The following is a 54,225-nucleotide window of genomic DNA, read 5'->3' as shown; positions in this document are numbered from 1 at the left end:
GTTCCATTTCATGACCGGTTTGTGGCTCGAAACCATGGGGCTTGAAATCACCGAAAGCATCTTGATCACCGACACTGGCGTCGAATGCCTTGCCAATGTGCCACGCAAACTCTTCGTCAAGAACTGAGGCCTGTCATGCAGTCAAAAACCCTGCGGCCGTCGCCCATCACACCTACCGTCGATCTGGACAAGCAAGGTGTGCAGCACGGTTTTTTGCGGTTGCCCTATAGCCGCGATGATTCCGCCTGGGGATCTGTCATGATACCCATCGCAGTCATCCGCAATGGCAACGGGCCTACGGCGCTGCTGACTGGCGGCAATCACGGCGATGAATATGAAGGACCGATCGCCCTCTTCGACCTTGCCCGCACGCTCGACGTGGGCCGGGTCGGCGGTACGGTCATCATCGTTCCGGCGATGAATTATCCAGCGTTTCGCGCCGGGACGCGCACGTCGCCGATCGACAGGGGTAATATGAATCGCAGCTATCCGGGAAAACCGGATGGCACGGTAACCCAGAAGATCGCCGACTATTTCACCCGCGAATTGTTGCCGCGCGCCGATGTTGTGCTTGATTTCCATTCTGGTGGCAGGACACTCGATTTCGTACCCTTCGCGGCCGCCCATATCCTGCCTGACAAAGTGCAGGAGGCCAAAGGCTTCGATGCCGTCAAGGCATTCTCGGCACCATGGTCGATGCGCATGCTCGAAATCGACGCGGTCGGCATGTACGACACGACGGTGGAGGAAATGGGCAAGGTGTTCGTCACCACCGAACTTGGTGGCGGCGGTACGGCTCGCGCCGAAACAGTTGCCATCGCCAAACGGGGAGCGATGAATGTCTTGCGTCATGCGGGCATCGTCAGTGGCAAGATCGACCACCGTGACACGCGCTGGCTCGATATGCCGTCGCGTGATTGCTTCTCCTTCGCCGAGGATGAAGGGCTGATCGAAACGATGGTCGATTTGGGGGATTCCGTTAAAGAGGGACAAGTGATCGCTCGGATCCATCCGATCGGTCGTACCGGCATTGCTCCGGCTGAAATCCGAACGAAGCTCACCGGGCTCCTTGCCGCACGTCATTTTCCGGGCTTGGTCAAACCGGGCGACTGTGTGGCAGTCGTAGGCACTGTCGACTGAATTTCCAGCCGCTTTTCGGCACACCGCATCAAATCGAGCGCGGAATCCGCAGTTCGGCTCTTAGTCCGCCGTCTGCATCATTCGCGAGCGTGATATCTCCACCGCTGCGTCGCGCGATATTGCGCGCGATGGTCAGGCCCAGACCAAATCCACCAGTCTGCCGGTTACGGGAGCCTTCGACCCGCCGGAACGGCTGGAACACCTCGTAGAGCTTGGCCTGCGGAATGCCCGGCCCTTCGTCTCGGATGGTCAGCAAAATGTCAGCACCACTTTGCGCGAGGCTGATGTGCGCCTTTTCGCCGTACGTCACCGCATTGTTAACGAGGTTTGTTACACAGCGCCGCAGCGCGATTGGACGGCCCATGCAGATCAGACCACGCGACGCATGGCTGGTTTTGTCGAAGGATGCCTGCGGAAAACCATCCGCAACCGAGTCAACCAACGACCAGAAGTCGATCTTCTCCTGCTCTTCATCGACGATTTCATAGGTGGCAAAGTCGATAACGGAGCGGGATATGGCTTCGATATCGTTCAGATCGTGTGTGAGGGATTGGCGCAACGGCGATTTCCGCAGCAGTTCGAGGCGTAGGCGAATACGGGTCAACGGCGTGCGCAGGTCATGCGCCAGCGCGGCAGCAAGCTGCTCACGGTCGGCAACATATTCCTTCAATTGCGCCTGCATCGCGTTCACCGCTCGCGCTGCCGATTTATACTCGCTGCTGCCAAATTCGGGCAGTGGCGGCGACTTTACATCGTCGCCGATGCGCTTGACCGCTCTCTCCAGTGCTCGATACGGCGCCGTCAAGCGGCGCATCGCCCAGATAGACATTGCAATGACCACCGCGGCGACAGAACCAAATAGAGGCAGCGTCTGCGCGGTAAAGATCGGGGGCTCCGGTGCGATCGGCGTGACGAAGTTCAACCATTGCCCATCCTTGAACTTGATCGAGGCCGCGAGCCCGTCACTTTGGCTGAAATCCTCCGCGATATCAGAAAGCTGGCGCTCCACAATACCGACATCGGGGTCAGGTGCGCTGGGGTTGGTTGCAGGTCTGCTGGACGGCCGATTCGATGCGCGGCGAATCCGGGCGTCGATCACTCCGAACGCGGACAATCGCGCAACCAGCACATCTTCGAGCTCGGCAAGGCTATCGTCCGAAGCGATGGCCGATGTCACAGCCGGCTCGTCGGACATGGCGACAGGATTGGCAGTGTTCGACAAAGCGCTCGCCAGAAGTGGTCGCTCGGATGGCGGCGCGGCGTAGAGCACCTTGACGAGCGTATATGCGCGTTCGCTCAAGCGGAAGAGTTCGAGCACATTGTTGTTTTCAGCACGATCACGAGAGACGATCGATAATGTTGCAACCTGCGTTGTAAGCAGGCTGGCAATCAGGATGAGCAGGATCCAACTCGGCAGCGACTGGGGCAGAAACCGTTTCATTCCGCACTGACTTCGGGAACGAATTGATAGCCGCCACCACGGATCGTCAGGATCAATTTCGGCGAACGGGAATCGTCTTCCATCTTGCGGCGAAGGCGGCTGACCAAAATATCGATGCTGCGGTCATAACCATAGGCCGCGTTGTTGCCCACCAATTCCAGCAGCTGGTCGCGGCTCAACATGCGCTGGGCGCTTTTGACCAATGTTTCCAGAAGATTGAACTCTGCCGTCGTCAGTTCTACGCGCACTGCATCTGGAGACACAAGCCGCCGCCGCGAGCAGTCCATAGTCCAGCCGGCGAATTTGTAGACCGTCGGTTCGAGGCGCCGGTCAGGACCGGATGTATCGAGACGGCGCAGCACTGCCCTGACCCGCGCCAGTAGCTCCCTCGGATCGAACGGCTTGGAGACGTAATCGTCCGCACCCATTTCGAGCCCGACCACCCGGTCAGTGGTTTCTGTGACGGCAGTCAGCATGATGATCGGGATACGGGAATGCATCCGGATTTCCCTGCAAATTTCCATGCCACTTTTGCCAGGAAGCATCACATCCAGAATGAGAAGATCTATGGGCGTGCGGGAAAGGACTTCCTGCATTTCCTCGCTGTCTCGTGCAACCGAGACATGCATTCCCCGCTTCTTCAAAAACTCATGCAGGAGATCGCGAATGGCTTCGTCGTCATCGACAATCAGAATATGCGCGTCAGATTTCATGCTCAGTTCCTGATGACGATCGTTTTGCGCCCAGCCATGAGGCGCGGTCAACCCGTTGTTTTTACGCACGATCCATTGTGGAAGCCATGTAATTCTTTGGATCGAACAGCAAAGCCGGAATATGGAATGACTGGCGAAGCGGGCAAAATTCTGTCGTTTCGTGTCTTGTTACATTGCAGAAACAAAACACCACAAATCAGAAAAACTGAGGCAACACTCACGTCGGATAAAAAGCCCGTCAACTCGTGGTTGACTGGTCGAAACAGGATTTCTTCGTAACTCAAATGGCTCTTATGCGGAACATATTGACCATTTCGACAATCGTCCTGACAGGTGCGATGGTATCCATCGCACCAATCGAGCAGTCAATGGCAGCAGAGACACTCACCCGCACAGAGTTGTGCGGCAAACTCCAGCAACAAGTTCAACACGCAATGACGGAACACGCCGAGGCAAAACGGGCAGCCAAGGCGAAAGCACTTCAAAAAACGGGAACGAGGTTCTGTGCAAGCAACAAGCAGGCGCAGGGGATCAGATCGTATGCCCAGGCTTTGAAGCTGCTTGGTGTGCAGCCGGTTGACGACTGACCGACTGTATCACACAGGCCCGCATCGAAAGGAAACTGACCAATGAAAAAGTCCCTCTATACAGCTCTCGGTCTCGCCGTTGCCCTCGCTGTTTCGGCTCCGGTTATCGCTTCCAGCGCCAATGCCGCCCCTACTGCAACAACGGCAACTACCCCAGATACGACGACAACCGTGAAAAAGGTTCACAAGCCTGTCAAGAAGGTGCACAAGATGTCCGCCAAGAAGAAGGCCGTAAAGCCTGCTGAGTCAACTGCTCCTGCTCCTGCGCAATAATTTCTGCAAGCAAGAGATCATATTGTAGCAGACACTGTGCCGGTCGTGGGAGAACCATAGCCGGCATAGTTTTTTGATAGTGCCAAAGTCTAAACTTCATTTGCAAACTTTCGTTATTCAAATCCCACGTCCCATCGTAAAATCGAGCTGGTGATTCTCTTGGCCATGCATGGATCAAGAATCCGGGGCCGGTGGAGCATCTGACTGCGCCGTGCGTTCAAATCGGACGCACAACATTGAATGGAACATAGTCCCGTCGGGATTGTGCTCCGACAACCGGTTTTGTGGAGAATTGGCTATGGGCGGAGAAAGTCTTCTTATTTTTCTTTTGGTGGGGTTGATAGCGGGATGGCTCGCGAGCCAGCTCGTGCGCGGAGGCGGTTTCGGCCTCGTGGGTGACCTGGTGGTCGGCGTTATCGGTGCCTTTATTGCAGGATATCTCTTTCCGAGGCTCGGCATCTCGCTCGGCAGCGGCATCATAGGCGCCATCATCGCCGCTACGGTGGGAGCGGTCATTCTTCTCTTTATCCTTCGCGCCGTTAAACGGGCCTGATTTCAATAGGTATGAAAAAGCCTCCGAACTTGATAGTTCGGAGGCTTTTTATTTGGCAGTGAAACACCTTGCTAGGTGTGGCTCACCTGCGGGGCGGCCCCTCCCGCGTCGGGAACCCCCGTCGTTGCTTCAGCTTTTACATCCTTCTTGGAAATGAAGGTGTAGAACATCGGCACGACGAATAGGGTGAAGACTGTCCCGACAAGAATGCCGGAGAAGATCACCAGACCGATCGAATAGCGCGCTGCGGCACCGGCACCAGTGGCTGTGATGAGCGGTATAACACCCAGAGCCATGGCCGCAGTCGTCATCAGAATCGGACGAAGCCGGGTCTTCGCCGCAAGGATGATTGCGTCATGCCGCGATATACCGTGTAGTTCACGCTGCTGATTGGCAAATTCCACCATCAGGATACCATGTTTGGTAATCAGTCCCACCAAGGTGATCAGACCGACCTGCGTATAGATGTTGAGCGTGCCGAGCCCCAGATTGAGCGGCACGATCGCACCGAAAATCGAAAGCGGTACCGACATCATGATGATAAACGGATCGCGGAAACTTTCGAACTGCGCCGCCAGCACCAGATAAATCACCACCACGGCCAGTAGGAAGGCAATAAGGATCGTGCTTCCCTGCTCGATTTCCAGGCGTGACTGGCCGGAATAATCCATGAAGAACCCATCCGGCATCAAGGGGCGCGCCGTATCGATAACGGTCTGCAGACCTTGGCCGGTCGTAACACCCGGCAGCGGCAGTGCTGAAATCGTCGCCGAATTCAGCTGGTTGAACTGCTCGATGGCGGCCGGTGAAGCGTTCTCCGTGACCTTGATTACCGCTGACAACGGAACCATCTCGCCAGATGCACTCTTGACGAAGTACTGACCCAGATTTTCAGGATTCGATCTGTAGTCCTGCGGCACCTGGGGGATAATGTCGTAGCTATTGGAATCCCGATCGAATTTCGAGATCTTGCCGCCACCGACCAATAGCCCAAGAGTCTGGCCAATATCGCTTACGGGCACGCCCAACGCTGAGGCGCGATCGCGATCGATCGTCACCGTCACTTGCGGTGCGTTGAACGAGAGCGAGTTTTGAACGATGATGAACTGCCCCGAGGCTTGCGCCTTGTTCTTGATCTCTTCGGCAACTTCGAACACCTTGTCCGCTGGGCCCGTTGACTGGATAATAATTGAAATCGGCAGCCCGCCACCGGTACCCGGCAAGTCCGGAGGCGCAAAGATAAAGGCTTCGACGCCGGCAAGCGGGCCGATCATGCCTTGCAATTCTGCCTTGAGCTGTGCCTGCGATTTGGTGCGCTCTGACCAATCCTTGAACACCCAGATGGCGAAGGCGGAATTCGTCGTGCCGAAGCCCAGAATGTTGAAGCGTGTCTTCAACTCCGGCAGATCCTTGGTCAAGGCATCGATCTGATCCGCGTAAAGCTTGGTGTACTGCGACGTCGCATATTGCGGACCATTGACGATGGCAAAGAGGGCGCCCGAATCTTCTTCGGGAGCAAGTTCCGAATTGGTCTTGGTAAGGAGAAAGCCGGTCAACGCGACAAGCGCGACAACGATGAACAAGGTCACGAACCGAAAGTTGAGCGAGCCCGCGACACGTCGTTCATAGGCGCCTTCAAGCCAGCCAAAACTATTGTCAACAATCCGCTGAAACCGGCTGTGCCCACCTGCCCGCAGCAAGAGCGCGCACATCATCGGCGAGACGGTCAGAGCGGCCACACCGGAGATGATAACGGCGCCGGCAAGCGTGAACGCGAATTCACGAAACAACGAGCCAGTAAGCCCGCCGGTAAATCCGAGCGGCGCGAACACAGCCGCAAGCGTGATGGTCATCGCGACGATTGGTCCAGTGATTTCCTTCATGCCTTTCAATGCGGCATCAAGCGGTCTCAGCCCCTCCTCGATATGACGATGTATATTCTCCAGGACCACAATAGCGTCGTCGACCACGAGACCGATGGCCAGAACCATCGCCAGAAGCGAGAGCAGGTTGATCGAATAACCGAGCATAAACAGGAAGAAGCACACGCCAATCAGCGATATCGGGATGGTTACGACCGGAATGATGACCGAACGGAACGATCCAAGGAAGAGCAGAATCACGGCAACAACGATCAACACCGCCTCGCCGATGGTCTTGAACACTTCCTCGATCGACGAGCTGATCTGCTCCGTCGAGTCATAGACCATGTAAAGCTGCATGCCTTCGGGAAGGGTCGCTTGAATCGATGGTAATTCCTTGCGAACAGCAGCTGTCATATCAATGGGGTTGGCAGCAGGTGTCGGGAATATCCCAAGGAACGTACCACTGGCTCCATTGAAGCTAACGATCGTGTCCTTGTTGACGGCGCCGAGCTCAACCCGCGCCACATCGCGCAGACGAATGATGTTGTCGCCGTCGGATTTGATTGGCATCGCGCCAAAGGCCTCAGGCGTCTGCAACGTTGTCTTCAACGTGATAGGGGAAGCCGTGTAAAGATTTTCGATCTTGCCCGGCGCAGACAGGAAGTTCGACTGGTTGATCGCCGTCAAGACTTCCGATGCTGTCGTCTTGCGGGCAGCCAGCTTGATCGGATCGATCCACACGCGCATCGAGAATACCTGACCACCCAAAATCTGAGCGTCGGCGACACCTTGAATGGTCGACATGCGCGGCTGGATAACGCGCTCGAGATATTCGGTGATCTGCTCACTCGTCATATTCGGGTTTTGCACGGCCAGATACATCGTTGCGAAGTCCTGACCTGTACCCTTGGTGATGACAGGATCGTCGGCTTCTTCCGGCAAATCCCCACGCACCTGGTTGACCTTGGAGATTACCTCGGTCAACGCCGCATCAGGATTTGCGCCAAGCTTCATCTGAACCGTCACCGTGCTCGATGACGGAGCGGAAGAAGACGTCACGTAGTCGATGTTTTCCGTGGTGGTCACAGCCTTAGCGATCGGAGCAGAAATAAAGCCCTGCATCAGGTCGGCACTGGCGCCGGCATAGGCGGTTTTGATGGTGATAACCGTCTCTTCGACCTTGGGGTACTGGCGCACCGAAAGGTTCACAAGCCCCTGCGCCCCAAGCAGGATGATCATCAGAGCGACAACCGTCGACAGGACAGGACGGCGAATGAATATGTCTGAGAAATTCATTTTGTTGGCAGTCCTGATTCTGTTTTGCTGGCGGGGTTCACATCATTGGCGATCTTGACCGCTGCACCAGGACTCAAACGATTCTGGCCCGCCGTAACGACAACGTCGCCCTCTTTGAGACCTTTGGTTATTTCGACGACAAGGCCGGAGCGACGTCCTGGTCTGACGAAAACCTGCGTGACGATGAGCTTTTCTTCTTTTTTCTCAGCAGAAGCTGGTTGTGTTGACGCGGTCTCGTCGGCAGGCTTTGGCGCATCCGCAGGTTTTGCTGGATCTGCCGGCTTGGTTTCATCCGGAGCAGGACGAACGACGTACACGTAATCGCCATAGAGGCTCGAAACGAGCGCCGTCTGCGGCAGCGTGAAGACATTTTCTTCCTTCGGCAGTGTCACCCGAACCTGGGAAAACTGACCTGGGCGCAATTCTCCTTCGGAGTTGTCGACCTGCGCTCGCACCGAAACAAGCCTTGTGGCCGGATCGATTCTAGGTTCGATCGCTGTGATCTTGCCGTCATAATTGATGTCACTATCCGTCAGGCCAAGTCTGATCGGCTGACCGATCTTGATCTGGCTGAGGACCTGCTCATTCACTGTGAAGTCCACGCGCATCGTCGTGAGATCCTGCAAGGAAACGACGACCGTGCCGATTGGCAGATATTGCCCGAGCTCAATGCGCGGGATGCCGACTGTGCCTTTGAAAGGTGCCTTCAACAGCTTCTGATCCATAACGGCCTGCAATTTGGCAATCTCGGCCTTCTTGGCCAACGATGCAGATTGCGCCTCGTCAACAGCAGAAACAGCACCGACACCTCGGGTATTGAGCGTGCGGGCACGCGCCAGGGTCTGATCCATCAAGACATCTTGCGCCCGAGCGGCAACAATATCGGCTTTCTCGATCGCATCGTCGAGCTGCAGCAGCGGCGCGTCCTTCTCGACTGTCTGGTTGGCTTTGAATGGGATGTCCTTGACGATACCGGCAACCTCGACGGACAGCTCGACACCCTGGATCGCGCTTACCGTACCGATCGCTTCGATTTCCGGCATCCATTCACCCGGCTTCACGGTATAGGTCGAGACAGGCGCGGCTGGCTGCTGCATGGTTGCAAAGAACTGCTTGATCATCGAATCTCTGAAGAAATTGAACCAGACCATGCCGCCAGTGACTGCTACGACAAGAATCAGGATGATCGCAGGCATCATGTAGCGCTTGATCTTGGGGAACAGCGCCCAGATCAATCCGACGAAGACCAGAATTCCGATTGCCGTGGGCAGTATGTACCCCTTGAACTCCGGAGCCTTTGTCCACACCAATCCACTGATCACCGCGATCAGGATTAGAACGATTAGGGGTGCAATGTAGCGCTTAATCATGGAAAGGCGGCTCCAACAAAACAATGGCCAGCAAAAGTCTGCCAGCCTGTCATATGAATTTGAATCGTGTGGACTTGATGACCACGCGCAATGTACTGTACCGTCCGGACGGTAATGTCAATACGGGCGATAAATGCCCTACATCGAAAGTGTTGGAATGGCGAGTGATACCCTCTCTACAAAAGACAAGATCCTGCAGGCGGCGGCCGAAATCGCCAAGGAAGTCGGGCCTGTGCACCTGTCACTCGATGCCGTGGCACGGCGAGCGGGTCTTTCAAAGGGGGGATTGCTCTATACGTTTCCGACCAAGGCCAAACTGCTGGAAGCACTCGTTGAACAGCACGTTTCGGAGTTTGACGAATCACTGCGCAAGGAAGAGGCGGCCCGAAATCACGGCCCTAACAGCGTCGTTCTGGCGTGCATCGCCGTTTATCGGGCAGAGTTTCTTTGCAACGAACCGGAGCCTTCCGGTATTCTTGCGGCCATCGCCAACGATCCGGGATTTCTTGAGCCGATCCGGCGGTACAACAAGCAGCTTCTGCAGCGTATGCGCGAGAACGCAGAAGATCCGACGCTTGCAATGACGGTATTTTTGACGATTGAGGGGCTACGCAGCCTGAAATTGTTCGAGATGGGTCTGCTCAGTAAGGATGAACAGATCGCCGCAATCGACCGGTTAAAGAACCTGTTCGAACCGGCTGATGCTCAAACGGCAGACGAGCCCGTTACCGCTTGATCACGCAAGTAGGGGTATATCGCCCCGCGCCCACGTGACTTGAGTTTCTTCCGTGAAGCGATTGAAATTGCTCGATTCTATAGCGTCACGAATACCCTGCATCAGTTGCTGGTAATAGGAAAGATTGTTCCACGTCAGCAGCATGGCGCCAAGCGCTTCCCCTGATTTGACCAGATGATGCAAATAGGCGCGGCTATAGTCGCGCGCCGCCGGACAGGGCGATTCCTCGTCTAGGGGACGCGGATCATCCGCATGTCGCGCATTGCGCAGATTGACCTTGCCGCGCCTGGTAAAGGCGAGGCCGTGGCGCCCTGCCCGGGTTGGCATCACGCAATCGAACATGTCGATGCCACGCGCCACCGATTTCAGGATATCGTCCGGTGTGCCAACGCCCATGAGATAGCGCGGCTTGTCATCCGGGAGTTCGGGACAGGTGACGTCGAGCATTTCCAGCATGACGTCTTGCGGCTCACCGACCGCCAGTCCGCCCACGGCATAGCCTTTCAGATCCATGCCCGTCAGCGCCTGCGCAGAGCGAATACGCAGATCGGCTACATCACCCCCCTGCACAATGCCGAACATGGCTTTGCCGGGCTGTTTGCCAAAGGCGATCTTGCAGCGTTCTGCCCAGCGCAGCGACAGTTCCATAGCCCGCTGGATGTCTTTGGGCGTCGATGGCAAGGCCACACATTCGTCGAGCTGCATCTGGATATCCGAATCCAGCAGCCCCTGGATCTCGATCGAGCGCTCTGGCGTCATCTCATACGCGCGGCCATCGATATGCGAGCGAAACGTCACGCCGCTTTCAGTCAGCTTGCGCAATTGTGCCAGCGACATGACCTGAAATCCGCCGGAATCCGTCAGAATCGGCTCGGGCCAGCGCGCAAACTCATGCAATCCGCCAAGTTTTGCCACGCGCTCGGCGCCCGGCCTCAGCATCAGATGGTAGGTATTACCAAGGATGATATCGGCGCCAAGGTCACGCACCTGGTCCATATACATGGCCTTGACTGTTCCACCGGTGCCAACCGGCATGAAGGCCGGCGTGCGCACAGTCCCGCGCGGCATGGTAATTTCGCCGCGGCGCGCCTTGCCATCCGTGGCATTCAGTTTGAATTCAAAATTTTCGCTCATGATGCGGATCGCCATAACAGGCTTGCATCGCCATAGGAATAGAAGCGGTAGTTATTCTTGACGGCATATTGATAGGCCGCATGCATCCGCTCGAAACCGCTGAAGGCCGACACCAGCATGAACAGCGTGGAACGTGGCAGATGAAAATTCGTCATCAGCATGTCGACTGCACGAAACTTATAACCCGGGGTAATGAAAATATCCGTCGGGCCCGACCATGGCTTGATAACGCCGTCTTCGCCCGTTGCACTTTCAAGCAGCCGCAGCGAAGTCGTTCCGACGGAAACGATCCGCCCGCCTCGCGCCTTGACGGCGTTAAGTGCGTCTGCCGTGCGCTGATCGACTGTCCCGATCTCCGAGTGCATCTTGTGATCGGCGGTATCGTCGGCTTTGACGGGGAGAAAGGTGCCCGCCCCCACATGCAGTGTAACGAAATGCTCTTCGATCCCGCGTTTCTTCAGATCATCCAACAGTTCAGGTGTGAAATGCAGCCCCGCAGTCGGCGCAGCAACGGCACCTTCTTCCCGGGCGTAAACGGTCTGATAATCCTCGCGGTCACGAATATCATCTGCACGTTTTGAAGCGATATAGGGTGGCAGCGGAATGTGCCCCACCGCGGCAATTGCCTGATCGAGATCGGCACCGCTGAAATCGAAAACCAGCAGTGCTTCGCCCGCATCGCCTTTCTCAGTGACAGTCGCCTGCAAAGACCCAAGCAGGCAAGCATTATTACCGTGGCCGAAGTCGATCCGCTCACCCTCCTTGATACGTTTTGCCGGGCGCAGGAAGGCCTTCCAGCGGTCAGGTCCGGTCCGCATGTGCAACGTCGCACCGATTTGCGCCTTCACACCTTCGCGCTCGCGAAAGCCTTCAAGTTGTGCCGGTATCACCTTGGTATCGTTGAATACCAGAGCGTCGCCTGCCTGGAGAAAATCACCGAGATTGCGAACACTACTGTTCTCGAACTCGGAACCGTCTGCCCGCACAAGCAAAAGCCGCGCTGAATCGCGCGGCTCTGCAGGTCTCAATGCGATGCTCTCCTCGGGCAGGTCGAAATCGAAAAGATCAACGCGCATGGTGCATCAATATTATTCGGCGTCTGCGGCAACGCGCATGGAAACGATGGAATCGGGATCCTGCACCGGCTCGCCGCGCTTGATCTTGTCGACATTGTCCATGCCTTCGATGACCTGGCCCCATACCGTGTACTGACGGTTGAGGAATGCTGCATCGTCAAAGCAGATGAAGAACTGCGAATTGGCAGAATTCGGGCTTTGCGAACGAGCCATCGAGCAAGCACCGCGGCCATGGTTGGCGTTGGAGAATTCAGCTTTGAGGTCCGGCTTGTCCGAACCACCCATTCCGGCACGGCCCGGGTTGAAGGAACTTCCGCCCTGTTTGCCGAATTTGACGTCGCCGGTTTGCGCCATAAAGCCATCGATTACGCGATGAAAGACGACGCCATCATAGGCGCCTTCCCGTGCGAGCTCCTTGATACGCTCGACATGTCCGGGTGCGAGATCCGGATAAAGTTCGATTACGACATCGCCCTTTGTGGTTTCGAGAAGGATGGTGTTTTCTGGATCTTTGTAAGCCATATCCGGCAATCTCCTGATTTTATTGAATTGCGTGATTACTTGCCCGCGCCAACGGTGACCTTGAGCATCTTGTCGGGGTTGTCGACAGCGCCATTATCTGCCTCCGAGCCCTTCTTGATCTTGTCTACGATATCCATGCCGCTCGTCACCTTGCCAACGACTGTGTATTGGCCATCCAGCGAGGGGTACTCTTTGAACATGATGAAAAACTGCGAATTTGCAGAATTTGGACTTTGGGCACGTGCCATGCCAACTGTTCCGCGCACGAAAGGTTCCTTCGAGAACTCAGCGGGCAGATCGGGCCGCGTCGAACCGCCAGTGCCTGCAGCCTGCGGATTGAAGCCTTTTTCCGTATTGCCGTACTGGACGTCACCTGTCTGTGCCATGAAGCCTGGAATGACCCGGTGGAACACGACATTATTATAAGCGCCTTCCTTGGCGAGCGCCTTGATCTGCTCGACATGTTTCGGCGCCAGATCGGGGAGCAACTCGACCTTGACGTCGCCGTCCTTGAGCTTGATCGTCATGGTGTTGGCGTCGTCTGCACGCGCCAAACTTGCAAACGACAGGGACGAGACGGCAGCAACGAGCAATGCTGTGCGAAATACGGACATGGAAAACTCCGGGGTCAGGATTTGAATTTTGTCTTGAGCGCGTCGGCAACAAGAGCGGGAACAAAATGCCGGACGTCGCCGCCCATAGCTGCAATCTGGCGAACCAATGTGGCAGTAATGGTGCGAACCGCCGGATCGGCCGGCAGGAACACCGTTTGCAGCTCAGGCGCCATCTTGCCATTCATTCCGGCCATCTGCATCTCATAGTCGAGATCGGTCCCATCGCGCAAACCGCGTACCATCAGGGACGCCCCATATTTGCGCGCAGCGTCGATCAGCAAGCCATCGAATGCGATAACGTCGATCCGTTCGCCATCCTTGCCGAAAACATCAGTCGCAACACGCTTGATCAGATCGACGCGTTCTTCGAACGAAAACAGTGGCGCTTTGCCCGGGTGAACGCCGATCGCCACGAAAACCTTGTCCGCGAGCCGGAGCGAGCCCTGCAGGACATCCATATGGCCGTTGGTAATAGGATCGAATGATCCTGCGTAGATCGCGATTGTCATGAGCGTGTCCTAGCCGTTTTGCTGCGCGCTTTCAATGGTCGGTAATCGATCAGATGAACGGGAGATGAACGCCCTCATCAGCAAGCATTCAGGCTCTCTCAACTATGTGTGAGACAATCGATGAAACCATTTCGAAGTTAGCACGTTGCTAATCATGAAAGAGCGCAAGATCGAAGGGACAAATTTATGTTTATTCTTCTGAGCATTGCCATGATGATTGCGATGATCGTTTCCGCGATTGTCATGATTATAGAAGAAAGCAAAAAGCGGGAAGCTCCTCTCAGAACACCCCGCTTTGGTGTTTATCATCACCGCCACGATCTTTAATCGCGCCGTTCAAAGCTCTAGATTTCTTCAGAGCCGTTTGTCTCGTCTGGCGATATCACGCCGCCTTCAACCGGAGTTTCAGTCTCGATTTCGTCGGTTTCGGTTTCCGAAATCCGCTCTACCGAAACAACCTTCTCGCCATCGGCTGTATTGAAGATCGTGACGCCCTTCGTGGAGCGCCCGGCAATGCGAATGCCGTTGACCGGTACGCGGATCAGCTGCCCTCCATCGGAAACAAGCAGGATCTGATCCGAAGCTTCTACCGGGAACAAGGATACGAGCTTGCCAATCTCATCGGTTTTCGAAGTATCGGTTGCGCGAATACCCTTGCCACCACGTCCAGAGACGCGGAACTCATAGGACGACGAGCGTTTGCCATATCCGTATTCGCTGACGGTAAGCACAGTCTGCTCGCGATCACGCAGTTCGGAATAGCGTTCCGGCGACAGGTCTGCAACGTCCGTTGCTTCCTCACCAACGAGTGCCACCTCTTCCGCGTCGTCCGCACCCTGCGCGCGTCGATCGGCAGCAGCCTGCTTCAGATAGGCAGAGCGTTCGGCAGGACTTGCCTCGACGTGTCCAAGGATAGCCATCGAAATGATTTTATCGCCCGGAGCCAGCGAAATACCGCGAACGCCGATCGAGTTGCGACCGACGAACACGCGTACGTCGGTTACGGGGAAGCGGATGCACTGGCCGCCGGCGGCAGTCAGCAACACATCATCGAATTCGTCACACGTATCGACGCTGAGGATTTCGTCGCCCTCGTCCTCGAGTTTCATCGCGATCTTGCCATTGCGATTGACCTGCACGAAGTCCGACAGCTTGTTCCGGCGCACCGTCCCCCGCGTTGTGGCAAACATCACGTCGAGATTTGCCCAGCTCGCCTCGTCCTCGGGCAGCGGCATGATCGTCGTAATGCGTTCGCCCTGTTCGAGCGGCAGCATGTTGATCAGGGCCTTGCCGCGCGATTGCGGCGTGCCGATCGGCAGGCGCCAGACCTTTTCCTTGTAGACGATACCGCGCGACGAGAAGAACAGCATCGGCGTATGGGTGTTAGCGACGAAGAGCCGTGTGACGAAATCCTCGTCCTTCATCGAAACGCCTGAACGGCCTTTGCCGCCCCGGCGCTGCGCGCGATAGGTCGCCAGAGGCACGCGCTTGATATAACCGGCATGACTGACCGTCACGACCATGTCTTCACGGGCGATGAGGTCTTCATCGTCCATGTCGGCGCCGCCATCGGTCAATACGGAGCGGCGCGGTGTGCCGAATTCATCGCGAATGGCGATCAATTCATCCTTGACGATGCCCATGATCCGCAGACGCGATGCCAGGATCTCGAGGTAGTCGGCAATTTCGACACCGATCTTATTGAGCTCGTCGGCGATTTCATCGCGTCCTAGTGCTGTAAGGCGCTGCAGGCGCAGATCGAGAATTGCGCGCGCCTGCTCTTCGGACAAATTGTAGGTGTTGTCGTCGTTGAGCTTGTGGCGCGGATCGGCAATCAACTGGATCAACGGCGCGACGTCACTTGCAGGCCACCGGCGTTCCATCAACTGGTCTCGCGCCGTCTGCGGATCCGGCGCCCGGCGGATCAGTGCGATGATCTCATCGATGTTAGCCACCGCAATCGCCAGACCAACCAAAACATGGGCGCGGTCACGCGCCTTGCGCAGCAGGAATTTGGTGCGGCGGCTGACGACTTCCTCGCGGAAGCTGACGAAAGCCCGCAAAATATCGAGAAGGTTGAGTAGCCCCGGCTTGCCGCCGTTGAGCGCAACCATATTCGCGCCAAAAGACGACTGCAGTGGCGTGAAACGATAAAGCTGGTTGATAATCACGTCAGTGACGGCATCCCGCTTCAGTTCGACTACAACGCGATAGCCGTCACGATCGGATTCATCGCGGATGTCGGAAATGCCTTCGATGCGCTTTTCACGCACCAGATCGGCCATCTTCTCGATCATCGTCGCCTTGTTGACCTGATAAGGCACCTCGGTGATGATGATGGCCTCGCGGTCACCGCGCATGCTTTCCACAGCGACCTTGCCGCGCATCAGGATCGAGCCGCGGCCTGTGCTATAAGCCGAATAAATGCCAGAACGGCCAAGTATCAGGCCACCGGTCGGGAAATCCGGACCTGGAATGTGTTCCATCATTTCCGGCAGTTCGATCGCCGGATTGTCGATCAGCGCAATACAGCCGTTGATGACCTCCGCCAGATTGTGCGGAGGCACGTTCGTCGCCATGCCGACGGCAATGCCGCCTGAACCATTGACGAGAAGATTGGGGAAGCGCGCCGGTAGAACTGTCGGCTCTTGCTCGCGTCCGTCATAATTGTCCTGGAAATCGACAGTTTCCTTGTCGATATCGGAGAGCAGCGACTCCGTGACCTTCTCCAGACGGCACTCAGTATACCGCATCGCTGCGGGCGAATCGCCATCGATCGAACCGAAATTGCCCTGCCCGTCAACCAACGGGTCACGCAGCGACCAGTCCTGCGCCATACGGACGAGCGCGTCGTAGATCGAGGCGTCGCCATGCGGATGGTATTTACCCATCACTTCACCGACGACACCTGCCGACTTGCGATAGGACCGGTTCCACGACAGGCCCATCTCGTTCATCGCATGCAGTATGCGTCGATGCACGGGCTTCAGGCCGTCGCGCACGTCAGGCAGCGCACGGCTAACGATCACGCTCATCGCGTAGTCGAGATAGGAGCGCTGCATTTCCTCGATGATGGAAATCGGCTCGATCCCGAAGGACGGTCCGGATTTATCGTCTTCGGAGCCAGGAGGTGGAGTTAAATCAGACACGAGGCACTCATCTTTCGGATAGAATCAATCTTTGATCTTATAGAGGCTTTTCAAGCCAAAAGCCAATAAACGGCACGTTAATACACAGCTGAAAACCCTTTGAAATCAATGGGATAAAATGGCATTTCTCATGCGGTGAAAAACTTCTGGTCTGAATCGCATGTTTCTCGACGTTGGATACCGAATCCGGTAGGTTGAATCCGGGATAACAGTTGGGTTGGTGCAGCTTTAAACAGAAAAGAAAAGCAAAATCGTGGCGTACTCAGACACCATTCTCAATGCCTTTGTGACGCTCATGGTTACGATCGATCCGCCGGGTCTCGCACCGCTGTTTCTGGCCCTGACGACGGGCATGAACCGGGCGGAACGCAGCCAGGTTGCTCTCCGGTCCAGCCTCACGGCATTTATCGTTCTCACCGTTTTTGCAGTTGCCGGTGCACAGATACTTGCCCTCTTCGGCATTACGCTCGGTGCTTTCCGCATCGCGGGTGGTCTGCTTCTCTTCTGGATAGCCTTCGAGATGATCTTTGAGCGGCGTAACGAGCGCAAGGAGAAAAGCGCAGAGGTTGCGATTACCAAGGATCACATCCGCAATATCGCGGCTTTTCCATTGGCGATACCGTTGATCGCCGGTCCAGGCGCGATTTCTGCAACCATTCTTCTGGCTGGAACGCTCTCGAGCGCCACATCGCGACTGGCGTTGATCGGCATAATCCTGATCTGCATCGCCTCGTGCTATGCTGTGTTTTTCCTTGCCGAGCGTATCGACGGTTTTCTTGGCGAAACAGGCCGTTCGATATTGACCAGACTGCTCGGCGTAATTCTCGCCGCCCTCGCCGTTCAGTTCGTGGCAGACGGCATCAGGACCCTCGTCAACAGCTGACAGTCAATAACCCGGGCTTATTCGGACATCGACGCCATCGCCGAAAACGACTGTCAAAGGCTTGCCTGCGATGATCTCAGCAAGTTCGGGGGCGATCGACAGTGGGACGGCCTTGTTGACGGTTTCCAGCGCCGAAGACACGAACGCCTCCTGGATGACGCGGTCGCCGCCCGGCGTTCTAAAAGTGACACGCGGCAGCGCAATGACCGTGCCATCCCGCCGCAATGCAAAGCGCAATGTCACGCCCATATCTTCGGCGCCTGTTGGGCGGTCCCAGCAGGCGAGCAGCGCCGAACCGATTTCTCTTGTCGAATAGATCGGTTCGCTTTTGCCGCAAGTCTGTTCTGATGCCAATGCCGGCGTCAAACTGGGCAATGCCAGAGCCATCGCCGCCGAAAGGAACCACCACAGGGAGCGCATGGCAACCAATTCAGCGCGACCCTGCTTCGGTTCCATCCGCGGCATCCCTTTGCGTGATCAATCGTGCGCTGCGAACACCGCTGACGGAAATCCACAGCCAGCTCAACGCCACGGCCAGTCGATTGCGCACGCCGATAAGAAAATAGATATGTGCCAGCCCCCAGAGCCACCAGGCGAGATAGCCTTTCAGCTTGATCCAGCCGAAATCGGTAACCGCCGCCCGCTTGCCGATCGTCGCGAGATCGCCGGCGTGGCGATACACAAAGGGCCGCGACGTCTGATCGCCGCCGAGCCTTGCCTTGATGGTTTCAGCGATGTGCTTACCCTGCTGTTTTGCTGCGGGGGCAATGCCCGGCACAGTGCCCTTGCCGCCATTCGAAACGGTCGCCGTGTCGCCGATCACAAATATTTCGGGACGGTCCGGCGCAGTCAGGTCGGGATTGACGACAACGCGCCCAGCTCGGTCGGATGGCGCGCTCAGCCATTTAGCAGCGGGAGACGCCTGCACGCCGGCCGCCCAGATGATGGTCCTGGCACGCAGCGACTGGCCGCCGAATTCAACGCCGTCAGCATGACATTCTGTGACCGGATGGCCGAGATGAACAGTCACGCCCAGCTTCTCCAGTGCTCGCTTCGCATAAGCCGACATATCTTCGCTGAACGCAGGCAGCACGCGGGGGCCACCCTCTATCAGCACCACTTGCGCCTCTGCGGGATCTATCACTCTGAAATCACCCTTCAGCGTATCACGCGCGAGATCGGCTATTGTTCCGGCGATCTCGACCCCTGTCGGCCCACCGCCAATGATCACCAGGGTCAGATACTCCATGCGCTTGGCAGGATCCGGTTCGCGCTCGGCCTTTTCAAACGCGGTCAGAATGCGCCGGCGGATCATGGTGGCGTCTTCGAGCGTCTTCAGACCGGGTGCATACGGCTCCCAATCATCGTGACCGAAATAGGCGTGGCGTGCGCCGGTCGCCAGCACCAGTGTGTCATAGGGAATTGTCTCGCCGTCCGCGGTTGATACAGTCCGGGCAGCTGTATCGACACTTTCAACAGTGCCGAGCAAGGTCTTGACGTTCTTGTACTTCCGCACAAGGTGCCTGATCGGCCAGGCAATTTCGGAGGTGGCCAATGTCGATGTCGCGACCTGATACAGCAGCGGCTGGAACAGATGGTGGTTACGCTGATCGATGATTGTGATGTCGATATCGACATTTCGGAGATTATAGACAGCCTCCAGGCCGCCGAAACCTCCGCCGACGACGACAAGGCGGTGTTTGGTGTGGGGTGGCGTCTGGATTTCAGTCATGATGAGGCTCCGATGCGCAGACCGAGACCTGTCTAACAGACCGATTGCCATGCGACAATTGCATGAAATACCGATCAGGGATGAGTTATCGAGAGGTCTCTTGGAGGTTCGACGCCAATCAGTGCAGCCCAACGTCCGGGTGTCATGCCGAAGGCTTTCTTGAATTGCCGGTTGAGATGGCTTTGGTCGGTGAATCCCGTTTCCACCGCGATTCCGGCAAGCGGTTCGCCCGTCTTGATCATTTCGCGGGCCCGTTGCAAGCGCCGCATCAGCAGAAAGCGATGGGGGCTCGTGGCGTAGAGTGTACGGAAGTGCCGGGATAAAGCGTAGCGATCAAGCCCGCTTACCGTTTCAAGCTCATCTGATCGTACAAGGCGCAAGGCGTGCTCTTCGAGATAATCGCGTGCCAATTGCGTTTGCCGGATCGCCGGCGCGCCTAATGGTCGGGCACGCTCCCTTGCATGCCGCGCCAAGCCGAGGGTCAGCTGTGAAACGACATCGTCGACCAGTAGTTCATCCAACTCCTCGTCGAGATTGCTGAGAGCCGCAGCCAAGGCACCATGTAGCGCCGGATCAGCAATGACAGGATCGTTGACGAATGGCAGCGCACCTTGGCGATCGCCCAGTGATTGCAATGCCAGCGCCGGTTCCAGATAGAGCATGCGATAGCGCAAGCCATCATCGGTGCCTGCGGCGCCATCATGCATCTCGTCCGGATGGATCACGATGATATTGCCAGGCAAGCTGTAGCGCCGTTCTCCGCGATACCAGAACGTTTGCACGCCGTGCAGCGTCACACCGATCGCATAGGTGTCGTGCCTGTGCAAATCATAAGCATCCCCGGCAAACCGTGCTTCGATGCGCTCGAGGCCCGGATTGGACGGCGCAGATGTAATGGCGTCCTGCACGGGAAGTTTGCACAAACGTCCAAGACCACGCGCGGCCTCTTCGCCTAAAACGTCTTGCATAAATTCACTCTTCCATGACTGACGGAGAATTATATCGATGTTCGATACCAAAATTGCAATCGTGTTGCGAAACGACATGGCCCCATGGCAGGCATTGAATGTGACGGCGTTTCTGACAAGCGGCATTGTTGCGCAATCGCCGGACGTGATCGGCGAGCCCTATCGTGACAGGGCCGGGAACACTTATAATCCGCTTTCCATTCAGCCTGTGATTGTGCTGGCTGCCGATCAGGCAGCGATTTCAAATATTCACCGCCGTTCGCTCGAACGCGACATCAAGACGTGTCTCTATATCGAAGAGATGTTTTCGACCGGCCACGACGCGGCCAACCGCGCTGTCTTTGCGCAATTCGCGCCGGACGATGCGAAGGTTGTCGGCATCGCCATGCGGGCCGACAAGAAACTGGTCGACAAGATTACCAAGGGCGCCAGGATGCATCCTTGAGGGCTGTCATCACGTACAGGCACTCAGCGCGTCAACATCAGCGGAAACGATGTGCTGCAGGTTACGGCTGATCTTTTCGACGGGCCAATCCCACCAGGCCACCACCTCGAGCTTGCGAACGACATCGAGTTCAAAACGGCTCTTGATCGCCTTGGCCGGATTGCCGCCTACGATCGTATAAGGCGGGACATCGGCGGTGACAACCGAACGCGACGAAACGATAGCGCCGTTGCCGATGCTGACGCCCGGCATAATCAACGCCTCATAGCCAATCCATACGTCATTGCCGATGATAGTGTGGCCCTTGTATGGCAGTTCGCCTGGTTGCGGCATGACCTTTTCCCAGCCATTGCCGAATATCTGAAAGGGATAGGTGGATATGCCTGAAAGCTTGTGGTTTGCACCATTCATGATGAAGCGTGCACCTTTGGCCAAAGCACAGAACTTTCCAATGACCAGTTTGTCGCCAATGAAGGGGAAATGATACAGGACGTTTTTTTCAAAACCCTCAGAATCTTCCGGATCATCGTAGTACGTATAGTCTCCAACGATAATGTTGGGGTTGGAGATCGTGTTCTTGATAAAACACACCTGAGGGAACCCTTGCATGGGATGCTTGTTTTCTGGGCTGGGTCCGTTCATGGGAACTCCGGAATTAGTGTCAGGATTAACGAGGTCATCGTCATGCAAGACATGGCGAAATCTTGACGCCACTCTTTGCCTTTCATATGAATTCCCACCCCCGCGCCAGAATGAAGACGACCAGATAACGTATGGTCTTTGCGATTGTCACGAGAATCAGAAAACTCGGCAAGGGTTCCCGCAAGACACCGGCAACCACCGTCAGCGGATCGCCAATGATCGGAGCCCAGCTCAAGAGCAGCGTCCACCTGCCATAGCGATGATACCAGGAGGCGGCGCGATCGAGTTGCGCGTGGCTGGCGGGAAACCATTTGCGGTCGCGAAATTTGTCAATGCCGCGGCCAAGCAGCCAGTTGACCACCGAGCCAAGGACGTTGCCGATACTGGCTACCGCTATCAGCGCAGCCGGCGAATATGAATTGCTGAGGAGAAGTCCAGCAAGTGCCGCCTCCGATTGCATCGGAAGCACCGTCGCCGCAGCGAAGGCTATTGCGAATAGCCCAGCATAAACGCCCAGATCACTGATCATGACTGGGCGCTGTTTCGTTCATTTGGTGTTCTATTGGATGGTATCTTAGAACGGAATTTCGTCGTCGAGATCGCGCGAGAAATTGCCGCCTGCACTCGATGAACTGCTCGACGACGCACTGGAACGGCCGAAATCCGAACCCTCATTGTCCGATACCTGGCCGCGTCCCGAATTGTTATCGAACGAACGTCCACCGCCAGCATTTTCACCGCGTGAATCAAGCATCTGCAATTCACCACGGAACTTCTGCAGCACTACTTCTGTCGAATAGCGGTCGTTACCCGTCTGGTCCTGCCACTTGCGAGTTTGCAGAGCACCTTCCAGGTAAACCTTCATGCCCTTTTTCAGATACTGCTCGGCAACCTTGGCGAGATTGTCGTTGAAGATAACGACGCTGTGCCATTCGGTCTTTTCTTTGCGCTCGCCGCTGTTCTTGTCGCGCCAGCTTTCCGACGTCGCAATGCGAAGGTTGACGACCGGATCACCCGAACCGAGCCGCCGGACTTCCGGGTCAGCGCCAAGATTTCCTACCAAAATGACCTTGTTGACACTGCCTGCCATGATCTGAACTCCATAAATTCCGCTTTTAAAATTTGCGCCATCATACAGAAGCCGCATTCAAGACGGGGCAACTGATTACCGCTATCCACAATATACAGTCCCGGGTCACGTCCGCATCGACAGCCACCAAAACCCTCCTGCCAGATTTGTCAGGAGACTTGTCGCGCTTCCAGCCCAGCCACGAACCGCAACGCACCGGGTTTTTTACAGACAACGTACGAACACGTCTGCTTTCATACCCTGTCAGCACTATGTCAGTAGAGCATCCACAGTTTGTTCTTTTTTTGTTCTATCACTTGCTCTAACAATGTCAACATGGCTATGGTGATTCCAACAGGGTTTGACCTCGTAAAGCCGAGAAGACTTTCTAAATATAGGAAAGCCGCTCGCTGAGGGCCATAACTCCTTCCAAATAGCGCGCCCTCTCAAAGGCAAACACATATGAGCGATCAGAAGTACATTTCCATTCGCGGTGCCCGCGAACATAATTTGAAGAACATCGATCTTGATCTGCCGCGCGACAAGCTGATTGTCATGACCGGCCTTTCAGGGTCGGGCAAGTCGTCGCTCGCGTTCGATACGATCTATGCCGAAGGGCAGCGGCGTTATGTCGAGAGCCTGTCCGCCTATGCGCGGCAATTTCTTGAAATGATGCAGAAGCCTGACGTCGACCAGATCGACGGCCTGTCGCCGGCGATTTCCATCGAGCAGAAGACAACCAGCCGCAACCCACGATCGACGGTAGGCACTGTTACAGAAATCTACGACTATCTGCGCCTGCTCTATGCGCGCGTCGGCATCCCGTATTCGCCGGCAACCGGCTTGCCGATCGAAAGCCAGACGGTCAGCCAGATGGTCGACCGCGTTCTGGCGCTCGAAGAAGGCACGCGCCTTTTCATTCTCGCCCCGATTGTTCGCGGCCGGAAAGGCGAATACCGCAAGGAACTCGCCGACCTGCAGAAGCGCGGCTTCCAGCGCGTCAAGGTCGATGGCATTTTCTACGAGATCGCCGATGTTCCGGCGCTCGACAAGAAATATAAGCACGACATCGATGTGGTGGTGGACCGCATCGTCGTGCGGCCCGATATGTCCGCGCGCCTCGCCGACAGCCTCGAGACCTCCCTGAAACTTGCTGATGGCATTGCTGTCGCGGAATTTGCCGACAAGCCGCTTCCAGCCGATGAAACGGCCAGCGAATCCGCCAACAAATCCAAGAACGATACGCACGAGCGCGTAATGTTCTCGGAAAAGTTTGCCTGCCCGGTTTCGGGATTTACGATCTCTGAAATCGAGCCTCGCCTGTTCTCGTTCAACAATCCCTTCGGCGCCTGCCCGACCTGCGATGGTCTCGGCACACAAAAGGCCATCGATCCGACGATGATCGTGCCAGACGAAAGCCTTACTCTTAAAGGCGGAGCCATCGCTCCGTGGTCGAAGTCGAGCTCGCCTTACTACAACCAAACGCTGGATGCGCTGGGTGCAGCCTATGGTTTCAAACTTGCTGATCGTTGGCGCGACCTGAGCGAGGAAGCCCAGAAAGCAATTCTCTACGGTACGGGAAGCCGCGAGGTGCAGTTCGCCTATGATGACGGCCTGCGTTCCTATCGCACTACCAAGCCGTTCGAAGGCGTCATTCCCAATCTGGAGCGCCGCTGGAAAGAAACGGACTCCGCCTGGTCGCGCGAGGAGATAGAGCGTTTCATGTCAGGTACGCCCTGCCCTGCCTGCAATGGCTACCGGCTCAAGCCCGAGGCCCTTGCGGTCAAGATCGGCGGTTTGCATATCGGTCAGGTGACCGAGAAATCCATTCGCCATGCGGATGCGTGGTTCAGCGACATCGACAAGACATTCAATGAAAAGCAGACGGAGATTGCCGCGCGCATCCTCAAGGAGATCCGCGAGCGCCTGCGCTTTCTCAACGATGTCGGGCTCGACTATCTGGCATTGTCGCGCAATTCCGGTACGCTATCCGGTGGTGAAAGCCAGCGTATCCGATTAGCCTCGCAGATCGGTTCCGGCCTGACCGGCGTCCTCTATGTGCTTGATGAGCCGTCCATCGGCCTGCATCAGCGCGATAATGAGCAGCTCCTGAAGACCCTGCGCCACCTGCGCGATCTCGGCAACACGGTCATCGTCGTCGAACACGATGAGGACGCGATCCTCACCGCTGACTATGTCGTCGATATCGGCCCTGCTGCGGGCATCCATGGCGGCGAGATCATTGCGCAAGGCACGCCTGCCGATATCATGGCCAGCCCGAAATCCCTGACCGGCAAGTATCTGTCCGGCGAGATCGAAGTTGCGGTGCCTTCCGAACGGCGCAAGATCAACAAGAAGCGCATCAAGGTCGTCGGCGCGCGCGGCAACAATCTGAAGAACGTCTCGGCGGAAATTCCGCTCGGCACGTTCACGGCTGTTACCGGCGTGTCCGGCGGCGGCAAATCGACATTCCTGATCGAAACGCTGTTCAAGGCCGCCTCGCGCCGCATCATGGGTTCGCGCGAGCACCCGGCTGATCATGACCGCATCGACGGACTGGAATTTCTCGACAAGGTCATCGATATCGACCAGTCGCCGATCGGCCGCACGCCCCGCTCGAACCCCGCAACCTATACGGGTGCGTTTACGCCGATCCGCGACTGGTTTGCCGGTCTCCCGGAAGCAAAAGCGCGTGGCTACCAGCCCGGCCGGTTCTCGTTCAACGTCAAGGGTGGACGCTGCGAGGCGTGCCAGGGCGACGGTGTGATCAAGATCGAGATGCACTTCCTGCCGGATGTCTATGTCACTTGCGATGTGTGTCACGGCAAGCGTTACAATCGCGAAACACTCGAGGTCCTGTTCAAGGGCAAGTCGATTGCTGATGTTCTCGACATGACCGTCGAGGAAGGTGCGGAATTCTTTGCCGCTGTCCCGGCCGTGCGCGACAAGCTGCAGACGCTGGCCAAGGTCGGCCTCGGCTATATCCACGTCGGCCAGCAGGCAAATACCTTGTCGGGCGGCGAGGCGCAGCGCATCAAGCTCGCCAAGGAATTGTCACGCAAGGCGACCGGCCGTACGCTCTATATTCTCGATGAACCCACCACCGGCTTGCACTTCCACGACGTGGCGAAGCTGCTCGAAGTGCTGCACGAACTCGTCGACCAAGGCAACACAGTCGTCGTCATCGAGCACAATCTCGAAGTCATCAAGACGGCGGACTGGGTCATCGACCTTGGACCACATGGCGGCGACGGCGGCGGTGAGATCGTGGCTGTTGGGCGGCCGGAGGATATCGTCGAGGCCGAACGCTCCTATACCGGCCAGTTCCTCAGGGAGCTTTTGCGCCGTCGTCCAGGGCACAAGGCGCAAGCCGCGGCAGAATAGCTTTCTTCAGGGAGGAGAGAAGATGACCAGCGGAACTATAAGGGCGGGCATTGGTGGCTGGATTTTCGAGCCTTGGCGCGGCACCTTTTATCCAAAGGGCCTCTCCAAGGCCAAGGAACTCGAATATGCAGGCCAGCATCTGCAGACGATCGAGATTAACAGCACCTATTACGGTACGCAGAAACCCGAAACTTTCGCCAAATGGGCTTCACAGGTGCCGGATGGCTTCGTTTTCTCGGTCAAGGGCAATCGCTTTGTCACCAATCGCCGTGTTCTTGCCGAAGCCGGCGAGTCGATGCAGCGCTTCGTCAAATCCGGCATTGCCGAGTTGGGCGACCGGCTTGGACCGCTGATCTGGCAATTTGCGCCAACAAAGAAATTCGACGCGGATGATTTCGGCGCCTTTCTCGATCTCCTTCCGAAGAAAGAATCCGGCCTCCCCCTGCGCCACGCGGTTGAGGTCCGCAATGCGTCCTTCATCGATCCCGACTTTGTAGCGCTGGCCCGCAAGAACGGCGTGGCAGTGGTTTATGCCGAACATTTCGAATATCCGGAAATTGCCGATGTGACCGCTGATTTCGTCTATGCCCGCCTGCAGAAGGGTGATGATGCCATCGAAACCGCCTACCCTGCCAAGGCGCTCGACAAGTGGGCAGATCGTGTCAAACAGTGGGCAAAAGGTGTTGTACCGGATGACCTGCCACTGGCCTCTCCGACGCAGCACCCGGAAAAGCAGCCTCGCGATGTTTTCGTCTATTTCATCCACGAAGGCAAAGTGCACGCCCCGCAGGCAGCACAGGCTCTAACCCAGCGTCTGAATGCTTGAGCCAGCTACTGGCGTACAATCTCTGTCTATAAACTATGCAATTTGCACATTTTTTCATCAGCTTGCTGCATCGCAGCTTGTGCTTTACGGTGACGAGTTAGGCAGTGAGGCAAAACACCTGCTGCCATCACTCGATAAACTCAGGTTCCGGGAAATATTTAAACTATTCAACCGAGTTGGCATGCTTCCTGCTTTTTGAAGTGAAAGCGGGCAAGAGGTCCGTTTCTATGCATAGGGAGATCGTTCTCTGATGAAGAAAATCGAAGCCATCATCAAACCGTTCAAACTGGATGAGGTGAAAGAGGCACTGCAGGAAGTGGGGCTTCAGGGCATTACCGTGACCGAAGCGAAGGGTTTTGGCCGTCAAAAGGGCCACACCGAATTGTATCGCGGCGCTGAGTATGTCGTCGACTTCCTGCCCAAGGTAAAAATCGAGATCGTTCTGGGCGACGAATCCGTCGACGCCGCCATCGAGGCGATCCGCAAAGCTGCACAGACCGGCCGTATCGGCGACGGAAAGATCTTTGTATCCAACATTGAAGAAGTTGTGCGTATCCGGACCGGAGAGTCTGGCATCGACGCCATCTGATCCCCAAGACCCCTCCGCTGGCACGTTCGCGCCGGCAACCAGTATCATCGTCGCTGAACAAGGAAAATTGATATGACGACCGCTAAAGATATTCTGAAACAGATCAAGGATAACGACGTAAAATTCCTTGATCTCCGCTTCACTGATCCAAAGGGGAAGCTGCAGCATGTGACGATGGACATCGCCGAAGTTGACGAAGACATGTTTGCCGATGGCGTCATGTTCGACGGCTCTTCGATTGCCGGTTGGAAGGCCATCAATGAGTCCGACATGGTTCTCATGCCAGACACCGATACAGTTCACATGGATCCGTTTTTCGCGCAGTCGACCATGGTTATCCTTTGCGACATTCTCGATCCGATCTCCGGTGAATCCTACAATCGCGATCCGCGCGGCACGGCCAAGAAGGCCGAAGCCTACATGAAGGCGGAAGGCATCGGCGACACCATCTTCGTTGGTCCGGAAGCTGAGTTCTTCGTCTTCGACGACGTCAAGTACAAGGCAGATCCATACAACACTGGCTTCAAGGTCGACTCTACCGAATTGCCATCCAATGACGACACGGATTACGAAACAGGCAATCTTGGCCACCGTCCGCGCGTCAAGGGCGGCTACTTTCCGGTCCCGCCAGTCGACAGCGCGCAGGATATGCGTTCGGAAATGCTCACCGTTCTCACGGAAATGGGTGTGCGCGTTGAAAAGCATCACCACGAAGTGGCTGCCGCCCAGCACGAGCTTGGCATCAAGTTTGACGCCCTCACCCGCAACGCCGACAAGATGCTGATCTACAAATACGTCGTGCATCAGGTCGCCAATGCCTATGGCAAGACAGCGACCTTCATGCCGAAGCCGATTTTTGGCGACAATGGTTCGGGTATGCACGTTCACATGTCGATCTGGAAGGAAGGCAAGCCGACTTTCGCCGGCAACGAATATGCCGGTTTGTCGGAAAGCTGCCTGTTCTTCATCGGCGGTATCATCAAGCACGCCAAGGCTATCAACGCCTTCACCAACCCCTCGACCAACTCGTACAAGCGTCTGGTTCCAGGTTATGAAGCGCCGGTCCTGCTGGCCTATTCCGCACGCAACCGTTCGGCCTCCTGCCGTATTCCATTCGGCTCCTCACCGAAGTCCAAACGTGTCGAAATTCGCTTCCCGGATCCGACAGCCAATCCTTATCTCGGCTTCGCCGCGATGCTGATGGCAGGCCTCGACGGCATCAAGAACAAGATCCATCCTGGCCAGCCGATGGACAAGGACCTTTACGATCTTCCTGCCAAGGAACTCAAGAAGATCCCGACGGTCTGCGGCTCCCTGCGTGAAGCTCTTCAGAGCCTCGACAAGGATCGCGGCTTCCTGAAAGCCGGTGGCGTATTCGATGACGATCAGATTGACTCGTTCATCGAACTGAAGATGGCCGAAGTGATGCGTTTCGAAATGACACCGCATCCGGTCGAATACGACATGTACTATTCGGTCTGATCTGATCGAGATTTCAAAAAAGAACCCCGGTGCGAGCCGGGGTTTTTTGTTGTAACGCTGTTAGAGAAAGCAAAAAGCGGATTACGAAGCGGAAACAGCTTCCAGCATCTTCACCGCTGCCGTCATCTCGCGTTCACGCAAAGCGCGGCGCGCAGCCGCTTCGGCGTCTTCGCCCCAATGCTCGATCGTCCAGTCTTCATCAACGTGCGCGAGCCTCCACGCTTCCTCGCCGGAAATCTCGCCTTTGGCGACTGCGAGCGCCATGATTGCCGAGCCGGTCAGTGTCGTGATCGTATGCAGGGCGGCAATGGCGAACGGGTCATTGAACTGGCCGAGGTGAACACTGAAAGCGCCGAGCGCCTCACGCGGTTGCTCGACATGCATAACGCCTTCCGCCAATACAAAGCGTGCGCCGAGCTCCGATGCTGCCCAATCGATGAGCGGATCCCAAAGTTCTCTCTGGCGATTGACCAGCCGTTCGGGCGAGCCGGCGCGATAGCACAACATGTCCGATGACGCGAAGCGCAGCACATCTTCCAGCACTGCCTGCGGATCATTGACAATGCCGTCGATGGCTGTATTCGCCAATCGTGTCGCTGGCATCCGTGCCGGGTCGATTTCCTTTTCCTGCGCGGAAAATTCGTCCGCAATCAACTGCGCCGCCGCTCGCGTCGGCAATGCAAGCATCTGCCGCGCCGGTGTTTTGACCGCGCGGCCATCCAGCTCGACAGCAAACTGACCGTCATGCTCGGCCACTGCGGCTTCTTTGTAAAAGCGCTTTGGCAAAGGCATTTTCGACTGAATTTGCGCGCGGCGGACCGGATCCGGATCGGATAGGTCCTGTTTCTTGTCCATATTGAAAAGGTCGTTGCGCATCGTGACAGTCCGCTAATTAATTATCTTCGTCGCCGTCGCTCTCATCGAGTCCCAGCAGGTTCCACGTCTGCACCATATGGGGCGGCAATGGCGCGGTTACATCGATGATGCCGCCCGATGGATTGGGTATACGGATCCGGCGAGCATGCAAATGCAGGCGGTTCTGGATACCGCCCGGGAAAGACCAGTTCGTATCCGCCTCGAAATATTTCGGATCGCCGATGATTGGACAACCGATGTGGGCAGCGTGCACGCGCAATTGGTGCGTGCGGCCCGTATAGGGTTCCATCTCCAGCCAGGTCAGAACCTGTCCGGCAGATTCGATCACGCGATAATAGGAGACGGCATGATCCGAATCCGGTTCGCCGTGCTGGGCAACGCGCATTCGATCGCCATCGGGCGTTGTTTCCTTGACCAGCCAGGTGGTGATCTTGTCCTCGCGCTTGCGCGGTATGCCTTTCACCAGGGCCCAATAGGTTTTCTTCGTCTCACGCTCGCGAAAAGCTGCGGTCAGCGCCTGCGCTGCGCCGCGTGTGCGGGCAACGACGAGAACGCCCGACGTATCGCGGTCGAGCCGGTGAACAAGCCGGGGCTTTTCACCCTTCTTGTTGCGCCAGGCTTCCAGCATGTCATCAACATGGCGATTGACGCCGGAACCGCCCTGCACTGCCAGACCCGCCGGCTTGTTGAAGACGAAAACCTTCGGATCTTCATAGAGCAGCATCTGCTTCAGGACATCGCCATCATCTCGGCCGCGAATGCTCTTGCCGGTCAGATGACCCTCAGCCTTGGAATCTACCGGCAGCGGAGGAATGCGGACTGTCTGCCCGGCCTGCAACCTTGTGTCGGATTTGGCGCGCGATCCATCGATCCTTATCTGGCCGGACCGCAGCAATTTCTGCAGATGCCCGAATCCCAAACCAGGAAAATGTACCTTGAACCAACGGTCGAGGCGCATTTCCGCCTCACCCGTATCGACTGTCTTCTGTTCTACCGCTGCCATCAACTCTGCCTTTCAATCAGGCATGCGAATAGCACTAACCAGTCAGCCGTGCGAGCCATAATCCTAAAAACAGCGCGCCAATGCTCAAGATCACACTCGCCAGCATATAAAAAAGAGCGATTGCGAGTTCACCGCGTTGCCAAAGCACCGCGACATCCAGCGAGAATGACGAAAACGTCGTGAAGCCGCCAAGAATCCCGACGGCTATGAATAGCCGCAGTTCAGGCGATCCCTCGAAGCGGCGGGCGAGAAGCTCGATGAAAAGCCCCATGAGAAAGCCGCCAATGACATTCACCGCCAGTGTTCCGTACGGGAAGGCAACGCCGAAGGCCCGCGCCATCCCGACCCCGACAAGATATCGCGCGACAGATCCGATGGCTCCACCTGAAGCCACAAGTAATATTGCGTTCATTTTACATTCAGCCTGCGCAGTTTATGTTGCCAACTCAAATGGTTGAATCATCACGGGACGTTACGCGACGTAGAAAAATGTTCCACACAGGAACGCGGAACTGGCTTAACTTTAGAGCATTGAATATTGCGGTGCACAAGAGTCTGATGCAGTGTCATTTCAACAGCGTGAGTAGCGGGCCCCAGTAGCGGAGTGGCAAAGTGTCATTGTTAAACATCTATTGGAAATCGCTCCAATATCTCGGCGCTGAAAAGCGCGCGACTATGTTTATCTGCGCCGTCAACGTCGCCTTGGCATTGACGATGTTGTTCGAGCCATTGCTTATGGGTCTCGTCATCCAGGCAATTGCCGACAAGTCCGACATTTGGCTCCCGCTTACTCAATTGGCCGCGGTTGGTTTGTTCCACATCGGCGCGAATGTCCTGGTTGCACGCGAGGCCGACCGCCTTGCGCACCGGCGCAAGCTTGCCGTACTCACAGAATCCTACAATCGCGTAATCAGTATGCCACTTTCCTGGCACCATCAGCGTGGCACGTCCAATGCGATGCATACGCTTTTGCGTGCTATTGAGACGCTGTTTGGCCTTTGGCTCGAATTCATGCGCACACATCTCGCAACCGCAGTGGCGCTGGGAGGCCTCATTCCGTTGGCTGTGACGCAAGACTGGCGTCTGGCCTCAGTATTGGCGGTTCTGGGTGTCGTTTACGTCCTCGTGAGCCGCTTTGTGACAGCCAAGACCAAGGACGGTCAGGCCCAGGTCGAGCGCCATCACATCACGGCCTTCAGCCACGTTACAGACTCGATGGGCAATCTCTCCGTATTGCAGAGCTACAACCGCATCGACGAAGAAACGCGCGCGCTGCAGTCCTACGCGAAACAGCTGCTTGCCGCGCAGTACCCTGTGTTGAACTGGTGGGCCTTGGCCGCCGGTATCAATCGCATGGCTTCTACAATATCTATCCTTGTGGTTCTCGCCCTCGGCGCCCATTTCGTCATGCAAGGTGAAATGCTGGTTGGTCAGGTCGTGTCCTTCATCGGCTTCGCCACACTGCTGATCGGTCGTCTCGACCAGCTCAGTGCGTTCGTCAACCAGATTTTCGCGGCGCGCGCCAAGCTGGAAGACTTCTTCGAGATGGAGGCTTCGGCTGCCTATGCGGTCGAGCCGAAGGCTGCACACGATATCGATAATGTCAGCGGTAACGTCGAGTTCGAGAATGTTTCCTTCGAGTTCGCCAATTCGACACAGGGCCTCAAGAACGTTTCGTTCAAAGCCAAGGCTGGGCAGACCGTCGCCATCGTTGGCCCGACAGGTGCCGGCAAGACGACGCTGATCAATCTCTTGCAGCGCGTATACGATCCGAAGGAGGGCCGCATTCTGGTCGATGGTATCGATACGCGTACGGTCAGCCGCCGGTCGCTGCGCAACGCAATTGCCACCGTGTTTCAGGATGCGGGCATGTTCAACCGCTCGATCGAAGACAATATCCGCGTTGGTCGCCCGAAGGCCAGCGACGAGGATGTGCTTGCTGCGGCCGAAGCCGCCGATGCGAGCGACTTCATTCTCGCCAAGTCTGCTGGCTACGGGACTGTTGTCGGCGAGCGCGGTTCGCAGCTGTCGGGCGGTGAACGTCAACGCGTCGCTATCGCCCGCGCCATCCTCAAGGACGCGCCGATCCTTGTGCTTGACGAGGCGACCAGTGCACTCGACGTCGAGACGGAAGCACGCGTCAAGGTTGCCGTGGACAAGCTGTGCCAGAACCGCACGACCTTCATTATCGCCCACCGTCTATCGACTGTCCGCGATGCCGATATCGTGCTCTTCATGGATCAGGGCGAAATCGTCGAGTCCGGCAGCTTCGATGCCCTGGCGCGCCAGAACGGCCGCTTCAGTTCGCTGCTCAAGGCGGGTGGCCTGAAGCTCGACGACGATACAGCCAATGTAACTCCCTTCCCGCGCAAGCCAGAAGCAGCCTGAAAAGCTCGGACTTCTTAGGAACCTTCAACGCCGCCCTATCCAACGATCAGGGCGGCGTTGGCATATTAAACCCCAGCGCAACTACCTCGCGCACGCTGCCTACAGCTCGGCGTCGTGCAGGTCCTCGTCGGATGGTTCGTCATCGGCCTCATCGCCCGCGAGGTCTTCCGTCCGCAATACCAATACTGGTATGACATCAGGATCGTCCTTGTTAGCGAGTTCATTGTATCTCTTGACGCCCTCCTCAAGGGGAACCCACTCTGCTACATCAATAATCTCGTGAAGCAAATCTTTAGGATCGCGGGGCATGAATATACTCCTTGTCAAAGGATCATATTCCAATAACGTGCGCCTATCCGTCAATTGGACGATGGTCTAAGGGGCTCCAAAGGATCAGCTAACACAGCGGCTTATTCCTCCCCGCGCTCCTGCCGCAGTTTGTTCCAGTAATCGATGCGCTTGCGGATCTCGCGCTCGAAGCCGCGCTCCGGCGGATCGTAAAACGTCTGGCGGCCGAGCGCTTCCGGAAAATAATTCTGTCCTGAAAAAGCCTCCGGCTGATCATGGTCGTAGGCATAGCCCTTGCCGTAGCCTTCACCCTTCATCAGCTTCGTCGGCGCATTGAGGATGTGCTTCGGCGGCACGAGCGAACCATTTTCCTTGGCAGCGCGTGTTGCCGCCTTGTATGCCAGATAAACCGCATTGGATTTCGGTGCGGTGGCGAGATAGACGCAAGCCTGCGCCAGCGCCAATTCACCCTCCGGCGAGCCCAGATAATCATAGGCGTCCTTGGCGGCATTGCAGATCACAAGCGCCTGTGGATCGGCCATGCCGATGTCCTCGCTTGCCATCCGCACGAGCCGCCGCCCGAGGTAGAGCGGGTCTTCGCCCGCATCGAACATGCGGCAAAGGTAATAGAGTGCTGCATCAGGATCGGAACCCCGAACGGATTTATGCAGCGCCGAGATCAGATTGTAATGACCGTCCTGGCTCTTGTCATAGACCGGCGCGCGCCGCTGGACGATCTGCTGCACCCGTTCCGCGTCGAAAACCTCACCATCCCGCGCCGCGCGCCAGACTTCCTCGGCCAGCGTCAGGATTGCCCGCCCGTCACCATCGGCCATACGCACAAGGCTCGCCCGCGCCTCGTCATTCAGCGGCAGGGGCTTGCCTTCATGGACTTCTGCGCGCTCGAGCAGAGCGGTCAGGCTTGCCTCGTCATGCGGATGAAACACCAGCACACGAGCACGCGACAACAACGCCGCATTCAATTCAAAGGACGGGTTCTCCGTCGTCGCGCCGACAAGAACGATCGTGCCGTCCTCCATCACTGGCAAGAACGAATCCTGCTGCGCCCGGTTGAAGCGATGTATTTCGTCGACGAACAGCAATGTCTGGCGGCCGGACATTTTTCTCGAACGCGCCATGTCGAAGACCTTCTTCAGGTCCGCCACACCTGAGAAGATCGCCGAGATCTGTTCGAATGCGAGGTTCGTTTCGTTGGCAAGAAGCCGCGCCACGGTCGTCTTGCCTGTTCCGGGCGGTCCCCAGAAAATCATCGAGCCGAGCGAGCCGGATGCGATCATCCGCGTCAGGGCGCCTTCAGGTCCCGTCAGATGCTCTTGACCGGTGACCTCGCCCAGTGATTTTGGCCGCAATCGGTCCGCAAGCGGCCGGCTCCTGTCCAATGCCGGATCGTCATTGACCGAAAACAGGTCAGCCATATTCTCTATTTGCCTCGCTTAGCGAATGATTTGCCGGATTATGGCACCGCCGCGCTCGAATTCGAAGCGCCAAAGCGAAGGGTCGCTGGACATCGCCTTACTTAGATCGGCAATCGTATCGATTTCCTCGCCATTGACTCCGCGGATGATATCTCCGGGACGCAAACCGATGCGCGCGGCCGGCGAATTGCGGGTCACCTTGTCCACCGCCACACCATCCGTATCCGGTGGCAGCTGCAGCCGAGCGGCGCTGCTTGGCGTCAGCTTGAGGACGAGCGCGCCGGACAGCGGGTTCTTGCCTCCGATCATCAATTGATTGTCCGGAGAGTCGGCGCGAGGCTTTTCGAGCGAAACCGTCACCGTCTTTTCCGCTGCCCGGCTGAGCACGCCGAGTTTAACTGCCCTGCCAATTCCGGCTGTCGTCAGGCGATAGCCGAGCCCATCGGGATTCTCGATCCTTACATCATCGACGGTTAACACCACATCGCCGACGAGAAGTCCGCCCTTCTCGGCGGGGCTGCCCTTCGTGATATTGGTCACCAATGCGCCATAGGGCTGCTTCATGCCCAGACCTTCAGCCACATCGGGTGTCACATTCTGGAAAGTGGCGCCGATATAGGGCCGCTCGAACCTGTCTGCGCCTCCCTTCGCCGTCTCGACAACGGCGCGTACCATATTGGCCGGAATAGCAAAACCGATGCCGACCGACCCGCCGGAGCGCGAGAATATTGCCGTGTTGATACCGATGAGCTTGCCATCCATGCCAATCAGCGCACCACCGGAATTGCCAGGATTGATCGCAGCGTCGGTCTGGATAAAGAAGTCGAAATCTGAAATGCCAACCCGCGTGCGCGCCTGCGCCGAAACGATGCCGCTCGTCACCGTCTGGCCGACGCCGAAGGGATTGCCGATGGCGAGCACCAGATCGCCGACTTCGACCTTGTCGGAATCCCCCAATCCCAAAGACGGCAATGGCTCGCCCGCGTCGATCTTCAAAATTGCAAGATCGGTCGATTCATCCTTGAGCAGAACCTTCGAGTCGAACTCACGCCCATCGGACAGTGCGACTTTCACCGTATCGGCATTGCGGATCACGTGATTATTGGTAACGATAATCCCGGAAGGATCGGTAATCACGCCTGAACCGAGCGACGATTGCACGCGCGGCGGTGCATTGAATTGTCCACTGCCGAAGAATTGCTCGAAAAAGGGGTCACCGGCAAAGGGCGAACGTGTCTGCACCTCTTGTGCCGCATAAACGTTCACGACCGCACCCGCCGTTTGCTTCACCAGCGGCGCAAAAGAGAGCTGCAGCTCGCTGCGCGTCGTAGGCAATTGCTTTGCCGTATCCGTCGCTGTTTGGGCATGGAGCGGCATCACCATTCCGGAAAACATAGCGGTACAGAGGAAAAGTGCCCGCGCTGATGCAGCGGCTTTGGAACTCATATCAATCTCCCGGTACGTGATGAATCAATCAAAACTGTCTCGACCAATGTGGTGATTTCGAAGCGAGATACCAGCGAAGAAACAAAGCAAATTTGAGACATAAGGTACCAGTTGGGATGTACACGACACCGTCTTCATGCATCGCCATATTTGGGATAATAATAAAACCACAGGTATCTTGAGAAACCGAGGACATGCAAAAAGGCCAGTTCAGGATATTTCCATGCGAAGTTCCCGGTATCGAGGTGGTGGAAGCTGCCACGAACCATGCCTTTCCACGCCATTCGCATGAGCAATATGGAATCGGCGTCATTCATCAAGGCGCGCAGAAATCCCTGAGCGGCCGCGGCCAAGTGGAGGCAGGTCCCGGCGACATCATCACCGTCAACCCGGGCGAGGTGCATGATGGCATGCCGATCGGCGATGCAGGACGTTCATGGCGCATGCTCTATTTCGATCCGGCGATCATCAGCGAAGCCATCGACGACATGAATGAAGGCGCCGCGAACACCCGCGAATTCATCCGACCCGTTATGAGCGACGCCAGTGTCGCGACTGTTTTCCAGCGCCTTTTCGCAATCATGACAACCGCCAATTCGCCCGAACTCGAGCGCGAAGAACTCCTGCTGCAGTTGCTCCCGACGATTGTCCGCGAACGCAGTGAACAGGATGGTTCAAGCCGGGCGTTTGCAGTCATCGACCGCGCGAGGAATTTGATCGATGATGAGCCGACTTTTCCGGTAACGCTTGCCGATCTTGCGCGAACAAGTGGATTGAGCCGGTTTCAGGTTCTGCGCGGCTTTGTCAAAGCGACCGGCTTCACACCGCACGCCTATCTCATGCAACGCCGGATCGACCTTGCCCGCCGTCTGATCGCGAGCGGATCGCCGTTAGCCGATGCGGCCGCTACGAGCGGCTTTGCTGATCAGAGCCACATGACCCGCCTGTTCGTGCGCACATACGGGCTCTCCCCCGGCGCCTATGCTGCCGCTTTTGCGTGATTTTCTGCTCCAGCTGCAATCCTGTTCAAGACGAGCGTCTCCTGATCGGCTTCAGTTCATTCTCTGAGCATGCAGAAGGAGAATAGTTGTGGGCTTCGAATTCCTCATGACTTCGTTGATCATCGTCATGTCGCCCGGTACGGGTGTCGTTTACACCTTGGCGACAGGTCTCGCGCGCGGCGCCCGGGCCAGTGTCGCGGCGGCTTTTGGTTGCACCATTGGCATCATCCCGCACATGGCGGCAGCTATCGGAGGGCTGGCGGCAATTCTCCACACCAGTGCCCTCGCCTTCCACACTTTCAAATATGCCGGCGTTGTCTATCTGCTCTATATGGCCTGGAACGCTTTGCGCGAGAAAGGCTCGCTGAATGTCGACAGCGAAGCTGGAGAAAAGTCGCTGATGCAGGTGACGATCACCGCGATCCTGATCAACATCCTCAATCCGAAACTATCGATTTTCTTCCTGGCATTCCTGCCGCAATTCGTCAGCGCCACGGAGCCGAATCCACTCTCGCGCATGCTAACCTTGAGCGCCGTTTTCATGCTGATGACCTTCGTCGTGTTCGTCGGGTACGGCCTTTTCGCCGCCTCGGTCCGCGATCAGGTCATCTCGCGTCCGCGCGTCTTGACATGGATGCGCCGCAGTTTCGCCGGAGCGTTTGTTGCGCTGGGCGTAAAGCTTGCGCTTGCCGATCGGTAATCATGCCTAATCGCGCCACGCGCGCCCAACTCATTTCATCTCGACCAGTTGGATGAGGTTCCCACAAGTGTCGTCCAAAACTGCCATTCGTACAGTTCCAGCGTCCATCGGTTCGACTGTGAACACCACCCCGAGGTCGTGAAGCCTTGCGAACTCCGCATTCAGATCCTGGACCTGAAATGACGTTGCGGGAATACCGTCTTTGACGAGCGCGTTCTTGAAGGGTTTGACGGCAGGGTGCTCACTCGGCTCAAGCAGCAGTTCCGTTCCCTCGGGTTGCTCCTTTGACACCAGTGTCAGCCACCGGTGTTCTCCTACGGGGATGTCGTGCTTCAAAATGAAGCCGAGCTTATCGGTGTAAAACCTGAGGGCGTTTGCTTGGTCATCGACTAAGACGCTGGTCACATAGATTCGCATGGTGATGCCTTTCCTACAGATACTTCTTCAGCCACTGGTTAGTCGCCACTTGCATTGGCGCGACATTCAAGGAATGGGTTTTGGTCCGGCCCTTCCAAGAGGTTATGATCAATCCAGCCCTTTCCAGCATGTCGAGATGCTGGGAAATCGTTTGTCGGGATAGGCTCTTGCCGTCGGCGGCGGCAAATGAGGCGCAGATCTCGAACAATGACCGCTCAGAACGCTCCTGAAGAAGATCGAGGATGCGCCTCCGGGTCGCGTCGCCGAGAGTCTTGAAGATCAAGTCGAGTTGTTCGTCGTGCACGTATACAAACATGCAGTAAAATACCTGCATGTCAAGCCACAGAATCCACCTATCTGTCGACCAGGTCGCCCGATGTGAGAGGACGCAACCTAGAGCAAACAGAAAAAGGGAGCGTAAGCCCCCTTCTCAATTCTCAATTCTAAGCCGAAGCGTTGCTTACGCTGCTTCGGCTTCGTTTTCGCGTTCGGCTTCAACGCGGGCCAAATCCTTGGAACCCTTGGCGTTGACATCGCGATCGACGAATTCGACAACTGCGAGCGGTGCATTGTCACCGGCGCGGAAGCCTGCCTTCATGATGCGGATGTAGCCGCCATTGCGCTGGCCATAGCGCGGAGCAAGCGTATCGAACAGCTTGGCTACGAGCTTGGCATCGCGGATGGCCGAAATGGCCTGACGACGAGCGTGCAGATCACCGCGCTTGCCGAGCGTGACAAGCTTTTCAACGATGGGACGAATTTCCTTGGCCTTGGGCAGCGTTGTCACGATCTGCTCATGCTCGATCAGTGATGCAGCCATATTGGCAAACATCGCCTTGCGATGGCTGGCAGTCCGGTTAAGCTTGCGGCCTGAATTACCGTGGCGCATGAGCCTTCTCCTTAGTTTCTCTTTTTCGGGCTCATGGCCCGGGCTTTAAATTCGGGCAGAGCCCGGGTGGTTTAGTTGTCGCAATTCCTGACGGAAAACCGGCGTCCAGTTTTCCTGGAATTGCTTAATACTGGTCTTCGTAACGCTTCGCGAGATCTTCGATGTTCTCTGGCGGCCATGAAGGAACTTCCATACCGAGATGGAGACCCATGGAGGCGAGAACTTCCTTGATTTCGTTCAGCGACTTGCGGCCGAAGTTCGGTGTGCGCAGCATCTCTGCTTCTGTCTTCTGAATGAGATCGCCGATGTAGACGATGTTATCATTTTTCAGGCAGTTTGCCGAGCGAACCGAAAGTTCGAGTTCATCGACCTTCTTGAGCAGTGCAGGATTGAACGCGAGTTCGGTAACCTGTTCCTGCTGAACTTCCTTCTGCGGCTCGTCGAAGTTGACGAAGATCGCGAGCTGGTCCTGGAGAATACGCGCTGCATAGGCGACGGCATCCTCACCCGAGATCGAACCATCGGTCTCGATCGAGAGGATCAGCTTGTCATAATCGAGAACCTGGCCCTCGCGGGTGTTCTCGATCTTGTAGGATACCTTGCGGACCGGCGAGTAAAGGCTATCGACCGGGATCAAGCCGATCGGAGCGTCTTCTGCGCGGTTGCGGTCAGCCGGAACGTAGCCTTTGCCGGTGTTGACGGTGAATTCCATGCGGATTTCAGCGCCTTCATCGAGCGTGCAGATAACGTGATCCGGATTGAGGATCTCGATATCGCCAACAGTCTGGATATCGCCGGCCGTAACGACGCCCGGGCCTTCCTTGCGGACGACCATGCGCTTGGGACCATCGCTCTCCATGTGGATAGCGATTTCCTTGATGTTGAGGACGATATCCGTCACATCTTCACGCACGCCGGGAATCGACGAGAATTCATGCAGAACGCCGTCGATCTGTACAGCTGTCACGGCAGCGCCGCGCAGCGAGGACAGGAGCACACGGCGCAAGGCGTTGCCGAGCGTCAAGCCATAGCCGCGTTCCAGCGGCTCAGCGACGACCGTTGCCTTGGTCTTCGAGCCGGAGGTCTGGAACTCGACCTTGTTCGGCTTGATCAATTCTTGCCAGTTCTTCTGGATCATCTATTTTTCCTTCATCCTTGCCTTTACCACCATCCAATCGTGGCATTGAGGCGTGGAAACCCCACATCGGGGTTCGAAACCGGGGAGCTGAAAGCCAGCTCTTGCGGCCTATGCTTGTCGCAATAAAATTATACGCGGCGACGCTTGCGCGGGCGGCAGCCATTGTGCGGAATCGGCGTCACATCGCGGATCGATGTGATCGTGAAACCGGCAGCCTGCAGTGCGCGCAGAGCCGACTCACGGCCGGAGCCCGGTCCGCAAACCTCGACTTCGAGCGAGCGCATGCCATGTTCCTGCGCCTTCTTGGCGCAATCTTCAGCAGCCATCTGGGCAGCGAAAGGCGTGGACTTGCGTGAGCCCTTGAAGCCCTGTGCACCGGCGGAAGACCAGGCAATCGCATTGCCCTGTGCATCCGTGATGGTGATCATCGTATTGTTGAATGTCGAATTAACGTGGGCAACGCCCGACGAAATATTCTTGCGCTCGCGACGGCGAACGCGCGTGGCTTCTTTGGCCATGGTAGTCCTTTCAGTTGATCTCGACGCCTCCGTATTTCCAGAGGCTACACCGTGGTTTCAGTTAAAGTGCGAAACCAGCACTTGTTCGCCCGAAAAGACGAAACCGGCGCAGCGAACCGCGCCGGAAAATCTTACTTCTTCTTGCCGGCAATTGCCTTGGCAGGACCCTTGCGGGTACGCGCGTTGGTATGCGTACGCTGACCGCGAACCGGCAGCGAGCGGCGATGACGCAGGCCGCGGTAGCAGCCCAGATCCATCAGACGCTTGATGTTCATCGAAACTTCGCGGCGCAGATCACCTTCAACGTGGTAATCGCGATCGATTGTTTCACGAATCTGCAACACTTCCGCATCGGTCAACTGATTGACGCGACGCTCTGCAGGAATGCCGACTTTCTCGACGATTTCCTGTGCAAACTTTTGACCAATCCCGTGAATGTACTGAAGCGCGATAACAACGCGCTTGTTCGTCGGGATGTTGACGCCAGCAATACGAGCCACGCCTGTTCTCCTTGTTAACCGGCAGAGCTGGATGGCCAATGCGGCAGCCAGATGACGGGATGAAAATTATATTCGGGGACAAACACAAACGATCAGCCCCGAACCTCTCTTACCGGATCGGCGCCGACCGCTTTATATTCCCAAGCGAATTTGCGCCGTACTTGAAGGAATCGCCGTGAAAAGTCAACTCCTTCGATGAAATTATGTCAGACTTATAACTCCGACAGAATTTTTTCGATCGATGCGGTGACGTCGTCCATGTCCGCCATGCCATCGACCTTCCTCAACTTGCCCTTGGCGTAGTAGTAGCCAATCAGCGGAGAGGTCTGCTTGTAGTAGGCCTCGAGGCGCGTGCGCACCGTTTCGGCATTGTCGTCCGGACGGCGCTTGAATTCCGTCGAACCGCATTTGTCGCAGACGCCCGCCACATGCGGCTTCTTGTTGGTGTCGTGATATCCGGTGCCGCACTTCGCGCAGGAATAGCGGCCGGATATACGCTCGACCAGGACATTGTCATCAACTTCGAGCTCGATCACGCAATCGAGCTCGAGACCCTTGTCAGCCAGCATCTTCTCGACCGCGTCGGCCTGGATCAATGTTCTCGGATAACCGTCGAGAATAAACCCGTTGACCGCATCCGGCTGATCGATGCGTTCCGAGACGATTGCGTTGACGATCTCGTCGGACACCAGCTTGCCGGCATCCATGACAGCCTTGGCACGCAAACCGACATCGGTTCCGGCCCTCACCGCGTCACGCAGCATGTCCCCCGTGGAGAGCTGCGGTACGCCAAATTTTTCTACCAAGCGCTGAGACTGAGTTCCCTTACCTGCCCCCGGTGGTCCGAGAAGTATTAATCTCATCTGTTGCGTTTCCCTCCCCGGAGCTTCGACTTCTTGATCAGCCCTTCATACTGGTGCGCAATCAGATGACCCTGGATCTGTGCAACCGTATCGAGCGTGACGCTCACGACAATCAACAGCGATGTACCGCCGAGATAGAATGGAACGCCGGCCCACGAAATCAGAAACTCAGGCAGCATGCAGATGACGACCAGGTAGATTGCACCGAGAACTGTGACACGCGTCAGAACATAATCGATATACTCAGCAGTACGTTCGCCGGGGCGAATGCCGGGGATGAAACCTGAATGCTTCTTCAACTGGTCGGCCGTGTCCTTCGGATTGAAGACAAGCGCCGTATAGAAGAAGGCGAAGAAGACGATCATCGCTGCATAAAGCCCCATATAGGCAGGCTGGCCATGACCGAGCGACGACAGGATGGTCGTTGCCCAGGCTGGCATCTGATGGCTCTGCGCGAAGCCGGCAATGGTAGCTGGCAACAGCAGCAGCGAGGAGGCGAAGATCGGCGGAATAACGCCGGCCGTGTTCAGCTTCAGCGGCAGATGCGAGGTATCGCCCTGGAACATGCGATTACCGACCTGACGCTTCGGATACTGGATCAGCAGGCGGCGTTGTGCTCGTTCGACGAAAACAATAATGCCGATGACGGCGACCGTCAGAACGATGATCGCAAGGATGATGCCGGTCGACAGCGCACCGGTACGGCCGAGTTCCAGAGTACCGGAAATGGCCTGCGGCAGGTTGGCGACGATGCCGGAGAAGATGATCAGCGAGATACCGTTACCAATGCCGCGTGCAGTAATCTGCTCGCCCAGCCACATCAGGAACATCGTGCCGCCGACAAGCGTGATCACCGTCGAGAACATAAAGAACGGTCCGGGATTGGTAACGATACCCTGACTGCCCTGCAGGCCCGCGGCAATCGCGTAAGCCTGAACCGTTGCCAGAAGCACGGTACCATAGCGCGTATATTGGTTGATGACCTTGCGGCCCTGCTCGCCGTCTTTCTTCAGCTGCTCAAGCGCCGGAACGACCGAAGTCATCAGCTGGACGATGATCGAAGCCGAGATATAGGGCATGATACCGAGTGCAAAGATCGCCATGCGCGCAACAGCGCCGCCGGCGAACATGTTGAACATGCCGAGAATGCCCTGCGACTGATTGTTGAAGGCCTGAGCATAGGCGGCAAGATTGATACCCGGTAACGGGATGTAAGTTCCGAGCCGGTAGACCAGCAATGCGCCAAGCGTAAACCAGATGCGCTTCTTGAGCTCATCGGCCTTCGAGAAAGCAGAGAAATTGAGATTTGACGCGAGCTGTTCAGCGGCTGAAGCCATTATAGTCTCCGGTCTGTGCCCTTTCGGGGCTCCATCTTGTTACCCGCAGCGGGAATCGATGGTCCTACCCAGATATGTGCACTACCGCGCCATGCGTCCACCTGGACGCATAAAGGACGCAGTAGCAGTCAAAACTACGCATCATATCTGACAAAAAAATCGATTAGTTTTTTTGTTACATATGATGCGGGAAGAAAAGGTACAAGCGGCGATCACGAAGAACGCCGCTTGTATAGTCATTTTATTCAGCGGCAGTGGGAGCAGCTGGAAGCTTGACGGTGCCGCCGGCCTTTTCGATCTTTTCGATCGCCGCCTTCGACGCACCGGCAACCTCGAAGGTCACAGCAGTCTTGATCTCGCCATCGGACAAGAGACGCACGCCATCCTTGGCGCGGCGGATGATACCGGCAGCCTTGAGGGTGTCGAGCGTGACCGTTGTCTTGGGATCGAGCTTCTTGGCATCGATGGCAACCTGGATGCGGCCAACCGACACAACGTTGAAGTTCTTCGAGAAGATGTTGGTGAAACCGCGCTTTGGCAAGCGGCGGTAGAGTGGCATCTGTCCGCCTTCGAAACCGTTGATGGCAACGCCCGAACGCGACTTCTGTCCCTTCACACCGCGACCGGCAGTCTTGCCGGAACCGGAACCGATACCACGGCCAACGCGCTTGCGTGTCTTGGTGGCGCCTGGATTTTCACTCAGATCATTGAGTTTCATTTGTCTAATCTCCGGTATCAAGCCTCGTCCACAACGCGGACGAGATGTTGAACCTTTGCAATCATGCCGCGAATTGAAGGCGTATCTTCAAGCGTACGGCGGCGATGCATCTTATTGAGGCCCAAGCCGATCAGCGTTGCGCGCTGCTCTGCCGGACGGCGGATAGGGCTGCCGATCTGTTCGACCGTAACCGTCTTACCCTTCTTCTTCTCAACCATGACTTTGTCCTTTAGTCTCTACAGTGAGCAGGAGCCAGTGGCCCTGCCCTGCTGCGCCAATTATGGCCTATTCTTCCGAACCGACCACATCGCGGCGGCGAGCCTGCAGTGTCGAATACTTGATACCGCGCTGGGCAGCGATGTCCTTCGGGTGCATCTGATGCTTCAAGGCATCAAACGTCGCGCGAACCATGTTGTATGGGTTCGACGAACCGAGCGACTTGGCAACAACGTCCTGTACGCCAAGCGTCTCGAAGACGGCGCGCATAGGACCACCGGCGATGATACCTGTACCAGCTGTGGCTGCGCGAAGCAGAACCTTGCCGGCGCCATGACGGCCTTCAACATCGTGATGAAGGGTACGGCCCGAACGCAGCGGTACGAAAATCATTTCGCGCTTGGCGGATTCAGTTGCCTTGCGGATAGCTTCCGGCACTTCGCGTGCCTTGCCATGACCGAAACCAACGCGGCCCTTCTGATCGCCGACAACGACGAGAGCAGCAAAGCCAAAACGCCGGCCGCCCTTGACGACCTTGGCGACGCGGTTGATGTGTACGAGCTTGTCAACGAATTCGCTATCGCGCTCTTCGTTGCGGCCGCGATCTTCGCGGCTTCTCTTTTCCTGTGCCATGCTCCTAATTCCTTTTTCTTTTCCGGTAGCACGAATGATTTTACCGTGCCGTGCACCCACTTGGATACACATAGGCCGCGGTAACGGTCCTTGTTGCGCAGAATTCCCGCAAACCGTCCGGTTCAGGGGGGCTTATGCGCTATCGAAGTCCGGCTTGCAAGAGGCGAGCCCCTGCAGTTCCGGACTTCGATATTCTTTACCCTACGACCAGGTCATAAGGCTTGTGTGTCTGTTCAGGTCAGGGCGAGCCGAAAATGGTGGTTTTCGAGAACCGGAGCGCAGCGTACATTTGGTACGTGAGCACCGGATCGCAGAAAAACGCCATTTGCAGGCCGCCATGGCGTGAACGGTAGGTCTTAGAAGCTAAGACCTGCTTCACGGGCAGCTTCAGCAAGTGCCTTGACACGGCCGTGGTAAATGTAGGCGCCACGATCGAAGACAACTTCCTTGATGCCGGCTTTAACAGCGCGCTCTGCAACGAGCTTGCCGATCAATGCCGCTGCGTCCGAATCTGCACCGGTCTTCAGCTGACCCTTGAGGTCAGCTTCGAGAGTGGATGCGGATGCAATTGTATGACCACGCGCATCGTCGATGACCTGCGCATAGATATTCTTCGAAGAACGGTGGACGCTGAGCCGCGGACGGTCACCGGCAACCGCCTTGAGCTGGCGGCGAACACGCGAAGCGCGACGCTGAATGATTTCTTTCGGCGATGCCATGACACGAATTCCTTACTTCTTCTTACCTTCTTTACGAACGATCTTCTCGCCCGCATATTTCACGCCCTTGCCCTTGTAAGGCTCCGGGCTCCGATATTCGCGAATCTCGGCTGCTACCTGGCCAACCTGCTGCTTGTCGATACCGGTCACGACGATTTCCGTCGGCTTCGGTACGGCAACAGTGATGCCTTCCGGCACCTTGTAGACAACTTCATGGCTGAAGCCGAGCGACAGCTGCAGGTTCTTGCCCTGCATTGCCGCACGATAGCCGACGCCGCTGATTTCCAGGCGCTTTTCGAAGCCGTCCTTAACACCCGTGAAGATGTTAACGACCATGGTGCGGCTCATGCCCCACTTCGAACGAGCAACCTTGGTGTTGTCACGCGGATTGACGCTGACAGCACCGTCTTCGAACTTGACTACAACATCGTCGTTGGCGACGAAGCTGAGTTCACCCTTCGGGCCTTTGGCCTTGATGGTCTGGCCGTCTACGCTGGCTGTTACGCCTTGCGGGACTGCCACTGGTTTTTTACCGATACGAGACATTTTTCAAACCTTTCAAGCCGGTGCTTAGAATATACGGCAGAGCAGTTCGCCGCCGACATTCTGTTCACGTGCCTCGTGGTCTGCCATGACGCCCTTCGGCGTCGACAGGATCGAAATACCAAGTCCGTTCGCAACCTGCGGGATCGACTTGACCGAAACGTAAACGCGACGGCCAGGCTTCGAAATACGGGTGATCTCGCGGATCACCGGCACGTTCTCAAAATACTTCAGTTCGATTTCAATCTCGGACTTGCCGTTGTCGAAATCAACCTGGCTGTATCCGCGGATATAGCCTTCAGCCTGAAGAACATCCAGAACGCGGGCGCGCAGCTTGGAGGCCGGGGTCGAAACCTTGCCCTTCTTGCGCATGGTTGCGTTACGGATACGGGTCAGCATATCGCCGAGAGGATCTGTCATAGACATCTGTCTTCTCCCTTACCAGCTCGACTTCACGATGCCAGGCACCTGGCCGAGCGAACCCAGCTGGCGCAATGCGATACGCGACATTTTGATCTTGCGGTAATAACCGCGCGGACGGCCCGAAACTTCGCAACGATTGCGAATACGAACCTTGGCGGAATTGCGTGGCAGCTCTGCCAGCTGGATGGTCGCGCGGAAGCGCTCATCCAGAGGAAGCGACTGATTCATCACGACAGCCTTCAGGCGCGAACGCTTTGCAGCGAAACGCTTTACCAGAAGACCGCGGCGCTTGTTCTTTTCGACTGCGCTCGTCTTTGCCATTTCAAATACCTCGCTACGCTTGCCGTTACTGGCGGAAAGGGAAGTTGAAGGCGCGCAGGAGAGCGCGTGCTTCATCATCCGTTTTTGCAGTCGTACAAACGATGATGTCCATGCCCCAGATCTGATCAACCTTGTCGTAGTTGATTTCCGGGAACACAATGTGCTCCTTGATGCCCATGGCGAAGTTGCCACGACCGTCAAAGCTCTTCGGGTTCAGACCGCGGAAATCTCGAACGCGCGGAAGCGCGATGTTGATCAGGCGATCGATGAATTCATACATGCGCTCTTTGCGAAGAGTGACCTTCGTTCCGATCGGCATATTCTCACGAACCTTGAAGGTTGCGATCGAATTGCGCGCACGGGTAATAACCGCCTTCTGGCCGGCAATCAATGCCAGATCTTCAGCTGCGACAGTTGGCTTCTTGGAGTCGGCAGTTGCCTCGCCCACACCCATGTTGAGAACAACTTTGGTGATGCGCGGGATCTGCATCTCGTTGTCGTATTTGAACTCCTCGAGAAGCGCCTTACGTACCACTTCCAGGTACTGCTTCTTCAGACGGGGTTCGATCTTTGCATCAGCCATCGATCAGATCTCCTGAACGCTTTGCTACACGTACCTTCTTGCCGTCCTCGAGGATCTTGAAGCCAACGCGGGTCGGCTTTCCATCCTTGTCGGCGATAGCAATGTTCGACAGATGGAGCGGCGCTTCTTTCGAAATGATGCCGGCTTCCTGGGTCTGTGTCTGCTTCTGGTGACGCTTTACAAGATTAACGCCGCGAACGAGCGCCTGCTCGTCCTTCGGCAAAACTTTGATTACTTCGCCGGTACGGCCCTTGTCCTTACCAGCTAGAACGACAACGCGGTCGCCTTTACGGATCTTCTGCATCGTCTGCTCCTTACAATACTTCTGGAGCCAGCGAGATGATCTTCATGTGGCTCTTTGCGCGAAGTTCGCGCGGAACCGGTCCGAAGATACGGGTGCCGATAGGCTCTTTCTTGTTGTCGATCAGGACAGCAGCGTTCTTGTCGAAACGAATAACGCTACCATCTGCGCGACGGATGTCCTTGGCGGTACGAACAACCACCGCCTTCATCACGTCACCCTTTTTCACACGGCCGCGCGGAATTGCTTCCTTGATCGAAACGACAATAATGTCGCCGACCGAAGCATATTTCCGCTTCGAGCCGCCCAGCACCTTGATGCACATGACACGACGTGCGCCGGAATTATCCGCGACGTCGAGGTTTGTTTGCATCTGAATCATGACTAGCCGCCTTCTTCTTGTTCAACCGGACTGGGCTTTCCTTGCCCCTCGCGATTGCTGCGTCTTTCGCTCATAACCCCAAAAATCACTTCGATTTTTGGAAAGGATTATGAGCCATTCAGAGTTTTGCTGCGCACCGCGCAGCAAGTCAGATAGTTACTTAACTTGCGGGGGCGTCGGTTACGACAACCCAGCATTTGTCTTTCGAAATCGGCTTGGATTCCTCGATGGAAACCATATCGCCAACCTTGAACTGGTTGCTCTCATCGTGCGCCTTGTACTTCTTGGACTGGCGCACAGTCTTCTGGAGGAGCGGGTGCGAATAGCGCCGCTCGACCTTGACCACAACGGTCTTGTCGTTTTTGTCGCTCACGACAACGCCCTGCAGAATGCGTTTAGGCATGGTTTTCTTCCTTAAGCCTTGCTCTCGACCGCTTTTTGGCGGGCGACAGTCTTGATGCGCGCAATATCACGGCGGATCTGCCGGACGCGAGCGGTTTTTTCCAACTGGCCGGTTGCCTTCTGGAAGCGCAGGTTGAACTGCTCTTTCTTCAGGGAACCCAACTCTTCATTCAACTGATCGAGGCTCAAGGCCCGGACTTCTGCGGATTTCATGACATCCACCCCTTATTCTGCGATGCGCTGAATAAAGCGCGTCTTGACCGAAAGCTTGGCCGCTCCGAGACGGAGGGCTTCACGAGCAGTTTCTTCCGAAACTCCGTCGAGCTCGAACATGACACGGCCTGGCGCGACACGGGATGCCCAATAGTCAACCGAACCCTTACCTTTACCCATGCGGACTTCAGTAGGCTTCGATGTGACCGGCACATCCGGGAAAATCCGGATCCACACACGACCGGCACGTTTCATGTGACGGGTAATTGCACGGCGAGCGGCTTCGATCTCACGCGCGGTAACGCGGTTCGGCTCGAGGGCCTTCAGGCCGAAAGCACCAAAATTAAGGTCCGTGCCGCCCTTCGATGCGCCGTGGATACGGCCCTTGAACTGCTTGCGGAACTTTGTGCGCTTAGGCTGCAGCATTGTTCTCTACTCCAAAATTCTCGTTTCCGAAAGACGCTATTTAAGCGTTTTCGCGGCGACGGCCCGAACCCTGATGGCTGGCATCACCTTCAACAGCGCGGCGTTCGGAAGCCATTGGATCATGCTCAAGGATTTCGCCCTTGAAGACCCAGACCTTGACGCCGCAAATGCCGTAGGCAGTGTGTGCTTCAGCAGTTCCGTAATCGATATCGGCACGAAGGGTATGCAAAGGCACGCGGCCTTCACGGTACCATTCCATACGCGCAATTTCCGCACCGCCGAGACGGCCCGAGCAATTGATACGAATGCCTTCTGCACCAAGACGCATTGCCGATTGAACGGCACGCTTCATGGCACGGCGGAAAGCAACACGACGTTCCAGCTGCTGAGCGATAGACTGCGCAACGAGAACTGCGTCTGTTTCCGGCTTGCGGACTTCAACGATATTGAGCGTTGTGTCGCCATTGGTCATTTCTGACAGCTTGCGGCGCAACTTCTCGATATCGGCGCCCTTCTTGCCGATGATCAGACCCGGACGTGCAGCATGGATCGTGACGCGGCACTTCTTGTGCGGACGCTCGATGACCACCTTGGAGATGGCTGCCTGCTTCAGTTCGTCCATCAGATACTTGCGGATCTTCAGGTCTTCGTGCAGCAGTTTGCCGTATTCACCGGTATTCGCGTACCAACGCGAGTCCCAGGTGCGGTTGATGCCGAGGCGGAAGCCAATCGGATTAATCTTCTGGCCCATTATGCGGCCTCCCCTTTTTCCTCAGCTTCGCGAACGACGATCGTCAGATGCGAGAATGGCTTCTCGATCCGGCTTGCACGACCGCGACCACGAACATGGAAGCGCTTCATCACGACTGACTTGCCTACATAGGCTTCAGCAACAACCAGCGTATCAACATCCAGGTCGTGGTTGTTTTCTGCGTTGGCGATAGCCGATTCGAGAGTCTTTTTCACCGTGCCTGCAATGCGCTTGCGCGAAAATTCCAGGTCGGCAAGAGCGGCGTTGACCTTCTTGCCACGAATAAGAGCAGCCACCAGATTAAGCTTCTGAGGGCTGATGCGGAGCGTGCGGGCAACGGCTTTCGCCTCGTTGTCCTTAAGCTGGCGCGGAGCCTTAGCCTTGCCCATCGTTATTTCCTCTTCGCCTTCTTGTCCGCGCCGTGCCCGTAATAGGTACGCGTCGGAGCGAATTCACCAAACTTGTGTCCGATCATCTCTTCGTTGACCGAAACCGGAACATGCTTGTTACCGTTGTACACGCCGAAGGTCAGACCGACGAACTGCGGCAGGATCGTGGAGCGACGGCTCCAGATCTTGATAACTTCACTGCGACCGCCCTCACGTACCTTCTCAGCCTTCTTGAGAAGATAGCCATCGATGAACGGGCCTTTCCAAACTGAACGAGCCATTTCAGACTACCTCTCTTACTTCTTGCGCTGATGACGCGAACGAGCGATGAACTTGTCCGTCGACTTGTTGGAGCGCGTCTTCTTGCCCTTCGTGGGTTTGCCCCACGGAGTAACCGGATGACGTCCGCCTGACGTACGGCCTTCACCACCACCGTGGGGGTGATCGACCGGGTTCATGGTAACACCACGATTGTGCGGGCGCTGACCGAGCCAACGGCTGCGACCTGCCTTACCAAGGTTGATGTTGCCATGGTCAGGGTTCGATACCGCACCGACCGTGGCAAAGCACGAACCGTGCACGAGGCGCTGTTCACCTGAGTTCAGGCGAAGGATTGCCATGCCCTGGTCGCGGCCGACGAGCTGCGCATACGTACCGGCGGAGCGAGCGATCTGACCGCCCTTGCCCGGCTTCATCTCCACATTGTGGATGATGGTGCCGACCGGCATAGCCTGCAGAGGCATGGCATTGCCCGGCTTCACGTCCGTCTGCGCGCCAGCGATAACGCTGTCGCCAACGGCCAGACGCTGCGGCGCCAGGATGTAGCTCAGCTCACCGTCTTCGTAGCGGATGAGCGCGATGAATGCGGTCCGGTTCGGATCGTATTCAAGCCGCTCGACCTTGGCAGCCACGTCATGCTTGCGACGCTTGAAGTCAACGAAGCGGTATGTGCGCTTGTGCCCGCCACCCTGGAAACGCACGGTAATGCGACCGGTGTTGTTACGACCACCCTTTGACGACAGACCTTCAGTCAAGGCCTTGACAGGCTTGCCCTTGTAAAGCTCCGAACGGTCCACGATGACCAACTGACGCTGGCTTGGTGTGGTTGGATTATAATGTTTGAGTGCCATTGTCTTTACTCCACGGCCCCTCAGAGACCAGTCGAAACATCGATCGACTGCCCTTCGGCAAGCGTCACGACTGCTTTCTTGACATCACTCTGGCGCCCGACGATGCCGCGGAACCGCTTCACCTTGCCTTTGCGCACAGCTGTATTGACTGCAGTAACCTTCACGCGAAACAGCGCTTCGACTGCAGCCTTGATTTCCGGCTTCGTTGCCTTCTTGGCTACGTTGAAGACGACCTGGTTATGTTCGGAAACCAGGGTCGACTTCTCGGTAATGACCGGGCTGACGATCACGTCGTAGTGGCGAAGATCAGTCATTTGAAACGCTCCTCGAGAGCTTCAACTGCTGCCTTGGAAAGCACGAGCTTGCCACGACGCAGGATGTCGTAAACATTGATGCCCTGAATTGGCAGAACATCGATGTTCGGGATGTTCGAAGCGGCACGGCGGAAATTCGCATCGATCTCGGCACCGCCGATGAGAAGCGCATTTTCCAGGCCAAGCTTGGCGAACTGCGAAACAAGTACCTTGGTCTTGGCTTCAGCCGACAGAAGATCGTCGATGATGATCAGGTCGGAAGCCTTTACCTTGGCGGACAGGGCATGACGAAGTGCAAGTGCACGCACCTTCTTCGGCAGGTCATGATCGTGGCTGTGAACAACCGGACCGTGAGCCTTACCACCGCCGCGGAACTGCGGAGCACGTGCCGAATGGTGACGGGCGCGGCCCGTACCCTTCTGCTTGTACATCTTGGCGCCGGTCCGTGCGATTTCCGAACGGCCCTTTGCCTTGTGCGTGCCCTGCTGCTTGCGAGCAAGCTGGTAACGGACCATGCGCTGAAGGATATCGTCGCGCGGCTCAAGACCGAAAATCTCCTCGGAGAGTTTCACCTTGCCGGCTTCTTTGCCTTCAAGTGTTGTGATCGAAAGGTCCATTATTCGGCTCCCTCGGTTGCCTGTGCGACTTCTGCATCAGACACGGCTGCTTCAATGTTTGCGGCCTCGTCGACTGCAAGCGCCCGGAGACCAGCTGGCTTGGGAGCATTGTCCGGCAGCGCTTCCTTGACGGCATCGCGTACCAGTATCCATGCACCCTTGGAACCAGGAACAGCACCACGAACCAGAATAAGGCCACGATCGAGGTCAGTCGAAACGACTTCGATGTTCTGTGTGGTGATACGGGTCGAACCCATATGACCGGCCATTTTCTTGCCCTTGAACACCTTGCCCGGATCCTGACGCTGACCGGTAGAACCGTGAGCGCGGTGGGTGACCGAGTTACCGTGCGTTGCGCGGTGACCGCCGAAGTTATGACGCTTCATGGAACCGGCAAAACCCTTACCGATAGAAGTACCAGTCACATCGACCTTCTGGCCGGCAACGTAATGTTCGGCTGTGATCTCAACGCCGACATCGAGAAGATTGTCGACCGAGACGCGGAATTCCGCGACTTTAGCCTTTGGCTCGACTGAAGCCGTCGCGAAATGACCGCGCAAGCTCTTCGTCGTATTCTTTACCTTGGCCAGACCTACACCGAGCTGAACGGCAGTGTAGCCATTCTTCTCGACTGTACGCTGAGCCACAACCTGACAATTCTCCATCCGGAGTACTGTCACCGGCACATGCTCACCTGCGTCGTTGTAGACGCGAGTCATGCCCAGCTTCTGTGCAATTACACCTGAACGCATCGGTTCGTCCTTCCGTCCTCAAGCCTTACAGCTTGATCTCGACATCAACACCAGCGGAAAGATCGAGCTTCATCAGCGCGTCAACTGTCTGCGGGGTTGGGTCTACGATATCGAGAAGACGCTTATGAGTGCGCATCTCGAACTGTTCGCGGCTTTTCTTGTCGATATGCGGCGAGCGGTTAACCGTGAACTTCTCGATCCGCGTAGGAAGCGGGATCGGTCCGCGCACATTGGCACCGGTACGCTTGGCAGTCGACACGATCTCCCGCGTCGAATCGTCAAGGATCCGATGATCAAACGCCTTGAGGCGAATGCGGATGTTTTGACCGTTCATTTCATCTTTTCCTTGTTTTGCAGAGACGCCCAATAGCAGGCGTCTTCTGCATAAAACCTTAATTTATACAGCAATCGCCGAGACGATGCCTGCACCTGCCGCGAGGCTTTCGCCTCGCAATCCTTTAGTTTCGGTTGGTAGCAACCGGGATTTGTTTTTTCGATTATTCGATAATCGAAGAAACAATCCCTGCTCCAACCGTGCGGCCACCTTCACGGATAGCGAAGCGCAGCTTCTCTTCCATGGCGATCGGCACGATC

General features: G+C 56.5%; 68 protein-coding genes (1 of these 68 only partly in view). 16 read left to right on the top strand and 52 right to left on the bottom strand.

Annotated features, from left to right (window positions below; translation table 11 throughout):
* Positions 1-127 carry the final stretch of an ectoine hydrolase DoeA gene (doeA, locus tag C7476_RS08650; protein WP_114429416.1) on the top strand. Its footprint begins 1,055 nt before the window's first position, so the window shows 127 of its 1,182 coding nt (coding positions 1,056-1,182); the start codon falls outside the window, past its left edge; its stop codon occupies positions 125-127.
* An 8-nt stretch (positions 128-135) separates the two neighbouring features.
* Entirely contained in the window at positions 136-1,140 is a 1,005-nt protein-coding gene (gene doeB, locus C7476_RS08645) for a N(2)-acetyl-L-2,4-diaminobutanoate deacetylase DoeB (RefSeq protein WP_181872385.1), read from the top strand.
* 28 nt (positions 1,141-1,168) lie between these two features.
* Here doeB and C7476_RS08640 read toward each other — a convergent pair whose 3' ends face one another.
* Entirely contained in the window at positions 1,169-2,581 is a 1,413-nt protein-coding gene (locus C7476_RS08640; RefSeq protein ID WP_114429414.1) for an ATP-binding protein, read from the bottom strand.
* The gene (locus tag C7476_RS08635) at positions 2,578-3,294 is read right to left on the bottom strand and encodes a response regulator (RefSeq protein ID WP_114429413.1); all 717 of its coding nucleotides are present in this window, start codon (positions 3,292-3,294) and stop codon (positions 2,578-2,580) included. The genes C7476_RS08640 and C7476_RS08635 overlap by 4 nt, the downstream gene beginning before the upstream one ends.
* Positions 3,295-3,599: 305 nt before the next feature.
* Here C7476_RS08635 and C7476_RS08630 point away from each other — a divergent pair, with 305 nt between their 5' ends.
* The 3 genes from C7476_RS08630 to C7476_RS08620 all read left to right on the top strand — a co-directional run bounded on the left by C7476_RS08630 (position 3,600) and on the right by C7476_RS08620 (position 4,707).
* Positions 3,600-3,881: an FKBP-type peptidyl-prolyl cis-trans isomerase N-terminal domain-containing protein gene (locus C7476_RS08630; RefSeq protein WP_245426224.1), complete on the top strand. Its 282-nt coding sequence runs from the start codon at positions 3,600-3,602 to the stop codon at positions 3,879-3,881.
* 42 nt (positions 3,882-3,923) lie between these two features.
* Positions 3,924-4,154, top strand: coding sequence for a hypothetical protein (locus C7476_RS08625; RefSeq protein WP_114429412.1), 231 nt, complete (start codon positions 3,924-3,926; stop codon positions 4,152-4,154).
* A gap of 298 nt (positions 4,155-4,452) precedes the next feature.
* Positions 4,453-4,707, top strand: a complete 255-nt coding sequence (locus C7476_RS08620; RefSeq protein ID WP_114429411.1) for a GlsB/YeaQ/YmgE family stress response membrane protein — start codon at positions 4,453-4,455, stop codon at positions 4,705-4,707.
* A gap of 71 nt (positions 4,708-4,778) precedes the next feature.
* On the opposite strand, the gene C7476_RS08615 is transcribed toward C7476_RS08620, so the two are convergent.
* Together C7476_RS08615 and C7476_RS08610 are read right to left on the bottom strand one after the other, a co-directional pair.
* Positions 4,779-7,868 (bottom strand): efflux RND transporter permease subunit, encoded by a 3,090-nt coding sequence (locus C7476_RS08615; RefSeq protein WP_114429410.1) that lies wholly within the window; start codon positions 7,866-7,868, stop codon positions 4,779-4,781.
* The gene (locus C7476_RS08610) at positions 7,865-9,238 is read right to left on the bottom strand and encodes an efflux RND transporter periplasmic adaptor subunit (RefSeq protein WP_342633331.1); all 1,374 of its coding nucleotides are present in this window, start codon (positions 9,236-9,238) and stop codon (positions 7,865-7,867) included. The genes C7476_RS08615 and C7476_RS08610 overlap by 4 nt, the downstream gene beginning before the upstream one ends.
* Positions 9,239-9,395: 157 nt before the next feature.
* Between C7476_RS08610 and C7476_RS08605 the strand changes: the two genes are divergently transcribed.
* The gene (locus C7476_RS08605) at positions 9,396-9,974 is read left to right on the top strand and encodes a TetR/AcrR family transcriptional regulator (protein ID WP_114429505.1); all 579 of its coding nucleotides are present in this window, start codon (positions 9,396-9,398) and stop codon (positions 9,972-9,974) included.
* Here C7476_RS08605 and tgt read toward each other — a convergent pair whose 3' ends face one another.
* From tgt to coaD, 5 genes are read right to left on the bottom strand one after another with little or no spacing between them, the layout of a single operon-like run.
* Entirely contained in the window at positions 9,975-11,108 is a 1,134-nt protein-coding gene (gene tgt, locus C7476_RS08600; RefSeq protein ID WP_114429503.1) for a tRNA guanosine(34) transglycosylase Tgt, read from the bottom strand.
* Positions 11,105-12,184 carry a tRNA preQ1(34) S-adenosylmethionine ribosyltransferase-isomerase QueA gene (gene queA / locus C7476_RS08595; protein WP_114429409.1) on the bottom strand — a complete coding sequence of 360 codons (1,080 nt, stop codon included), beginning with the start codon at positions 12,182-12,184 and terminating at the stop codon, positions 11,105-11,107. Before queA ends, tgt begins: the two co-directional genes overlap by 4 nt.
* A gap of 12 nt (positions 12,185-12,196) precedes the next feature.
* Entirely contained in the window at positions 12,197-12,706 is a 510-nt protein-coding gene (locus C7476_RS08590) for a peptidylprolyl isomerase (RefSeq protein WP_114429408.1), read from the bottom strand.
* A 35-nt stretch (positions 12,707-12,741) separates the two neighbouring features.
* Positions 12,742-13,320 carry a peptidylprolyl isomerase gene (locus C7476_RS08585; protein WP_112526956.1) on the bottom strand — a complete coding sequence of 193 codons (579 nt, stop codon included), beginning with the start codon at positions 13,318-13,320 and terminating at the stop codon, positions 12,742-12,744.
* Positions 13,321-13,334: 14 nt separating this feature from the next.
* Positions 13,335-13,829, bottom strand: coding sequence for a pantetheine-phosphate adenylyltransferase (coaD, locus tag C7476_RS08580; RefSeq protein ID WP_114429407.1), 495 nt, complete (start codon positions 13,827-13,829; stop codon positions 13,335-13,337).
* Between the two features lie 186 nt (positions 13,830-14,015).
* On the opposite strand from coaD, the gene C7476_RS28115 reads away from it, so the two are divergent.
* Positions 14,016-14,156, top strand: a complete 141-nt coding sequence (locus C7476_RS28115; protein ID WP_181872384.1) for a hypothetical protein — start codon at positions 14,016-14,018, stop codon at positions 14,154-14,156.
* Between the two features lie 17 nt (positions 14,157-14,173).
* Here C7476_RS28115 and gyrA read toward each other — a convergent pair whose 3' ends face one another.
* Positions 14,174-16,891 carry a DNA gyrase subunit A gene (gene gyrA, locus C7476_RS08575; protein ID WP_245426238.1) on the bottom strand — a complete coding sequence of 906 codons (2,718 nt, stop codon included), beginning with the start codon at positions 16,889-16,891 and terminating at the stop codon, positions 14,174-14,176.
* 340 nt (positions 16,892-17,231) lie between these two features.
* Between gyrA and C7476_RS08570 the strand changes: the two genes are divergently transcribed.
* Positions 17,232-17,861 (top strand): MarC family protein, encoded by a 630-nt coding sequence (locus tag C7476_RS08570; RefSeq protein ID WP_114429405.1) that lies wholly within the window; start codon positions 17,232-17,234, stop codon positions 17,859-17,861.
* A 3-nt stretch (positions 17,862-17,864) separates the two neighbouring features.
* On the opposite strand, the gene C7476_RS08565 is transcribed toward C7476_RS08570, so the two are convergent.
* The 3 genes from C7476_RS08565 to C7476_RS08555 form a co-directional block, all read right to left on the bottom strand.
* The gene (locus C7476_RS08565; RefSeq protein WP_114429404.1) at positions 17,865-18,317 is read right to left on the bottom strand and encodes a hypothetical protein; all 453 of its coding nucleotides are present in this window, start codon (positions 18,315-18,317) and stop codon (positions 17,865-17,867) included.
* Complete coding sequence (locus C7476_RS08560) at positions 18,292-19,593, bottom strand: NAD(P)/FAD-dependent oxidoreductase (protein ID WP_114429403.1); 1,302 nt, start codon at positions 19,591-19,593, stop codon at positions 18,292-18,294. Before C7476_RS08560 ends, C7476_RS08565 begins: the two co-directional genes overlap by 26 nt.
* A gap of 74 nt (positions 19,594-19,667) precedes the next feature.
* Complete coding sequence (locus C7476_RS08555) at positions 19,668-20,561, bottom strand: AraC family transcriptional regulator (protein WP_114429402.1); 894 nt, start codon at positions 20,559-20,561, stop codon at positions 19,668-19,670.
* A 37-nt stretch (positions 20,562-20,598) separates the two neighbouring features.
* On the opposite strand from C7476_RS08555, the gene C7476_RS08550 reads away from it, so the two are divergent.
* Positions 20,599-21,006 carry a DUF2000 family protein gene (locus C7476_RS08550; protein WP_114429401.1) on the top strand — a complete coding sequence of 136 codons (408 nt, stop codon included), beginning with the start codon at positions 20,599-20,601 and terminating at the stop codon, positions 21,004-21,006.
* A gap of 9 nt (positions 21,007-21,015) precedes the next feature.
* On the opposite strand, the gene C7476_RS08545 is transcribed toward C7476_RS08550, so the two are convergent.
* The 3 genes from C7476_RS08545 to C7476_RS08535 form a co-directional block, all read right to left on the bottom strand.
* Entirely contained in the window at positions 21,016-21,648 is a 633-nt protein-coding gene (locus C7476_RS08545) for a Vat family streptogramin A O-acetyltransferase (protein WP_114429400.1), read from the bottom strand.
* A gap of 82 nt (positions 21,649-21,730) precedes the next feature.
* Positions 21,731-22,177, bottom strand: coding sequence for a YqaA family protein (locus C7476_RS08540; protein ID WP_181872383.1), 447 nt, complete (start codon positions 22,175-22,177; stop codon positions 21,731-21,733).
* 45 nt (positions 22,178-22,222) lie between these two features.
* On the bottom strand, positions 22,223-22,738 hold the full coding sequence (locus tag C7476_RS08535; protein ID WP_114429495.1) for a single-stranded DNA-binding protein: 516 nt from the start codon (positions 22,736-22,738) through the stop codon (positions 22,223-22,225).
* A 441-nt stretch (positions 22,739-23,179) separates the two neighbouring features.
* Here C7476_RS08535 and uvrA point away from each other — a divergent pair, with 441 nt between their 5' ends.
* From uvrA to glnA, 4 genes are all read left to right on the top strand, one after another.
* On the top strand, positions 23,180-26,101 hold the full coding sequence (gene uvrA / locus C7476_RS08530) for an excinuclease ABC subunit UvrA (RefSeq protein ID WP_114429399.1): 2,922 nt from the start codon (positions 23,180-23,182) through the stop codon (positions 26,099-26,101).
* Between the two features lie 22 nt (positions 26,102-26,123).
* Positions 26,124-26,927 carry a DUF72 domain-containing protein gene (locus tag C7476_RS08525; protein ID WP_114429398.1) on the top strand — a complete coding sequence of 268 codons (804 nt, stop codon included), beginning with the start codon at positions 26,124-26,126 and terminating at the stop codon, positions 26,925-26,927.
* A 250-nt stretch (positions 26,928-27,177) separates the two neighbouring features.
* A complete protein-coding gene (locus tag C7476_RS08520) occupies positions 27,178-27,516 on the top strand; it encodes a P-II family nitrogen regulator (protein ID WP_114429397.1) in 339 nt (112 codons plus the stop codon).
* A gap of 72 nt (positions 27,517-27,588) precedes the next feature.
* Positions 27,589-28,998 carry a type I glutamate--ammonia ligase gene (glnA, locus tag C7476_RS08515; RefSeq protein ID WP_114429396.1) on the top strand — a complete coding sequence of 470 codons (1,410 nt, stop codon included), beginning with the start codon at positions 27,589-27,591 and terminating at the stop codon, positions 28,996-28,998.
* An 81-nt stretch (positions 28,999-29,079) separates the two neighbouring features.
* On the opposite strand, the gene C7476_RS08510 is transcribed toward glnA, so the two are convergent.
* The 3 genes from C7476_RS08510 to crcB are packed head-to-tail and all read right to left on the bottom strand — an operon-like array spanning position 29,080 to position 31,289.
* Positions 29,080-29,874: an ATP12 family chaperone protein gene (locus tag C7476_RS08510; RefSeq protein ID WP_114429395.1), complete on the bottom strand. Its 795-nt coding sequence runs from the start codon at positions 29,872-29,874 to the stop codon at positions 29,080-29,082.
* A gap of 16 nt (positions 29,875-29,890) precedes the next feature.
* Positions 29,891-30,877 carry an RluA family pseudouridine synthase gene (locus C7476_RS08505; RefSeq protein WP_114429394.1) on the bottom strand — a complete coding sequence of 329 codons (987 nt, stop codon included), beginning with the start codon at positions 30,875-30,877 and terminating at the stop codon, positions 29,891-29,893.
* A 34-nt stretch (positions 30,878-30,911) separates the two neighbouring features.
* A complete protein-coding gene (gene crcB / locus C7476_RS08500; protein WP_114429393.1) occupies positions 30,912-31,289 on the bottom strand; it encodes a fluoride efflux transporter CrcB in 378 nt (125 codons plus the stop codon).
* 200 nt (positions 31,290-31,489) lie between these two features.
* Here crcB and C7476_RS08495 point away from each other — a divergent pair, with 200 nt between their 5' ends.
* The gene (locus C7476_RS08495; protein WP_114429392.1) at positions 31,490-33,265 is read left to right on the top strand and encodes a glucan ABC transporter ATP-binding protein/ permease; all 1,776 of its coding nucleotides are present in this window, start codon (positions 31,490-31,492) and stop codon (positions 33,263-33,265) included.
* 99 nt (positions 33,266-33,364) lie between these two features.
* On the opposite strand, the gene C7476_RS08490 is transcribed toward C7476_RS08495, so the two are convergent.
* From C7476_RS08490 to C7476_RS08480, 3 genes are all read right to left on the bottom strand, one after another.
* On the bottom strand, positions 33,365-33,574 hold the full coding sequence (locus C7476_RS08490; RefSeq protein ID WP_114429391.1) for a hypothetical protein: 210 nt from the start codon (positions 33,572-33,574) through the stop codon (positions 33,365-33,367).
* Positions 33,575-33,675: 101 nt separating this feature from the next.
* Positions 33,676-34,989: a replication-associated recombination protein A gene (locus C7476_RS08485; RefSeq protein ID WP_114429390.1), complete on the bottom strand. Its 1,314-nt coding sequence runs from the start codon at positions 34,987-34,989 to the stop codon at positions 33,676-33,678.
* An 18-nt stretch (positions 34,990-35,007) separates the two neighbouring features.
* Complete coding sequence (locus C7476_RS08480) at positions 35,008-36,435, bottom strand: DegQ family serine endoprotease (RefSeq protein ID WP_425373957.1); 1,428 nt, start codon at positions 36,433-36,435, stop codon at positions 35,008-35,010.
* A gap of 194 nt (positions 36,436-36,629) precedes the next feature.
* Here C7476_RS08480 and C7476_RS08475 point away from each other — a divergent pair, with 194 nt between their 5' ends.
* Positions 36,630-37,436, top strand: a complete 807-nt coding sequence (locus C7476_RS08475; protein WP_114429389.1) for an AraC family transcriptional regulator — start codon at positions 36,630-36,632, stop codon at positions 37,434-37,436.
* 88 nt (positions 37,437-37,524) lie between these two features.
* Positions 37,525-38,136: a LysE family translocator gene (locus tag C7476_RS08470; RefSeq protein ID WP_114429388.1), complete on the top strand. Its 612-nt coding sequence runs from the start codon at positions 37,525-37,527 to the stop codon at positions 38,134-38,136.
* 30 nt (positions 38,137-38,166) lie between these two features.
* Here the strand turns inward: C7476_RS08470 and C7476_RS08465 are convergent, their stop codons facing one another.
* The 30 genes from C7476_RS08465 to C7476_RS08320 all read right to left on the bottom strand — a co-directional run.
* The gene (locus C7476_RS08465) at positions 38,167-38,553 is read right to left on the bottom strand and encodes a VOC family protein (protein ID WP_114429387.1); all 387 of its coding nucleotides are present in this window, start codon (positions 38,551-38,553) and stop codon (positions 38,167-38,169) included.
* Between the two features lie 13 nt (positions 38,554-38,566).
* Positions 38,567-38,869: an ArsR/SmtB family transcription factor gene (locus C7476_RS08460; RefSeq protein ID WP_181872382.1), complete on the bottom strand. Its 303-nt coding sequence runs from the start codon at positions 38,867-38,869 to the stop codon at positions 38,567-38,569.
* 144 nt (positions 38,870-39,013) lie between these two features.
* Complete coding sequence (gene rplQ / locus C7476_RS08455; RefSeq protein ID WP_114429386.1) at positions 39,014-39,442, bottom strand: 50S ribosomal protein L17; 429 nt, start codon at positions 39,440-39,442, stop codon at positions 39,014-39,016.
* A gap of 124 nt (positions 39,443-39,566) precedes the next feature.
* Positions 39,567-40,580 (bottom strand): DNA-directed RNA polymerase subunit alpha, encoded by a 1,014-nt coding sequence (locus tag C7476_RS08450; protein WP_106716793.1) that lies wholly within the window; start codon positions 40,578-40,580, stop codon positions 39,567-39,569.
* A 128-nt stretch (positions 40,581-40,708) separates the two neighbouring features.
* Positions 40,709-41,098 (bottom strand): 30S ribosomal protein S11, encoded by a 390-nt coding sequence (gene rpsK / locus C7476_RS08445; protein ID WP_008124952.1) that lies wholly within the window; start codon positions 41,096-41,098, stop codon positions 40,709-40,711.
* 131 nt (positions 41,099-41,229) lie between these two features.
* Positions 41,230-41,598 (bottom strand): 30S ribosomal protein S13, encoded by a 369-nt coding sequence (gene rpsM, locus C7476_RS08440; protein ID WP_008124949.1) that lies wholly within the window; start codon positions 41,596-41,598, stop codon positions 41,230-41,232.
* Between the two features lie 212 nt (positions 41,599-41,810).
* A complete protein-coding gene (locus tag C7476_RS08435) occupies positions 41,811-42,461 on the bottom strand; it encodes an adenylate kinase (protein ID WP_114429385.1) in 651 nt (216 codons plus the stop codon).
* Positions 42,458-43,798: a preprotein translocase subunit SecY gene (secY, locus tag C7476_RS08430; RefSeq protein ID WP_114429384.1), complete on the bottom strand. Its 1,341-nt coding sequence runs from the start codon at positions 43,796-43,798 to the stop codon at positions 42,458-42,460. The genes C7476_RS08435 and secY overlap by 4 nt, the downstream gene beginning before the upstream one ends.
* A gap of 241 nt (positions 43,799-44,039) precedes the next feature.
* The gene (gene rplO, locus C7476_RS08425) at positions 44,040-44,516 is read right to left on the bottom strand and encodes a 50S ribosomal protein L15 (protein ID WP_114429383.1); all 477 of its coding nucleotides are present in this window, start codon (positions 44,514-44,516) and stop codon (positions 44,040-44,042) included.
* Between the two features lie 17 nt (positions 44,517-44,533).
* A complete protein-coding gene (gene rpmD / locus C7476_RS08420; protein WP_106663217.1) occupies positions 44,534-44,734 on the bottom strand; it encodes a 50S ribosomal protein L30 in 201 nt (66 codons plus the stop codon).
* A 67-nt stretch (positions 44,735-44,801) separates the two neighbouring features.
* Positions 44,802-45,365 (bottom strand): 30S ribosomal protein S5, encoded by a 564-nt coding sequence (gene rpsE, locus C7476_RS08415; protein ID WP_091922984.1) that lies wholly within the window; start codon positions 45,363-45,365, stop codon positions 44,802-44,804.
* A 356-nt stretch (positions 45,366-45,721) separates the two neighbouring features.
* Positions 45,722-46,084, bottom strand: coding sequence for a 50S ribosomal protein L18 (gene rplR, locus C7476_RS08410; RefSeq protein WP_106716799.1), 363 nt, complete (start codon positions 46,082-46,084; stop codon positions 45,722-45,724).
* 12 nt (positions 46,085-46,096) lie between these two features.
* A complete protein-coding gene (gene rplF, locus C7476_RS08405; RefSeq protein ID WP_112526911.1) occupies positions 46,097-46,630 on the bottom strand; it encodes a 50S ribosomal protein L6 in 534 nt (177 codons plus the stop codon).
* A gap of 24 nt (positions 46,631-46,654) precedes the next feature.
* Complete coding sequence (gene rpsH, locus C7476_RS08400; protein WP_106716801.1) at positions 46,655-47,053, bottom strand: 30S ribosomal protein S8; 399 nt, start codon at positions 47,051-47,053, stop codon at positions 46,655-46,657.
* Positions 47,054-47,065: 12 nt separating this feature from the next.
* A complete protein-coding gene (rpsN, locus tag C7476_RS08395) occupies positions 47,066-47,371 on the bottom strand; it encodes a 30S ribosomal protein S14 (protein WP_106716802.1) in 306 nt (101 codons plus the stop codon).
* A gap of 25 nt (positions 47,372-47,396) precedes the next feature.
* Positions 47,397-47,954: a 50S ribosomal protein L5 gene (gene rplE / locus C7476_RS08390; protein WP_112526909.1), complete on the bottom strand. Its 558-nt coding sequence runs from the start codon at positions 47,952-47,954 to the stop codon at positions 47,397-47,399.
* Positions 47,947-48,258, bottom strand: coding sequence for a 50S ribosomal protein L24 (rplX, locus tag C7476_RS08385; protein ID WP_106716804.1), 312 nt, complete (start codon positions 48,256-48,258; stop codon positions 47,947-47,949). Before rplX ends, rplE begins: the two co-directional genes overlap by 8 nt.
* Before the next feature lie 10 nt (positions 48,259-48,268).
* Positions 48,269-48,637, bottom strand: coding sequence for a 50S ribosomal protein L14 (rplN, locus tag C7476_RS08380; protein ID WP_008124924.1), 369 nt, complete (start codon positions 48,635-48,637; stop codon positions 48,269-48,271).
* A 160-nt stretch (positions 48,638-48,797) separates the two neighbouring features.
* A complete protein-coding gene (gene rpsQ, locus C7476_RS08375; RefSeq protein ID WP_106716805.1) occupies positions 48,798-49,040 on the bottom strand; it encodes a 30S ribosomal protein S17 in 243 nt (80 codons plus the stop codon).
* A gap of 11 nt (positions 49,041-49,051) precedes the next feature.
* On the bottom strand, positions 49,052-49,252 hold the full coding sequence (gene rpmC, locus C7476_RS08370) for a 50S ribosomal protein L29 (RefSeq protein ID WP_008124920.1): 201 nt from the start codon (positions 49,250-49,252) through the stop codon (positions 49,052-49,054).
* 12 nt (positions 49,253-49,264) lie between these two features.
* A complete protein-coding gene (gene rplP, locus C7476_RS08365) occupies positions 49,265-49,678 on the bottom strand; it encodes a 50S ribosomal protein L16 (RefSeq protein ID WP_106716806.1) in 414 nt (137 codons plus the stop codon).
* A 40-nt stretch (positions 49,679-49,718) separates the two neighbouring features.
* Positions 49,719-50,429, bottom strand: coding sequence for a 30S ribosomal protein S3 (rpsC, locus tag C7476_RS08360; RefSeq protein WP_112526905.1), 711 nt, complete (start codon positions 50,427-50,429; stop codon positions 49,719-49,721).
* Positions 50,429-50,818, bottom strand: a complete 390-nt coding sequence (gene rplV, locus C7476_RS08355) for a 50S ribosomal protein L22 (protein WP_112526903.1) — start codon at positions 50,816-50,818, stop codon at positions 50,429-50,431. Before rplV ends, rpsC begins: the two co-directional genes overlap by 1 nt.
* Before the next feature lie 2 nt (positions 50,819-50,820).
* Complete coding sequence (gene rpsS, locus C7476_RS08350) at positions 50,821-51,099, bottom strand: 30S ribosomal protein S19 (protein ID WP_008124912.1); 279 nt, start codon at positions 51,097-51,099, stop codon at positions 50,821-50,823.
* A 15-nt stretch (positions 51,100-51,114) separates the two neighbouring features.
* On the bottom strand, positions 51,115-51,948 hold the full coding sequence (rplB, locus tag C7476_RS08345) for a 50S ribosomal protein L2 (RefSeq protein ID WP_106716809.1): 834 nt from the start codon (positions 51,946-51,948) through the stop codon (positions 51,115-51,117).
* A gap of 20 nt (positions 51,949-51,968) precedes the next feature.
* Positions 51,969-52,262, bottom strand: a complete 294-nt coding sequence (locus C7476_RS08340; RefSeq protein ID WP_106716810.1) for a 50S ribosomal protein L23 — start codon at positions 52,260-52,262, stop codon at positions 51,969-51,971.
* Positions 52,259-52,879, bottom strand: a complete 621-nt coding sequence (gene rplD, locus C7476_RS08335) for a 50S ribosomal protein L4 (RefSeq protein ID WP_106716811.1) — start codon at positions 52,877-52,879, stop codon at positions 52,259-52,261. The genes C7476_RS08340 and rplD overlap by 4 nt, the downstream gene beginning before the upstream one ends.
* A complete protein-coding gene (gene rplC / locus C7476_RS08330) occupies positions 52,879-53,631 on the bottom strand; it encodes a 50S ribosomal protein L3 (protein WP_114429382.1) in 753 nt (250 codons plus the stop codon). Before rplC ends, rplD begins: the two co-directional genes overlap by 1 nt.
* Positions 53,632-53,656: 25 nt before the next feature.
* Entirely contained in the window at positions 53,657-53,965 is a 309-nt protein-coding gene (gene rpsJ, locus C7476_RS08325; RefSeq protein ID WP_008124902.1) for a 30S ribosomal protein S10, read from the bottom strand.
* 163 nt (positions 53,966-54,128) lie between these two features.
* On the bottom strand, positions 54,129-54,225 hold a 97-nt coding region (locus C7476_RS08320), incomplete at its 5' end, for an EF-Tu C-terminal domain-related protein (protein WP_458259306.1).

It is taken from the genome of Phyllobacterium bourgognense (assembly GCF_003337575.1).
GTDB classification, from domain to species: Bacteria; Pseudomonadota; Alphaproteobacteria; order Rhizobiales; family Rhizobiaceae; genus Phyllobacterium; species Phyllobacterium bourgognense.
The sequence above is the reverse complement of the archived record's forward strand: the minus strand, read 5'-3'. Positions and strand labels throughout refer to the sequence as shown.

Coding starts and splice junctions, on each gene's coding strand:
- doeB (WP_181872385.1), top strand. CDS start 136: ATGCAGTCAAAAACCCTGCGGCCGTCGCCCATCACACCTACCGTCGAT.
- C7476_RS08640 (WP_114429414.1), bottom strand. CDS start 2,581: ATGAAACGGTTTCTGCCCCAGTCGCTGCCGAGTTGGATCCTGCTCATC.
- C7476_RS08635 (WP_114429413.1), bottom strand. CDS start 3,294: ATGAAATCTGACGCGCATATTCTGATTGTCGATGACGACGAAGCCATT.
- C7476_RS08625 (WP_114429412.1), top strand. CDS start 3,924: ATGAAAAAGTCCCTCTATACAGCTCTCGGTCTCGCCGTTGCCCTCGCT.
- C7476_RS08620 (WP_114429411.1), top strand. CDS start 4,453: ATGGGCGGAGAAAGTCTTCTTATTTTTCTTTTGGTGGGGTTGATAGCG.
- C7476_RS08615 (WP_114429410.1), bottom strand. CDS start 7,868: ATGAATTTCTCAGACATATTCATTCGCCGTCCTGTCCTGTCGACGGTT.
- C7476_RS08610 (WP_342633331.1), bottom strand. CDS start 9,238: ATGATTAAGCGCTACATTGCACCCCTAATCGTTCTAATCCTGATCGCG.
- C7476_RS08605 (WP_114429505.1), top strand. CDS start 9,396: ATGGCGAGTGATACCCTCTCTACAAAAGACAAGATCCTGCAGGCGGCG.
- tgt (WP_114429503.1), bottom strand. CDS start 11,108: ATGAGCGAAAATTTTGAATTCAAACTGAATGCCACGGATGGCAAGGCG.
- queA (WP_114429409.1), bottom strand. CDS start 12,184: ATGCGCGTTGATCTTTTCGATTTCGACCTGCCCGAGGAGAGCATCGCA.
- C7476_RS08590 (WP_114429408.1), bottom strand. CDS start 12,706: ATGGCTTACAAAGATCCAGAAAACACCATCCTTCTCGAAACCACAAAG.
- C7476_RS08585 (WP_112526956.1), bottom strand. CDS start 13,320: ATGTCCGTATTTCGCACAGCATTGCTCGTTGCTGCCGTCTCGTCCCTG.
- coaD (WP_114429407.1), bottom strand. CDS start 13,829: ATGACAATCGCGATCTACGCAGGATCATTCGATCCTATTACCAACGGC.
- C7476_RS28115 (WP_181872384.1), top strand. CDS start 14,016: ATGTTTATTCTTCTGAGCATTGCCATGATGATTGCGATGATCGTTTCC.
- gyrA (WP_245426238.1), bottom strand. CDS start 16,891: ATGCAGCGCTCCTATCTCGACTACGCGATGAGCGTGATCGTTAGCCGT.
- C7476_RS08565 (WP_114429404.1), bottom strand. CDS start 18,317: ATGGAACCGAAGCAGGGTCGCGCTGAATTGGTTGCCATGCGCTCCCTG.
- C7476_RS08560 (WP_114429403.1), bottom strand. CDS start 19,593: ATGACTGAAATCCAGACGCCACCCCACACCAAACACCGCCTTGTCGTC.
- C7476_RS08555 (WP_114429402.1), bottom strand. CDS start 20,561: ATGCAAGACGTTTTAGGCGAAGAGGCCGCGCGTGGTCTTGGACGTTTG.
- C7476_RS08550 (WP_114429401.1), top strand. CDS start 20,599: ATGTTCGATACCAAAATTGCAATCGTGTTGCGAAACGACATGGCCCCA.
- C7476_RS08545 (WP_114429400.1), bottom strand. CDS start 21,648: ATGAACGGACCCAGCCCAGAAAACAAGCATCCCATGCAAGGGTTCCCT.
- C7476_RS08540 (WP_181872383.1), bottom strand. CDS start 22,177: ATGATCAGTGATCTGGGCGTTTATGCTGGGCTATTCGCAATAGCCTTC.
- C7476_RS08535 (WP_114429495.1), bottom strand. CDS start 22,738: ATGGCAGGCAGTGTCAACAAGGTCATTTTGGTAGGAAATCTTGGCGCT.
- uvrA (WP_114429399.1), top strand. CDS start 23,180: ATGAGCGATCAGAAGTACATTTCCATTCGCGGTGCCCGCGAACATAAT.
- C7476_RS08525 (WP_114429398.1), top strand. CDS start 26,124: ATGACCAGCGGAACTATAAGGGCGGGCATTGGTGGCTGGATTTTCGAG.
- C7476_RS08520 (WP_114429397.1), top strand. CDS start 27,178: ATGAAGAAAATCGAAGCCATCATCAAACCGTTCAAACTGGATGAGGTG.
- glnA (WP_114429396.1), top strand. CDS start 27,589: ATGACGACCGCTAAAGATATTCTGAAACAGATCAAGGATAACGACGTA.
- C7476_RS08510 (WP_114429395.1), bottom strand. CDS start 29,874: ATGCGCAACGACCTTTTCAATATGGACAAGAAACAGGACCTATCCGAT.
- C7476_RS08505 (WP_114429394.1), bottom strand. CDS start 30,877: ATGGCAGCGGTAGAACAGAAGACAGTCGATACGGGTGAGGCGGAAATG.
- crcB (WP_114429393.1), bottom strand. CDS start 31,289: ATGAACGCAATATTACTTGTGGCTTCAGGTGGAGCCATCGGATCTGTC.
- C7476_RS08490 (WP_114429391.1), bottom strand. CDS start 33,574: ATGCCCCGCGATCCTAAAGATTTGCTTCACGAGATTATTGATGTAGCA.
- C7476_RS08485 (WP_114429390.1), bottom strand. CDS start 34,989: ATGGCTGACCTGTTTTCGGTCAATGACGATCCGGCATTGGACAGGAGC.
- C7476_RS08480 (WP_425373957.1), bottom strand. CDS start 36,435: ATGAGTTCCAAAGCCGCTGCATCAGCGCGGGCACTTTTCCTCTGTACC.
- C7476_RS08475 (WP_114429389.1), top strand. CDS start 36,630: ATGCAAAAAGGCCAGTTCAGGATATTTCCATGCGAAGTTCCCGGTATC.
- C7476_RS08465 (WP_114429387.1), bottom strand. CDS start 38,553: ATGCGAATCTATGTGACCAGCGTCTTAGTCGATGACCAAGCAAACGCC.
- C7476_RS08460 (WP_181872382.1), bottom strand. CDS start 38,869: ATGTTTGTATACGTGCACGACGAACAACTCGACTTGATCTTCAAGACT.
- rplQ (WP_114429386.1), bottom strand. CDS start 39,442: ATGCGCCACGGTAATTCAGGCCGCAAGCTTAACCGGACTGCCAGCCAT.
- C7476_RS08450 (WP_106716793.1), bottom strand. CDS start 40,580: ATGATCCAGAAGAACTGGCAAGAATTGATCAAGCCGAACAAGGTCGAG.
- rpsK (WP_008124952.1), bottom strand. CDS start 41,098: ATGGCCAAAGAAGCCACGCGCGTTCGCCGTCGCGAGCGCAAGAATATT.
- C7476_RS08435 (WP_114429385.1), bottom strand. CDS start 42,461: ATGAGATTAATACTTCTCGGACCACCGGGGGCAGGTAAGGGAACTCAG.
- secY (WP_114429384.1), bottom strand. CDS start 43,798: ATGGCTTCAGCCGCTGAACAGCTCGCGTCAAATCTCAATTTCTCTGCT.
- rplO (WP_114429383.1), bottom strand. CDS start 44,516: ATGAAACTCAATGATCTGAGTGAAAATCCAGGCGCCACCAAGACACGC.
- rpmD (WP_106663217.1), bottom strand. CDS start 44,734: ATGGTTGAGAAGAAGAAGGGTAAGACGGTTACGGTCGAACAGATCGGC.
- rpsE (WP_091922984.1), bottom strand. CDS start 45,365: ATGGCACAGGAAAAGAGAAGCCGCGAAGATCGCGGCCGCAACGAAGAG.
- rplR (WP_106716799.1), bottom strand. CDS start 46,084: ATGGCATCGCCGAAAGAAATCATTCAGCGTCGCGCTTCGCGTGTTCGC.
- rplF (WP_112526911.1), bottom strand. CDS start 46,630: ATGTCTCGTATCGGTAAAAAACCAGTGGCAGTCCCGCAAGGCGTAACA.
- rpsH (WP_106716801.1), bottom strand. CDS start 47,053: ATGTCTATGACAGATCCTCTCGGCGATATGCTGACCCGTATCCGTAAC.
- rpsN (WP_106716802.1), bottom strand. CDS start 47,371: ATGGCAAAGACGAGCGCAGTCGAAAAGAACAAGCGCCGCGGTCTTCTG.
- rplE (WP_112526909.1), bottom strand. CDS start 47,954: ATGGCTGATGCAAAGATCGAACCCCGTCTGAAGAAGCAGTACCTGGAA.
- rplX (WP_106716804.1), bottom strand. CDS start 48,258: ATGCAGAAGATCCGTAAAGGCGACCGCGTTGTCGTTCTAGCTGGTAAG.
- rplN (WP_008124924.1), bottom strand. CDS start 48,637: ATGATTCAGATGCAAACAAACCTCGACGTCGCGGATAATTCCGGCGCA.
- rpsQ (WP_106716805.1), bottom strand. CDS start 49,040: ATGCCTAAACGCATTCTGCAGGGCGTTGTCGTGAGCGACAAAAACGAC.
- rpmC (WP_008124920.1), bottom strand. CDS start 49,252: ATGAAATCCGCAGAAGTCCGGGCCTTGAGCCTCGATCAGTTGAATGAA.
- rplP (WP_106716806.1), bottom strand. CDS start 49,678: ATGCTGCAGCCTAAGCGCACAAAGTTCCGCAAGCAGTTCAAGGGCCGT.
- rpsC (WP_112526905.1), bottom strand. CDS start 50,429: ATGGGCCAGAAGATTAATCCGATTGGCTTCCGCCTCGGCATCAACCGC.
- rplV (WP_112526903.1), bottom strand. CDS start 50,818: ATGGGCAAGGCTAAGGCTCCGCGCCAGCTTAAGGACAACGAGGCGAAA.
- rpsS (WP_008124912.1), bottom strand. CDS start 51,099: ATGGCTCGTTCAGTTTGGAAAGGCCCGTTCATCGATGGCTATCTTCTC.
- rplB (WP_106716809.1), bottom strand. CDS start 51,948: ATGGCACTCAAACATTATAATCCAACCACACCAAGCCAGCGTCAGTTG.
- C7476_RS08340 (WP_106716810.1), bottom strand. CDS start 52,262: ATGACTGATCTTCGCCACTACGACGTGATCGTCAGCCCGGTCATTACC.
- rplD (WP_106716811.1), bottom strand. CDS start 52,879: ATGGACCTTTCGATCACAACACTTGAAGGCAAAGAAGCCGGCAAGGTG.
- rplC (WP_114429382.1), bottom strand. CDS start 53,631: ATGCGTTCAGGTGTAATTGCACAGAAGCTGGGCATGACTCGCGTCTAC.
- rpsJ (WP_008124902.1), bottom strand. CDS start 53,965: ATGAACGGTCAAAACATCCGCATTCGCCTCAAGGCGTTTGATCATCGG.